Origin of the sequence: Vreelandella glaciei, assembly GCF_013415125.1 — a bacterium.
Taxonomy (GTDB): Bacteria; Pseudomonadota; Gammaproteobacteria; order Pseudomonadales; family Halomonadaceae; genus Vreelandella; species Vreelandella glaciei.
This window is the reverse complement of record NZ_JACCDE010000002.1, coordinates 55,963-113,633: the sequence shown is the minus strand read 5'-3', so window position 1 is coordinate 113,633 and position 57,671 is coordinate 55,963. Positions and strand designations below refer to the sequence as shown.

General features: G+C 55.9%; 53 protein-coding genes (1 of these 53 running past the window's edge). 11 read left to right on the top strand and 42 right to left on the bottom strand.

The features are described from left to right. The 17 genes from HZS80_RS01785 to HZS80_RS01705 all read right to left on the bottom strand — a co-directional run. Window positions 1–820: the 5' portion of a Bcr/CflA family multidrug efflux MFS transporter gene (locus HZS80_RS01785; protein ID WP_179914977.1), read on the bottom strand. Its footprint begins 401 nt before the window's first position; only the first 820 of its 1,221 coding nucleotides appear in the window; it begins with the start codon at window positions 818–820; the stop codon falls past the left edge of the window. Between the two features lie 29 nt (window positions 821–849). Further along, complete coding sequence (locus HZS80_RS01780) at window positions 850–2,796, bottom strand: TRAP transporter permease (RefSeq protein ID WP_218927542.1); 1,947 nt, start codon at window positions 2,794–2,796, stop codon at window positions 850–852. Window positions 2,797–2,873: 77 nt separating this feature from the next. Then, entirely contained in the window at window positions 2,874–4,031 is a 1,158-nt protein-coding gene (locus HZS80_RS01775; RefSeq protein ID WP_179914975.1) for a TAXI family TRAP transporter solute-binding subunit, read from the bottom strand. Window positions 4,032–4,327: 296 nt separating this feature from the next. Next, window positions 4,328–5,086 carry an enoyl-CoA hydratase/isomerase family protein gene (locus HZS80_RS01770; RefSeq protein ID WP_179914974.1) on the bottom strand — a complete coding sequence of 253 codons (759 nt, stop codon included), beginning with the start codon at window positions 5,084–5,086 and terminating at the stop codon, window positions 4,328–4,330. After that, window positions 5,083–5,709, bottom strand: coding sequence for a 4-carboxy-4-hydroxy-2-oxoadipate aldolase/oxaloacetate decarboxylase (locus HZS80_RS01765; RefSeq protein WP_179914973.1), 627 nt, complete (start codon window positions 5,707–5,709; stop codon window positions 5,083–5,085). Before HZS80_RS01765 ends, HZS80_RS01770 begins: the two co-directional genes overlap by 4 nt. A 12-nt stretch (window positions 5,710–5,721) precedes the next feature. Continuing rightward, window positions 5,722–6,387: an RraA family protein gene (locus tag HZS80_RS01760; protein ID WP_218927541.1), complete on the bottom strand. Its 666-nt coding sequence runs from the start codon at window positions 6,385–6,387 to the stop codon at window positions 5,722–5,724. After that, on the bottom strand, window positions 6,387–7,058 hold the full coding sequence (locus HZS80_RS01755) for an RraA family protein (protein WP_179914972.1): 672 nt from the start codon (window positions 7,056–7,058) through the stop codon (window positions 6,387–6,389). Before HZS80_RS01755 ends, HZS80_RS01760 begins: the two co-directional genes overlap by 1 nt. Before the next feature lie 17 nt (window positions 7,059–7,075). Further along, window positions 7,076–8,077 carry a DODA-type extradiol aromatic ring-opening family dioxygenase gene (locus HZS80_RS01750; RefSeq protein WP_179914971.1) on the bottom strand — a complete coding sequence of 334 codons (1,002 nt, stop codon included), beginning with the start codon at window positions 8,075–8,077 and terminating at the stop codon, window positions 7,076–7,078. A 43-nt stretch (window positions 8,078–8,120) separates the two neighbouring features. Beyond that, entirely contained in the window at window positions 8,121–9,326 is a 1,206-nt protein-coding gene (locus HZS80_RS01745) for a CaiB/BaiF CoA transferase family protein (protein WP_179914970.1), read from the bottom strand. A gap of 41 nt (window positions 9,327–9,367) precedes the next feature. Further along, window positions 9,368–9,769, bottom strand: coding sequence for a Zn-ribbon domain-containing OB-fold protein (locus tag HZS80_RS01740; RefSeq protein WP_179914969.1), 402 nt, complete (start codon window positions 9,767–9,769; stop codon window positions 9,368–9,370). Between the two features lies 1 nt (window position 9,770). Continuing rightward, a complete protein-coding gene (locus tag HZS80_RS01735; protein WP_179914968.1) occupies window positions 9,771–10,934 on the bottom strand; it encodes a thiolase domain-containing protein in 1,164 nt (387 codons plus the stop codon). Continuing rightward, entirely contained in the window at window positions 10,931–11,791 is an 861-nt protein-coding gene (locus tag HZS80_RS01730; RefSeq protein WP_179914967.1) for a MaoC family dehydratase, read from the bottom strand. The genes HZS80_RS01735 and HZS80_RS01730 overlap by 4 nt, the downstream gene beginning before the upstream one ends. Window positions 11,792–11,854: 63 nt before the next feature. Next, a complete protein-coding gene (locus HZS80_RS01725) occupies window positions 11,855–12,802 on the bottom strand; it encodes an SDR family oxidoreductase (RefSeq protein ID WP_179914966.1) in 948 nt (315 codons plus the stop codon). 41 nt (window positions 12,803–12,843) lie between these two features. After that, complete coding sequence (locus HZS80_RS01720) at window positions 12,844–13,971, bottom strand: acyl-CoA dehydrogenase family protein (protein WP_179914965.1); 1,128 nt, start codon at window positions 13,969–13,971, stop codon at window positions 12,844–12,846. Window positions 13,972–13,980: 9 nt separating this feature from the next. Beyond that, entirely contained in the window at window positions 13,981–15,162 is a 1,182-nt protein-coding gene (locus tag HZS80_RS01715) for an acyl-CoA dehydrogenase family protein (RefSeq protein ID WP_179914964.1), read from the bottom strand. A 2-nt stretch (window positions 15,163–15,164) separates the two neighbouring features. After that, entirely contained in the window at window positions 15,165–17,324 is a 2,160-nt protein-coding gene (locus HZS80_RS01710) for an acetate--CoA ligase family protein (protein ID WP_218927540.1), read from the bottom strand. Between the two features lie 71 nt (window positions 17,325–17,395). Further along, complete coding sequence (locus HZS80_RS01705) at window positions 17,396–18,625, bottom strand: Rieske 2Fe-2S domain-containing protein (RefSeq protein ID WP_179914963.1); 1,230 nt, start codon at window positions 18,623–18,625, stop codon at window positions 17,396–17,398. Window positions 18,626–19,036: 411 nt separating this feature from the next. On the opposite strand from HZS80_RS01705, the gene HZS80_RS01700 reads away from it, so the two are divergent. The 3 genes from HZS80_RS01700 (at window position 19,037) to HZS80_RS01690 (ending at window position 21,101) form a co-directional block, all read left to right on the top strand. Further along, entirely contained in the window at window positions 19,037–19,429 is a 393-nt protein-coding gene (locus HZS80_RS01700) for a RidA family protein (RefSeq protein ID WP_179914962.1), read from the top strand. A gap of 2 nt (window positions 19,430–19,431) precedes the next feature. Beyond that, window positions 19,432–20,421 (top strand): amidohydrolase family protein, encoded by a 990-nt coding sequence (locus HZS80_RS01695; protein WP_179914961.1) that lies wholly within the window; start codon window positions 19,432–19,434, stop codon window positions 20,419–20,421. A 212-nt stretch (window positions 20,422–20,633) separates the two neighbouring features. Next, a complete protein-coding gene (locus HZS80_RS01690) occupies window positions 20,634–21,101 on the top strand; it encodes a MarR family winged helix-turn-helix transcriptional regulator (protein ID WP_179914960.1) in 468 nt (155 codons plus the stop codon). Between the two features lie 117 nt (window positions 21,102–21,218). Here the strand turns inward: HZS80_RS01690 and fabG are convergent, their stop codons facing one another. The 7 genes from fabG to HZS80_RS01655 all read right to left on the bottom strand — a co-directional run bounded on the left by fabG (window position 21,219) and on the right by HZS80_RS01655 (window position 29,235). Next, window positions 21,219–21,959 carry a 3-oxoacyl-ACP reductase FabG gene (gene fabG, locus HZS80_RS01685; protein ID WP_179914959.1) on the bottom strand — a complete coding sequence of 247 codons (741 nt, stop codon included), beginning with the start codon at window positions 21,957–21,959 and terminating at the stop codon, window positions 21,219–21,221. Window positions 21,960–22,153: 194 nt separating this feature from the next. Then, entirely contained in the window at window positions 22,154–23,221 is a 1,068-nt protein-coding gene (locus tag HZS80_RS01680; protein WP_179914958.1) for a hypothetical protein, read from the bottom strand. Window positions 23,222–23,385: 164 nt separating this feature from the next. Beyond that, entirely contained in the window at window positions 23,386–24,576 is a 1,191-nt protein-coding gene (locus tag HZS80_RS01675; protein ID WP_179914957.1) for a thiolase family protein, read from the bottom strand. A 66-nt stretch (window positions 24,577–24,642) separates the two neighbouring features. Further along, complete coding sequence (locus HZS80_RS01670; RefSeq protein WP_179914956.1) at window positions 24,643–26,202, bottom strand: acyl CoA:acetate/3-ketoacid CoA transferase; 1,560 nt, start codon at window positions 26,200–26,202, stop codon at window positions 24,643–24,645. Between the two features lie 16 nt (window positions 26,203–26,218). After that, the gene (locus HZS80_RS01665; protein WP_179914955.1) at window positions 26,219–27,517 is read right to left on the bottom strand and encodes a TRAP transporter large permease; all 1,299 of its coding nucleotides are present in this window, start codon (window positions 27,515–27,517) and stop codon (window positions 26,219–26,221) included. A gap of 4 nt (window positions 27,518–27,521) precedes the next feature. Next, a complete protein-coding gene (locus tag HZS80_RS01660; protein WP_179914954.1) occupies window positions 27,522–28,037 on the bottom strand; it encodes a TRAP transporter small permease in 516 nt (171 codons plus the stop codon). 67 nt (window positions 28,038–28,104) lie between these two features. Then, window positions 28,105–29,235: a C4-dicarboxylate TRAP transporter substrate-binding protein gene (locus tag HZS80_RS01655; RefSeq protein WP_179914953.1), complete on the bottom strand. Its 1,131-nt coding sequence runs from the start codon at window positions 29,233–29,235 to the stop codon at window positions 28,105–28,107. A 405-nt stretch (window positions 29,236–29,640) separates the two neighbouring features. On the opposite strand from HZS80_RS01655, the gene HZS80_RS01650 reads away from it, so the two are divergent. Further along, the gene (locus HZS80_RS01650) at window positions 29,641–30,564 is read left to right on the top strand and encodes a helix-turn-helix transcriptional regulator (protein ID WP_179914952.1); all 924 of its coding nucleotides are present in this window, start codon (window positions 29,641–29,643) and stop codon (window positions 30,562–30,564) included. 374 nt (window positions 30,565–30,938) lie between these two features. Here the strand turns inward: HZS80_RS01650 and HZS80_RS01645 are convergent, their stop codons facing one another. Next, window positions 30,939–32,828, bottom strand: coding sequence for an FAD-dependent monooxygenase (locus tag HZS80_RS01645; RefSeq protein ID WP_179914951.1), 1,890 nt, complete (start codon window positions 32,826–32,828; stop codon window positions 30,939–30,941). A gap of 350 nt (window positions 32,829–33,178) precedes the next feature. Between HZS80_RS01645 and HZS80_RS01640 the strand changes: the two genes are divergently transcribed. The 4 genes from HZS80_RS01640 (at window position 33,179) to HZS80_RS01625 (ending at window position 36,630) form a co-directional block, all read left to right on the top strand. Beyond that, on the top strand, window positions 33,179–34,186 hold the full coding sequence (locus tag HZS80_RS01640; protein WP_179914950.1) for a TRAP transporter substrate-binding protein: 1,008 nt from the start codon (window positions 33,179–33,181) through the stop codon (window positions 34,184–34,186). A 48-nt stretch (window positions 34,187–34,234) separates the two neighbouring features. Further along, complete coding sequence (locus HZS80_RS01635; RefSeq protein ID WP_035581674.1) at window positions 34,235–34,753, top strand: TRAP transporter small permease; 519 nt, start codon at window positions 34,235–34,237, stop codon at window positions 34,751–34,753. Window positions 34,754–34,757: 4 nt separating this feature from the next. Next, complete coding sequence (locus HZS80_RS01630; protein ID WP_179914949.1) at window positions 34,758–36,017, top strand: TRAP transporter large permease; 1,260 nt, start codon at window positions 34,758–34,760, stop codon at window positions 36,015–36,017. A gap of 139 nt (window positions 36,018–36,156) precedes the next feature. Continuing rightward, window positions 36,157–36,630, top strand: a complete 474-nt coding sequence (locus HZS80_RS01625) for a MarR family winged helix-turn-helix transcriptional regulator (RefSeq protein ID WP_246361647.1) — start codon at window positions 36,157–36,159, stop codon at window positions 36,628–36,630. 105 nt (window positions 36,631–36,735) lie between these two features. Here the strand turns inward: HZS80_RS01625 and pobA are convergent, their stop codons facing one another. Next, entirely contained in the window at window positions 36,736–37,920 is a 1,185-nt protein-coding gene (pobA, locus tag HZS80_RS01620; RefSeq protein ID WP_179914947.1) for a 4-hydroxybenzoate 3-monooxygenase, read from the bottom strand. Window positions 37,921–38,062: 142 nt separating this feature from the next. On the opposite strand from pobA, the gene HZS80_RS01615 reads away from it, so the two are divergent. Further along, window positions 38,063–38,980, top strand: coding sequence for a helix-turn-helix domain-containing protein (locus HZS80_RS01615; RefSeq protein WP_340162604.1), 918 nt, complete (start codon window positions 38,063–38,065; stop codon window positions 38,978–38,980). On the opposite strand, the gene HZS80_RS01610 is transcribed toward HZS80_RS01615, so the two are convergent. From HZS80_RS01610 to HZS80_RS01555, 12 genes are all read right to left on the bottom strand, one after another. Next, complete coding sequence (locus HZS80_RS01610; RefSeq protein ID WP_179914946.1) at window positions 38,973–40,424, bottom strand: aldehyde dehydrogenase; 1,452 nt, start codon at window positions 40,422–40,424, stop codon at window positions 38,973–38,975. The two genes, HZS80_RS01615 and HZS80_RS01610, sit on opposite strands and share 8 nt — an antisense overlap. A gap of 65 nt (window positions 40,425–40,489) precedes the next feature. Next, window positions 40,490–41,779, bottom strand: coding sequence for a TRAP transporter large permease (locus HZS80_RS01605; protein WP_039857754.1), 1,290 nt, complete (start codon window positions 41,777–41,779; stop codon window positions 40,490–40,492). After that, window positions 41,769–42,296 (bottom strand): TRAP transporter small permease, encoded by a 528-nt coding sequence (locus HZS80_RS01600; protein ID WP_179914945.1) that lies wholly within the window; start codon window positions 42,294–42,296, stop codon window positions 41,769–41,771. Before HZS80_RS01600 ends, HZS80_RS01605 begins: the two co-directional genes overlap by 11 nt. A gap of 12 nt (window positions 42,297–42,308) precedes the next feature. Beyond that, on the bottom strand, window positions 42,309–43,334 hold the full coding sequence (locus tag HZS80_RS01595) for a TRAP transporter substrate-binding protein (RefSeq protein ID WP_179914944.1): 1,026 nt from the start codon (window positions 43,332–43,334) through the stop codon (window positions 42,309–42,311). Window positions 43,335–43,658: 324 nt separating this feature from the next. After that, window positions 43,659–44,303, bottom strand: coding sequence for a protocatechuate 3,4-dioxygenase subunit alpha (gene pcaG / locus HZS80_RS01590; protein ID WP_179914943.1), 645 nt, complete (start codon window positions 44,301–44,303; stop codon window positions 43,659–43,661). Window positions 44,304–44,318: 15 nt separating this feature from the next. Beyond that, window positions 44,319–45,041: a protocatechuate 3,4-dioxygenase subunit beta gene (gene pcaH, locus HZS80_RS01585; RefSeq protein ID WP_035556096.1), complete on the bottom strand. Its 723-nt coding sequence runs from the start codon at window positions 45,039–45,041 to the stop codon at window positions 44,319–44,321. A gap of 125 nt (window positions 45,042–45,166) precedes the next feature. Further along, on the bottom strand, window positions 45,167–46,114 hold the full coding sequence (pcaQ, locus tag HZS80_RS01580) for a pca operon transcription factor PcaQ (protein ID WP_022521161.1): 948 nt from the start codon (window positions 46,112–46,114) through the stop codon (window positions 45,167–45,169). A gap of 316 nt (window positions 46,115–46,430) precedes the next feature. After that, window positions 46,431–47,600 (bottom strand): alpha/beta fold hydrolase, encoded by a 1,170-nt coding sequence (locus tag HZS80_RS01575; protein WP_179914942.1) that lies wholly within the window; start codon window positions 47,598–47,600, stop codon window positions 46,431–46,433. Between the two features lie 11 nt (window positions 47,601–47,611). Next, on the bottom strand, window positions 47,612–48,814 hold the full coding sequence (gene pcaF / locus HZS80_RS01570; protein WP_179915073.1) for a 3-oxoadipyl-CoA thiolase: 1,203 nt from the start codon (window positions 48,812–48,814) through the stop codon (window positions 47,612–47,614). A gap of 26 nt (window positions 48,815–48,840) precedes the next feature. Then, on the bottom strand, window positions 48,841–49,614 hold the full coding sequence (locus HZS80_RS01565; RefSeq protein WP_179914941.1) for a CoA-transferase subunit beta: 774 nt from the start codon (window positions 49,612–49,614) through the stop codon (window positions 48,841–48,843). Next, window positions 49,614–50,447, bottom strand: coding sequence for a CoA transferase subunit A (locus HZS80_RS01560; RefSeq protein ID WP_179914940.1), 834 nt, complete (start codon window positions 50,445–50,447; stop codon window positions 49,614–49,616). The genes HZS80_RS01565 and HZS80_RS01560 overlap by 1 nt, the downstream gene beginning before the upstream one ends. A 199-nt stretch (window positions 50,448–50,646) precedes the next feature. Further along, window positions 50,647–51,945, bottom strand: a complete 1,299-nt coding sequence (locus HZS80_RS01555) for a class-II fumarase/aspartase family protein (RefSeq protein WP_340162603.1) — start codon at window positions 51,943–51,945, stop codon at window positions 50,647–50,649. Window positions 51,946–52,113: 168 nt separating this feature from the next. Here HZS80_RS01555 and HZS80_RS01550 point away from each other — a divergent pair, with 168 nt between their 5' ends. Both HZS80_RS01550 and HZS80_RS01545 read left to right on the top strand, forming a co-directional pair. Then, window positions 52,114–53,064, top strand: a complete 951-nt coding sequence (locus tag HZS80_RS01550; RefSeq protein WP_179914938.1) for an AEC family transporter — start codon at window positions 52,114–52,116, stop codon at window positions 53,062–53,064. 34 nt (window positions 53,065–53,098) lie between these two features. Beyond that, on the top strand, window positions 53,099–53,827 hold the full coding sequence (locus HZS80_RS01545) for an SDR family NAD(P)-dependent oxidoreductase (RefSeq protein ID WP_179914937.1): 729 nt from the start codon (window positions 53,099–53,101) through the stop codon (window positions 53,825–53,827). 13 nt (window positions 53,828–53,840) lie between these two features. On the opposite strand, the gene HZS80_RS01540 is transcribed toward HZS80_RS01545, so the two are convergent. From HZS80_RS01540 to HZS80_RS01525, 4 genes are all read right to left on the bottom strand, one after another. Next, the gene (locus HZS80_RS01540; protein ID WP_179914936.1) at window positions 53,841–54,455 is read right to left on the bottom strand and encodes a CoA transferase; all 615 of its coding nucleotides are present in this window, start codon (window positions 54,453–54,455) and stop codon (window positions 53,841–53,843) included. A 19-nt stretch (window positions 54,456–54,474) separates the two neighbouring features. Further along, the gene (locus HZS80_RS01535; protein ID WP_035556127.1) at window positions 54,475–55,980 is read right to left on the bottom strand and encodes a tripartite tricarboxylate transporter permease; all 1,506 of its coding nucleotides are present in this window, start codon (window positions 55,978–55,980) and stop codon (window positions 54,475–54,477) included. Window positions 55,981–56,007: 27 nt separating this feature from the next. Beyond that, the gene (locus HZS80_RS01530) at window positions 56,008–56,511 is read right to left on the bottom strand and encodes a tripartite tricarboxylate transporter TctB family protein (RefSeq protein ID WP_281662224.1); all 504 of its coding nucleotides are present in this window, start codon (window positions 56,509–56,511) and stop codon (window positions 56,008–56,010) included. 91 nt (window positions 56,512–56,602) lie between these two features. Then, entirely contained in the window at window positions 56,603–57,589 is a 987-nt protein-coding gene (locus tag HZS80_RS01525; protein WP_179914935.1) for a Bug family tripartite tricarboxylate transporter substrate binding protein, read from the bottom strand. Window positions 57,590–57,671 lie beyond the last annotated feature (82 nt).

Sequence of the window (57,671 nt, the reverse complement as noted above, 5' to 3'; positions counted from 1 at the left end):
GGCTACGGTGGCGCAACAGATGGATGTTCAGGCGACTCGAGGCGGCGATCAGCAGCACATTGAGCCCGAACAGCAACGGATAGACTGCAGGCGATACCCCGAAGTACTCCAGATACAGGAAGGGTGACGCTGTAACGAAAGCGAACAACCCCGAGAACGACATAGCCACAGCACAGATGTACCCCATGGCCTCGCGATGTCTGAATATGCTGGCGTAATTGCGCAGCACCTGGATCCCAGATGCCCGCGGGTGATGCGGGCTGCGAGTCTCCGGCAGCCAGCGGCTCATTACCCATAGCAGGAAGGCCGCATAGGCTGCTAGAAACACGAAGATCAACCGCCAGTCCGACAGGTATAGCAGGACGCTGCCTAGCGCCGGTGCCACCAGAGGCGCCAGCATCAAGATCATTGCCATGGTCGACATCACCTTTGCCGCCTCACGGCCACTGAAGCAGTCCCGCACGATGGCCGATGAGTTGACCACACTAGCGCCCCCACCCAAGGCCTGCACGAAACGCCAAAATAGCAGCGACTCCAGACTGCTGGCCTGCAGGATCAACAGACTGGCCACCAAGAAGACCATCAATCCCGAGAACAGCAGGGGCTTGCGGCCCAGTCGGTCCGACAGCGGCCCGCAAACCAACTGGCCGATGGCGAAGCCCACCAGGAAGACGCTGATCGACAGCTCTGTACGATGGATGCTGGCACCCACTGCCGCGGCCAAATCAGGCATAGCTGGTAGGTAAGCATCGATTGCCAAAGGCGCGAGGGCGGTATTCGCCGCTACCAGTAAGGCAAGTTTTCCGGGACTCAGAGGCATGGCTTCTCTCATGATCAGGCAGTTCTATTTTAACCAGCCACAGAGCAAGGCCGCCGACGCAACAAGCTGAGCAGCGTTGCCGCGAGGATACAGCCCAAGGCTCCCACCAGAAGGGTGATTTCACCAATATCGATCAAGGGGTTGTGAGGCAGGGCGATCAGCAGGCCACCAGCGATGAACAGCGTACGTACCGGCCACTGCAACGCCCCGGAACGGGAGAAGTTGCCCAGCTTGGGCAGATAACCCTGCAGCCCGCCCGCTACGAGGAAGATCCCGATCACCGCTGACAAAATCGCCTTGATGATCTCCAGGGCACTCCCTTGAAGAAGAAGAGCAGGTTCCAACACAAAGAAGAAAGGAATGAAGTAGATGATGCTACCCAGATGCATCGACATGAAACCGGTCTTCATAGGATTGCTACCAGCGACTTTGGCAGCGGTAAAAGCACCCACCGCGACAGGCGGGGTAATGAAACTCAACATACCCCAGTAAAGAATGAACATATGTACCGCCAAGGGGCTGAGCCCTGCATCGACCAGAGCGGGAGCCAGTGCGATCGCTAAGAAGATATAGGCAGCGGTGATCGGCATGCCGATACCCAGGATGAAGCTCGTCAAGGCGCCCATTAACAACAGGATCAGCGGATCTCCGCCAGCCATGTAGAGCAGATCCGTGGCGATGGTGCCCGACAGACCGGTAATGGCGAGTCCGCCCATTATCATGCCGATGCCAGCCATCAGCCCCAGGAGTTCGGCCAGCCGTAGTCCACTAGTCTCTACAAAATCCTTTAGGTCGGCGAGGCTCCAGCGATTATTGGCCCTGAGCTGGTTGAGAGCGATCAATAGCGCGGTCGCATAGAAGGGTGCAGCCGCCTCCCGGTTTAAGTGCAGCAACATGAACACCAGTAGCGCAAACACGAAAAGGTAATGCCAGCCCGCCTTGAAAGTTTCTATGAAACTAGGCAACTCTTCCTCCTCAAGGCCTTTAAGGTTATTGCGCGCTGAATAAAAATCGATTTGAACGAAAAGCCCGAAGAAATAGAGCGCCGAGGGAATCGCCGCTGCGAGGGCAATCTGTCCATAGGGAATCTCAAGAAAGGTGGCCATGATGAAGGCTGCAGCCCCCATCACAGGCGGCATTAGCACCCCGCCTGTAGAAGCACAAGTTTCGACACCCGCCGCGTAGGTCTTTGTGAAGCCCACCTTACGCATAGCAGGAATGGAAAGCGGACCAGTCGACAGTACGTTAGTGATAACACTACCGGACATGGAGCCCATCAAGCCGCTGGAGAATATTGAAACTTTAGCAGGACCACCCCGCACCTTACCAAGCATAGAAAAGGCCAGATCGATAAAGAACTTGCCGCCACCAGTACGCTGTAGAGCAGTACCGAACAACAGGAAGCCGATCACCAGTTTGCCGAACGCCTGGGCAGGGATCCCTAGAATGCTCTCGGCGCTCAAGGCATGGTAGATAGCCACATAACTGATCGGAGTGGACATAGCTGCCATGCTGTCAGGTAAGATTTGCGCATAGAGCGGAAAAGCGGACATAAGCAGTACAACCACGAAGATTGCCCAGCCGCCACAACGCCGGGTAGCTTCAAGCGTCAGCGCCCACATCAGATAGCTCATCCATACAACGTACTCGGGTGCCGAAAACTCCCAACCTTGGTTGACCGCATTGATGGAGTTGAAGGTAAAGAAAGCGCAGCAGCCTAGGCTCACCACCGCCAGCCCCCAGTCGTACCAGGGCACTCGCTTGGTACGCTCTCCCAAGCTGGCAGGAATAGCCAGGAATACGACCGGCAACAGCATCGTCAACAATAGGTAGATATACTGCACCCCGAACATCGAGAATCCGGCATAAAAGCCAAGATTGAATATCTGGTAGATAGAAGCTAGCGTCGCCAAGATGGCAACCAACATCAGAACGCGGCGTACTAGAGGGGTACGGATGGATTGACTTTCCGTCATCGTCATGGCCTCATTGTTGAGTAGGCTGAGAGGTTCCGGCCCGGCTTAGCGCCGAACCGGCAGACGTTATTGGGCGTTTACCGTAGACCCGGGGCTAAACCGGCATCTTCCAGTGCCGTTAAGCGCTGTTCACTCCAAGTCACAGGCTGAAAGTCATTGCTGCCAATGCTGGCCATATACTGCTGCCATGCTTCACTTAACACCTCCTGACGCCGAATCAGCTCATCTTGGTGCTTCTGATACTCGTCAGTCCAGACCCCTTGTTCCTCGAAATAACGAATGACTCCTTCGTGATAGGGCATGATCCAGGTGAAGTCCTGGCTCTCTAGGTTCCAGCCTTCTGCCGATGGAGCCTGTCGATTTAGTTGGTCATAATGCTCATTGAGAAACTTGACCAAAGCATAGACCTCGTCAGCCTCCTGATTGGCCATGGTGGCCATGATGGGCAGCGCATAACCACCGCTATACCAAGGTTCTTCCTCAGAGACGGCATTGCCCTCGGTGGCGGTTATGGACCGATAAAACGGTGCCACTTCCTGGACCTGCTCCCACTTCTCTTGCTGCTTAGGGGTCTCGTTGGGTAGTTGCACCCAGGCATGCCCGCGAGGACTTGTGGTCAGTCGTTCAATCAATGGGTTGCCGGTTGAGCCCGGCATGGCATCAGCCGTTCCGTCAAGCACCGCATCGATAGCTTCGAGGGGACTACCGACCTCAACCTTTCTAACGTCATCCCAGGTAAGCCCGCCATACGCCAGCACGGCAGCGGTGGTCATGTTCATGGCATCGCCTCCGAGCACATAAACGATTTTTTTGCCCTCTAGATCGGCAGGCGTCTCGATATCGGCATCACCCGCAGCGGCCAGACCGATCGCCTGATTGCCAAAGTTGGCGGCGACCACCCGCAGAGGCTGTGGACCCCATTTCTGGGAGTTGAACAACATTACCCCTTCCTGGGCGAAGTATGCGGCGATCCCGCTCATGGTATAATCAGCCTGCCCGCTTTTAAGCGGAGTCATGCGGGCGATATCATTACGACCAGGGATAATGCGGATGTTGCTGCCTGCATGCTCTTTCAGCAAACCGCCTAGCGCGGAGGCCTGAATATAGTAGGTGGATCCTGTGTCGTAGGCCGTCCACATCGACACACGCGGAAATTCCGGTTCCGCTTGAGCGGAGAGAGGTAGGCCCAAGCCGAGGGCACACACACCGATTAGATTACGAGTTTTAAATTGCATGATACTGGTTACCTCTTGTAGTTGTTATCGACTCTGGTTGCTGCAGGCAGAACTAGACGGTATGAAGATCGCATTTTTATCAGCAACCTTTATATAAGCTTCACTTATATAAATGAAAAATACCACTCGCTTTTTATTAGACTTTAGTCTCCATTATAAATCATGAGAAACTGTACCGTACGTCTTTTAAAATACAATAAGTTATTGATTATTAATTAATTTACCCGCCCATCCATCCATCGTCGAAATCTCATAGGTTCGCGAACTGGCCGTTTCTAACTAGCTCCAGTCAAATTTTACCGTCCACTAAAACACGGGGGCCGCCGCTCCTGCAGAGCGCGCAGGCCTTCAGCCAAGTCGTTGGACTCAATACAGTGCGAAATATCTTCCTGCAGCGACGCGAGGTCCAGCCCACCCCGGGCGATCTCATTCAGGTGGCGCTTCATACCCTTCATTGCCAAGGGAGCCAACCCCACCAGCCGCTCGGCCAGTTCCTCAACCGTGTCATCCAGCTCCCGGGGCTCCTCCACCAGATGGGTAAGGAACCCAACGCGAAGCATGTCCTCAGCAGAAAGTTTCTCTGCCGCCAGGATCAATCGCTTAGCCGTGTTCAGGCCCAGACGGCTAACGTAGCGCTCCAACAGGCTACCGTAGAGATGTAGACCGAAGCGTACCGCCGGCATCGCCACCTCGGCAGATAGGCTCCCCACCCGAAAGTCACAGGCCAGGAGCAGGTCGGAGGCTCCACCATAGACTCCGCCCTGAACCGCGGCAATGGTCACCGGCCGCAAGTCCTCAAGACCCCGAGCCACCGCCTCGAAGCGACCGTCATCCCCACCCGATTCCAGGTCTTTCAGGTGATAGCCGGCGCAGAAATACTTGCCACGGGCACGAAGCACCACTACGCGTATGGCCGGATCGGCTTCGATCGTTTCGAAATGTTCCAGGAGCTGCTCCAGGTCGTCATTCCCCAGACGGTTGGCCTGTTCCGGCCGCTCCAACTGTAGATTCGCTACACCCTTTTCAACTATCAGTGACGGCAAGGTTCCACTCATGGCAAAACCCAACCATAGATCGCCAGAGTGGATTCGCCCTGCCGCAGACGCTCGAGTATGCTCGCTTCGTCATCCTCACGACATTCGGCCCGCTCCAGCACGTCGTCGACCTCCGCCTGAGGGATGGCCACAACCCCATCCCCGTCTCCCACAACAAGGTCGCCCGCCGTGACCACGACGTCACCGATCATTACCGGCTTGTTGATACAGGCCACTGCATCAAGATCCTTACCGGTCCCTTTGATGCACAGCCCACGCGAGAAAACAGGAAAGCCGAATTCGGCGAGCAAAGCGCCATCACGTGCACCGCCGTCGATGACCACACCGGCAAGCCCGCGCTCCAGCGCCGCCGTGGACATGATTTCACCCCAGTAGCCATGCTCGTAGGAGCTGTTCGTGCATATTACCAGCACATCGCCCGGCTGGGCCTCGTATATGGCACGGTGGATCCAGACATTGTCTCCACCAGGTCCATGTACCGTCACCGCCCGACCACAGACCCGAAAGTTTGGAGACACCGGCTTAATGGCGGAAGGCAAGTTACCGCGTTTGCCAAAAGCCTCATGCAGCGTTGCCGTAGGCAGCCTGGAAGCTCGACGCAACATTTCGTCACTGATTGTCATGGTGGTCTCTCCTCACTGCTCAGCAGTCTGCAGCTGGTGATAACGAAACTGGACACGTGCCTCGTCCAGGCGCATGCCACTTCGTGCCGCTTCGCGAATGCTATTCTCGGCTGCCTCGATATCCTCGGCAGTGGCCAGTACCGCCTCTTCGTGCTCTTGGGGGATTACCACTACCCCATCGGCATCCCCACGCAATAGATCTCCGGGTGCCACCCGAGCATGACCGATATTTACCGGCACATTAGTGGCCTCGACCTGGACTCGATCCTTGCCGGTACGCATCCAGTGACCACGTGCATAGACCGGATAGTCAAGTTCACGGCACAGCGCTACATCCCGACAGAAGCCGTCGATGACTGTACCGGCAATACCGCGACGGTGTGCTATCTCGGTAAGGATATCGCCCCATACAGTGGCATCGTCGCGCCCCTGATTGTCCAGTACAAGCACACTGCCAGGCGGCACATCGTCTATGTAATCTCCCACGGTACCAGGAGGGTTGCTGGCCGGGCCATACTGTAGAGTGTAGGCTCTTCCGGCCAGGCGGAAGGAGTTATCGCGCGGGGCAATCCGATAACACTGACCATTGATACCATGCTTGTCTAGCGCATCGCTCAAGGTTGCGGTGTCCAGCTTCGCCGCTCGCGACACGTTCTTGTCGTTTTTCTCGCTCATCATCACGTCTCCAGCATGTGTTCGTAACTTCCACCCATGACATCGCCGATGGGCTGATTGCCCAATATCGCCTTGGCCATTACCGCTTCCTTGCGCACAATCCTCTCGGCGGTCTCGATGACCTCTTCGATATGAGTGGCAGGAATCAGGATCACAGCACTGTTATCTGCTGCAATATAATCTCCCGCATCGACTTGGATCTCCCCCACCTGTATGGGGATATTGGTACCAACCTCAGTCACCCGTCCACGTGCCGTGCGCGAAGTGAGCGTGCGGGCAAAGACAGGGAACCCTATATCCCTAGCCTCGTCGATGTCACGAACCGGGCCATCGGCCACCACACCAGCAATACCACGCACCTTGGCACCCAATGAAAGCAATCCACCCCAGCTCCCCGCATCGAGACCAGTTCGCTGCTCAACGACGATTACATTGCCCCCGTTCCCCATTTCTATGGCGGTGCAGCACAAGTGACGGACCGGTTCTTCCGAAGACCTTCCCTGCAAGGCATTGACCTCTTCCAGCTTGACGGTGATGGCGCGTCCCGAAATGCGCCTGGCTCCCGAGAATTGGTGCAGATCCGTCACAGCACCGGGCAGTCCCAGCTTGTCCATGGCATCGGAGAGCGCGCAACAGTCAAGCCGCCGCAACCGGGTCAGGAATTCATCCGACATATTAGCCTCCCTTATATTTAGCTCGTAGGTTTCCAGCTAGCGAAGCACAAGCCCGTACCCGTCAGTGCCGGGGTACGGTACCCAGGCACATATTCTGCCCAGTCCAGTTGCAGGTCGGTAGATGCCGCTGCCACCACGATCCAGTTCCGGATCTCCGAACTGCCGGCCTTGAGACGCCGAGGATCGATCGAGGCCAGAAAGTCCAGATCGCTATTACGAAAGGCTTCAATCAGCTGATGGTCAAACTCCTCATCAACCACAAAGTGGGACAGGCCACCGGAGGCCATGATCCCCACCTTGAGATCCTTCGGGTATTCTTTGATCAGTTCGCGCAGGGCACGACCTAGTGCCACACAGCGCTTGGCCGTGGGCTGGTTGGGTGGATCGAATGTGTTCACCATGATCGGCACGACGGGCAGCCTGGCATGGGAGAGATAGCGACGGTGAGGAAAGGAGAAAGCATGCCCCTCGAACTGATCTTCATCTAGGCCGGATAGGGCAGCGATGTCGAATTCCTTGTCGGAAAGGCTGCGAATGAGCCATTCGGCGAGCTCACTGTCCACCGGATAGTGCACATCTTCATCAGGCTCCTGGCGTTGGGCCCGCGCATGGCGATACCAGCTGTCCTCTTCGCTCAAATCCTCGCGCTTGGCGTTGCGAATCGTCTCGCCATAGTAGATGGCGATCGCCGGCATGTTGGTCATCTTGAACAGCTCGGTCTGATCGTCACCAGCCACTAGCAGTACATCAAGCTTGGCATTGGCAATCCGTTCCCTGAGCTGGTTCATCGCCGCATCGGCCGCATCGAAACGTCCGGCCATCAGCTCCGGGGTCACCATTTCCTCAGAGTCGCTAGGTGCAACCGCAAGCAGCTCCTCATAGGTACGGTGGTTACCTTCGCGATCGAAGTAATGTGGGTTGCGGGGATCCACCGCCTTGAAGCCGTATTGCCAGTCTTCCTTGCGTGATGTCAGCATGATGCTGTGGGAAGTGCCGAATGCCGCTGTTAACGTTGCCATGGGCGATACTCCTGTCTGTTGTTGATATTTGAAACTGGCCACCTCACACGATGTGGCGCTTTTTAAGCTCGTCGATCTGCGACGGCGAAATTCCCAATTCCACTAGGATGCGGTCCGTGTGTTCCCCCTTCTCGGGTGCCGGGCGAGCCTTCTCAGGACGTGGGAAGCGAGACATGCGAATGGGCGTATTGATGACTTCCAAGGTGCCGCGCTCGGGATGGTCAATATCCCAGGTTACGTCCAGGTGCTTGACCTGTTCATCCTCGAACATCTTGTCGACAGCGTAGATGGGGCCGCAGGGCACACCCGCCTCGTTGAGGGCATCAATCCACTCATCAGTGGCACGCTGACGAAACAGCTCACTGATCGCTTCGCTGACTCGGTCACGGTTCTTCACCCGCATCGCATCGGTCTCAAGCCCTGGTTCCTCGACCAGCTCCGGCACCCCTAGCACAGCGCACAGGCGCACCCACATGGTCTGGCCGATGGCAGCCAGATTCAGGTAACCGTCGCGGGTGGCATAGACCCCCGTAGGCACGGTGATAGGATGCTCGTTACCGTTCTGGTCAGGCACATGGCCATCGATCAGCCACTTGGCAGCCTGAAAGTCCAGCATGGCGATTTGAGATTCCAGCAGGTTGGTCTGCACCCACTGCCCTTCGCCGGACACCTCACGTTCAAGCAGTGCCGCCAGGATACCCTGGGAACAGAAGTGACCGGCGCAGAGGTCCGCCAGCGGGATACCCACACGCATCGGACCTCGGCCAGGCTCCCCGGTGATCGACATCAGCCCCCCCATCCCTTGGGCGATGGAGTCAAAACCGGGGCGCTTGCTGTAGGGGCCATCCTGGCCAAAACCGGAAATGCTGGCGTAGACCAGCCGCGGGTTGATCTGTTTCAGCGACTCATAGTCGATGCCCAGCTTATGCTTGACGTCGGGGCGATAGTTCTCGATGAACACATCCGCCTCGCGGATCAGGTCGTTGAAAATTGCCTTACCCTCCTCGGTCTTGAGGTTGAGGGTCAGGCTCTCCTTGTTACGATGCAGATTCTCGAAATCCGCCCGGTCATGGTTCCGGGCACCGATCATGTCGTCCCCCCCTGGAGCTCCGTCGGGAATTTCGAGTTTGATCACCCGTGCTCCCATATCGGCGAAAAGACGAATGGCGGTGGGGCCCGCTCGTACGCGGCTGGCGTCGATCACGGTGAAGCGCGAGAGAGCGCCGTAATGGTGGTTAGTCTTTAGCATGTCAGGCTCCACAGTGAGTCATGAAGGCAATCGCATAGTCGTCATACCGGGATGAACAGCGGCAATGTGGGGCCATCTTCCTTGAGCTTGCGGAAGACGGCCCGTACCGGTTGGCCGATGGAGAGGCCCTGAGGATCGGCATCTACGATGTTGCTCATCAGGGTCACCCCCTCCTCCAGCCGCACAAAGGCAATGGTGTGACCGGGTTGGCCCTTGCGCATCAGGGTGCTGTAGGAGTAGATCTCGCCCCGCCCGCTGACCGCCTTCCACTCGACGCGGTCACTGAGACAGTGCGGACAGACCATACGTGGGTAGAAGTGCGGCTCACCGCAGTCCTGGCACTCCTTGATCAACAGCTCTTCCCGCTCGGCGGCGGTCCAGAAGGCTTCCACATCCATCTGTGGAGGCTTGGGCTCGGGTCTTGCTTTTTTCACGTCTGCCATCTCACTCCCTCCCCAGAATAATGGTGCCTGCGGTGTGGCGTGAGGCCAGCGCCCCACCTATGCCACTGGCGATCGCCAAGTCACAGTTAGGTACCTGCACGGCCGATGCGGCTTCACCGCGCAGCTGGCGTACCGCCTCGATGATCTTGGTCATGCCGCCACGATTGGCCGGATGGTTGTTGCACAGGCCACCACCGTCGGTATTGAAAGGCAGCCGCCCGTGTCCCGAGATCAGGTTGCCATCAGCCACAAAGCGGCCTCCCTCGCCCTTGATGCAGAAGCCCAAGTCCTCGAGCTGAATCAGCACGGTAATGGTGAAGCTGTCATAGAGGGAGGCGTACTTGATATCTCCCGGGGTGACGCCTGCCATCTCGAAGGCTGCTGGACCGGACCAAGCCGCCGCCGAATAGGTCAGGTCGATCTGCCCCGCCTGGCCATCCTTCTGGGCCTCGCCAGCGCCCATCACCTTGACCGCGGGACGCCTGAGTTGAGCGGCGATCTCGGGGCGGGCTACGATCACGGCACCGCCGCCATCGCTCATGACACAGCAATCCAGGCGATGCAGCGGATCGGAGATCATCGGTGAGTTGACCACCTCCTCCACGGTCACCGGGTTGCGCAGCATGGCATGGGGGTTGTGCTGGGCGTGCTGGGAGGCCGCCACCTTGATCCAGGCCAGCTGTTCACTGGTGGTGCCGAACTCATGCATGTGGCGGCGCGCCACCATGGCATAGAGGTTCTGGGTCGCCGGACCGAAGGGCAGCTCGAAGGGCAGATCCGGAGCATCTGGATCAGGGGCCTTGAGCACCAGCGAAGCACCGGCAGCACGCGGGCGACCGGCCAGGGTCACCAGAGCGATATTGCAGCGCCCCGCGGCGATGGCTTCGGCGGCGTGGGCCACATGCAGGATGGGGGCCGAACCGCCACACTCCGTGGTATCCACATGGCGAACATTGAGACCCAGATACTCGACCATGCTGGTGGCACCGAGCCCCGGCGCGTCTCCGGCACAGAAGTAGCCGTCGATATCCGACTTACTCAGACCCGCATCCTCCAGGGCACCCTTGGCCACTTCGGCGTGGAGTCGTGCCACCGAGATATCGTCTGCTCGGCGGGTGGGGTGCTCATAGGCACCTACGATGTATGCCTTGCCATTGAGAGTCATGATGTCAGCACCGCATAGCCGTTGTTGAGAACCACTGCGTCACGCTCGGCGACGAAAGCGCGAAAGGAAATTTCATCTCCCTGCTTCCAGGCTTCGACTGTCAGCGTCTCGCCGGGGAAAAATGGCGCCGAGAAGCGCGCGTTGTACTCCTTGAGACGGGACGGATCGCCACCGGCAAACTCGTTGATCAGCAGGTTGGCGGCGACCCCGTAGGTGGCCAGGCCGTGTAGAATCGGGCGTGGAAACTTGGCGCTTCGGGCGATTTCCGGCGAGGCATGGATGGGGTTACGGTCGCCATTGAGACGATACAGCAGCGCCATCTGAGGCGACGTCGTGGTTTCCAGGCGGTAGTCAGCCGGTCCTTCCGGCAGCTTGTGCGGCTCGATCATCGGTCCCTTCGGGCCTCCGAAGCCACCATCGCCACGGGCAAAGGCGGTGCCGCTCACCGTAGCCAACAGTTCGCCACTCTCGTCATCATGGATATCACGGCTGAGATAGAGGATGGCACCGCGGCCCTCCCCCTTGTCGATGACATCATCGACCCGGGTCACCGCCCGCAGGGTGCCGGCGGGAGGCAGCGGCTGGTGGATCTTCAGACGCTGCTCGCTATGAACCATCATGCGATAATTGAGCCCCGCCTCGGGATGTACCGCCCAGCCCTGGGGCGAGCAGAGCACCACCGGCATGATGGGGAAGGCCTTGAGACCATCCTCATAGATGTACTGCAGCTGCTGGGGATCCTGCGGATCCATTCCCAGCCCCAGGCTCAGGGCAAACAGCATGGAATCCTTGTCCGTGTAGCGCTGAACTACCGGCTCCATATCCCAGTTGATCAGGAAATCGCGATTGATCGGCATAATATTGTCCTTGTCGTATCGTTGCGGACGGGCCGAGAGCATGCCCTCGGCCAGCTCCTGCTGTTACATGGAGTCCCAAGCGAAGTACTCACCTCCGTCCAGCGACGTGAAGAAACGCTTCATGGACGGCATGGCGCTGTCGTGGATCGCCTCCTGGGTCCAGCCATCGCCGTAGGACACGGAGCGAACTGGACGAATCTGGTTGAACAGCATCAGCTCGTTGCGGCGTACACCGAAGATCTGTCCAGTGATACCTTCGGCCAGGTCGGACAGCAGATAGGCGATCAGCGGCGCAACCTTCTCGGGGGTATTGAGCTTAGCCTTGGCAAGTCGCGCTTTCTGCTCTGGGGTCTCGGCCACGATATTGTCGAGCATACGGGTAAAGGCAGAAGGGGAGACCGTGTTGGAACGCACACCGGCACGTTTCATGTCCAGAGCAATGGCCTTGGAGAGACCGATGATGCCGGATTTGGCGGCACCATAGTTGGCCTGGCCCAGCATGCCGACCACCCCGGTCGGAGAGGTCATGTGCACGAAGGCACCGGAGCCCTGGGCCTTGAAGTGTTGAGCCGCGGCGATGGATGTATAGAAGGAGCCGTTGAGGTGCGTGTCGATGACCAGCTTCCAGTCACCCAGGCTCATCTTGTGGAAAATCTTGTCGCGCAGCACACCCGCATTATTGACCACCCCGTCGATGCGCCCCCAGGTCTCTACTCCCAGATCCACCATACGCTGTGCACCTTCCGGGTCGGATACGCTGTCCTGATTAGCCACGGCCATGCCACCGGCTTCCTTGATTTCGTTGACCACCGCCTCGGCAGGGCTGGAATCTTCCTTGTCACCGGTCAGGCTGGTGCCGAAGTCGTTGACCACCACCTTAGCCCCCTGAGCGGCACAGTAGTGGGCGATGGCGCGGCCGATGCCATTGCCGGCACCGGTCACCAGGATCACCTTGTCTTGGAGAGTGTTCTTGAGATTGCCATCGAGAGATTCGGTTGTAAGGTTGTTCATGCACTGACTCCTTGCTTGTCGTCATAGAGGTATCGTGATGATTACGCCGCCGTGGCGGTGCTTTTTGCGAAATTTTGCAGTTGATGAGAGATATCGCCGAACAGGCGCTCTGCCACCATCAGCCGCTTGACGTAGTGACCCACCTGACACTCGTCGGTCATGCCCATGGCACCGTGCATTTGCACCGCCTCCTTGGAGATCAGCCGGGCGGCCCGCGCCACGCTCACTCGGGCAGCGGAGACTAGCTTTCGGCTCTTCTCGGCATCCGCCTCATCCACTGCCATGGCGGCCACCGCCGCCATGGAACGTGACTGTTCCAAGGCGATTACCATGTCGACGAAACGGTGCTGAAGCACCTGGAACTTGCCCAGCACAGCGCCGAACTGCTTGCGGACCTTGAGAAACTCGCGGGTTTGCTCCACCAGCTCGGTCATGGCTCCCACGGACTCTGCGCACAGTGCCGCTGAGGTGCGATCCAGCACCGCCTGGAGAGCACATTCGGCCCTTTCTCCCTCGGCGAGCACCTGGCCGGAAGAAATGAGTACATCCGCGAAGCACAGCGTGGCGATCTCCCGGGAATCCAGGGTGGACCCGGTGGTCCGGGTCAGTCCCACGGCATCGGCAGGCACCACCAGCAGCTGAAGGGCACCGTCATGTTGGGCCGCCACTACATAGGCATCGGCGTCGGCGCCATCCAGCACCAGGCTTTTCTCGCCACTAAGGCGATAGTCTTCTCCTTCAAGGGTCAAGCGGCACTCCATCAAGCTGGCCTGATAGGCATAGCGTTCCCGAGGCTCGTCCAAGGCAAACGCCACGCGGAGCTGCCCCATGGCGATGGGCGCCAGCCACCGCTGTTGCTGTTCGGAGGTTCCCAAGGCATTTATAAGGCTGCCTGATATAACAGCCGTGGAAAGATAGGGCTCAGGGCTCAGGCAGCGCCCCAGCTCCTCAAGCACACCCATCTGTTCCACCATGCCCAGGTCGCTACCGCCACATGTCTCACTGACGGCCAGGCCGATCAGGCCCAGCTCGGCCATCATCCCCCAGCGTTCACGGCGCATGTCGGCACTCACCTGCTGTCCGCGCATTTCCGGCGGATATTCGCCGTCGCAGAACCTCTTCACCGCATCACGCAGCTGCAGCTGCTCTTCGCTAATCGAGAAATCCATGGTGGTCTCCTAACCTTGCAGCAACATCTTGGAGGTGACGTTGCGCTGCACCTCGTTGGTGCCGCCGTAGATGGACAGCTTGCGGGAATCCAGAAAATTGGCTGCCAGTGAAGAGCGCTCGTCATCCCCGATCAAGGGATCCACTCCCTCCAGCCGCATGGCCTCTTCCGAGAAGGGGATGACGGCCGGACCGGCCACTTCGTAGAGCAATTCGAAGATATCCTGGCGCAGTTCGGTACCACGGACCTTGAGCATCGAGGCTTCGGCCCCCTGCGCATTGAAGGTCTGGTTCGCGCCGAGGATGCGCAGGCCGGTGGCTTCCAGAGCAATCAATTCGATTTCCAGTTCGGTGACTCTGCGCTGGAAGTGAGAGTCGCCAGCCATGCCTTGCTCCTTGATAAGGCGCTTAACCCGTAACAATTGCTGCTTGGAGGCGCCGATGCCGGCGATGCCGGTACGCTCGTGTCCCAACAGATACTTGGCATAGGTCCAACCCTTGTTCTCCTCGCCGATCAGGTTCTCCACCGGCACCCGCACGTTGTCCAGATAGACTTCGTTGAGGTCGTTGCCGCCCTCATAGAGCTTGATCGGGCGGACTTCGATGCCCGGGGTATCCAGGTCCATTAACAGGAAAGAGATGCCTTCCTGGGGTTTAGCGTCTTTGTCGGTCTTAACCAGGCAGAACAACTTGTCGCAGAAGTGCGCGTAAGAGGTCCAAACCTTGTGGCCATTGACAATGTAATGGTCGCCATCGCGCACGGCAGTGGTACGCATGGAAGCCAGATCCGAGCCGGCACCCGGCTCGGAAAAGCCCTGAGCCCACCAACTCTCGCTGCGCCGAATGGCCGGCAGGTACTGGTCTTTCTGCTTTGGGGTGCCGAAGGCGATCAGCACCGGTCCCAGCATGTTGATGCCGCTGGCAATGATTCGCGGCGCGCCCCCCAGCAGTGTCTCTTCATCGAACAGGTACTTCTGGATCGGCGTCCACCCCGGGCCGCCCTCCTCTTCCGGCCAGCCCGGGGTGATCCAGCCCTTATCAAAGAGCTTGGTATACCAGGCCACATAGTCGGCCTTCTCCAAACGCAGACCTCTTTCGACCTTGGCCTTGATGGCCGAGTCCAGTTCATCTTTGACGAACTGCCTGACCTCCTGGCGAAAGGCCTCTTCTTTCGGTGTGAATTCCAGTCTCATAATTAGCTCTCACCTAGTTGTTGCGGGCTGGTCACTACCAGCGCGTCCAGCGCCACGACGCCGTCGGGATAGGCCACCAAGGGGTTAATATCGACCTCTTCGACCTCTGGGCAGCTTTGCATGACCTCCCCGACTCGGGAGACCACCTCGGCAATGGCGGTGATATCCACCGGCTCGCTGCCACGCAGCCCAGTCAGCAGGGCCGCCCCCTTGAGGGAGAGGATCTCTTGCGAGATATCGGCCAGTTCTGAATCGGCAGGCAGCAGGCGCACATCCTTGAGCGCCTCGATCCATACGCCCCCCAAGCCAACCATCACCACCGGCCCCCACTGGGGGTCGCGCCGCGCCCCGACGATCAGTTCGACCCCACCGCGTCCCATGGCTTCTACCAGCACGCCGTCCAGGGTCAGGTCCGGCCGGGCCGTCGCGACGGCAGATTGCAGGCAATCCCAGCCATGACGGAGTGCTTCTTCATCGGCCAGGCCTACCACCACGCCCCCCACATCCGACTTGTGAGGCAAGTCAGCTGATTGCGCCTTGATCACTACGGGATACCCGACCTGCCTGGCGATATCCGCCGCTTCATCGACGCTGGTGGCCAGGCGTCCACTCGGGAAGCTGATTCCCATAGCGGAGAGCCACTGCTTGCACTGGTACTCGGCATGCAGCCCACTACTCGGCAAGCTAGGCAACTGGCGTCGGGACGACTCGACCCGCTTGCGCCGCATACTGCGGCCATACCGCTCTACGCGAGCGAAGGCGCGCACTGCCCGATCCACGGAACGGAAGAAGGGCACTCCACTTTCCTCGATGGCCTGACGGAATTCCGGAATCAGCTCCGTCTGGTCGCCCAGGATGATCAACGCAGAAGGCTTGGTGCACTGGGCGATGGCAGGCACCAGATGTTTGGCCTTGTCGAGCTGGCCGACCCGCGGGCCACCCATCATCGCTACCATCACGCCACCGACACCCTGATCATCCACTACCACATTGCACAGTCGGGTGTAGGCTTGCGGATCCTTAGCACTGATGGTGGTGAAGTCCAGCGGATTCTCCGCCACGGCATAGGAGGGCAGGATGGTCTCGAGACCCGCTATGGTGCTGGGGGAGAAGCCCGGAAAAGTCAGGCCGATATCCTCGCCCAGATCCAAAGCACAGTTCTTGATCGCCCCGGAGTTGGTGAGAAGAGCCGGAGGGGCAGCCGACGGCTCGGGAAACTTGTGCAGGATGGCGGTCACATCGAACAGCTCATCCAGGGTATCCACCAGCAGCACCCCCTCGCCACGCAGTCGAACGCAGGCCGCCGCATGGTTACCGGCCAGGGCCCCGGTGTGAGACTGCACCGCATCCCTGGCACGGGCGCTGCGACCGGGCATCAACATGACGATGGGCTTGCCCGCCTCGCGGGCTCGCGCCACCTGGGCGAGGAACAGCTCCGGATAGCGCACCTGCTCCACATAAAGGGTGATGATGCCGACCCGCGGCTCGTCGACCAGATGGGCCAGGTGATCCTCGATACTCAGCACCGCCTCGTTCCCGGTGGAGATGGCGTACATGACCGGCAGACCATTGGCAATCAGGGCATCGCGCAGGTTGTTGGACATGGCACCGCTCTGGGCGACGACCGCCACGCCCGGGCGAGCCTCCTGACGCAACTTGACAGTGTATTCCGACCCGAGCATCTGCGGCTCGAAGGTCAGTGGAATGCCATCGGCCAAGTTGCTGAGCCCCATGCAGTTGGGCCCCACCACCATCACGCCCCCCTCCTCGGCGGCCTGGGCCAGCTCGGCCTGTTGACGCTCACCCTCTTCGCCAGCCTCGGAGAAACCCGAGGCAAACACCACCGCCGCCGCGATACCGCGACGTCCGCAAGCTCGCACCGACTCGACCACCACCGAAGCCGGCACCGTCAGCACAGCAACGTCGATGCCTTCCGGCAGATCATCGATGGAGGCGACACAGGCGCGCCCTTGCACTTCAGCCGTGGAGCGGCTTACCAGGTGGAGCTCACCGGCGTAGTCGAAACTCGCCAGATTGGACAGCACGAAATTGCCAAATGACCGCTCGCTGTCGGACACCCCTACTACCGCGATAGACGCGGGATACAGTAGGCGCCTGACGTCATGGAGCTCGCGCTCTTCATAAAACATGTTGGTACGCATTATCTGGCTCTCTCCTGTAATCCGGCCAACCGCGTGGGTGGGCCGGCGTACATCCATAACGTCCGGGCGCGTCACTCGCTGTCCACCAAGACTCGCCAATCCTGTCCCTCGGGGATGATGCCGCCGACGGAACGGATCTTGGCGTATTTCAGCTCCTTGCTGGAGAATGCCGGCTTGCCGCTCTCATGGTCCTGAGCGGCACGCAGCAGCAGATTGCGCACACGCAGCACGGCGCCATCGGCAGAACAGAGCTGCTCGGTGGTACGGTCCACGATGGGTCCCTGGCCCAGAAAGATGGCAAAGTCTTCGGTACCGAAATGCTGGGGGAAGCCGGTGAAGTGGCCTCGCGCCATCACGCCGCGATCCTGCCCCCAGTTGTTGGTCCCATCGCCGGGCGGCAGCGGAGGGAAGTCCATCAGATCGGAGCCGATGGTGAACGGTGTCACCCCTAGCGGGCGACTGGTATTGAAGTGGACGAACCAGGCGCGGTGATGGGTATCATCCACGGGCACGCTGAAGAAGACGGTGCCCGGCCCATCTTCTTCGGGTGGGCAGATGATGCCGTACCAAGGCATCACAAAGTTGTTGACCCGCACATATTGCTCATCTTCTCCGATGGGGCGCAGAGCAGCGTAGCGAAAACCGTAAGTCACCTCCTCGAACTCGAGGCGCGGTGCCCGCACCTTGGTCATGTGCATGCGTTGTGACTTGCCGGACGTCAGCTCGGTGGAAGAGGAGTGCAGCACCCCCACATGAGAGGTATCCATGGAAGCCTCGACGCCCTGCACCCAGTTGGTGGGAATTTCTTGGCAGGCCACGGCCCGCTGATTCTCGGGCAGCGCGGTAAAGGGCAACTCCGGAAAGGCGGGGGGAGTCTCACCCTCACCCAGCCATACCCATACGATGCCACCGGCCTCCTGGATCTTATAGCTGTTGAATTTCACTTTCTGACAGAAGCTGACCTGGTCACCGGTGTGATTTGGCGCCTCGATCATCTCGCCGGTTACGCTGAACTTCCAACCATGGAACAGGCATGTCAGCGCATTATCCTCATTGCGGGCTACCGCCAGCGAGGCCTTGCGGTGCGGGCACTGCTCGTCGAAGCAGGCAACCCGGCCGTCATCTGAACGAAAGATCACATAGTTCTCACCGAGCAGACGAACACGAATCGGTGCTCCCCCGGCTTCGAGAGAGAGGGAAGGTACAGCAGGCAGCCAGTGCCACTGGCGAAGCATTTTCCCCATGGGGGCGCCATTCTCGACGCGTGTCAGACGGTCGTTGTCTTGCTGAGTCATAGGCATCGTTATTCTCCTTTTGTCCTTATTTACCCGCTGGGCTCTGTCGGCTCCTCGGTCGAATATCCGGGAGGTTGGCTTCCCAGTCCCCGGCTGCAGGGGAAACTGACATTCCACAAGTCGTCGGGGTTGCTTTTCTTTTCTTTATCAGGGAACCTTACATACATCGTGTGACCGGCCAGACGTTTTGTCAAGACGTTCTTGACGATTAACACCAAGCCCGGAAAAGCCGGTCTTTCATAACCTGCTGAGAGAAAAAGCTTGGGGAGACTAGCAAGGATAGCCCCATAGCCAACCAGGTTTTCGACCTTGGTTGAAGCAGGGCAGCCGGAACGTCCATCGGTCCCTGAAGCGTTTGCGGAAGAGACCAATGTCTCACCCGCCAGCTACCCATCAACAACAAAAGGAGGGTCCGCCATGACTGGCAAACGCAGTATCTCGATTCCCGGGTTCGGCCACAGTGCACCGATTCCCGGTGCCGCCCGAGTCGGCAATCTGCTGTTCTCATCCGCCATCTCGGGCATCGAGCCCGATACCGGCCAGCCTGCTGACACGGCTTCGCGCCAGGTGGAGCTGGTGTTCGCCCATCTGCAGTCCCTTGTCGATGCCGCCGGAACCAGCCTGGCTCACATCGGCAAGATGGCCATCTACGTTCGAGACAACGCCATCCGCGAGCTGATCAACGAGACTTGGCTGAAACATTTTCCCGATCCGGATGACCGGCCGGCACGTCATATCCAGCTGGCCGAGCTTCCCGGCCCCCTGTACCTACAGATCGAAATTATCGCCATCATTCCTGAAGGAGAATAACCATGATCATCGACTCTCATGCCCATATCGTCATGCCTCAAGAGAGCTACAAGTACTTCACAGAGTTGGTCGGCGGACGCGGGAACCCGTCGGGGAATCCGAAGATTCCCGATGCCTCGATTCGCGCCTCGGGCGAAGCGCTGCTGAAGATCATGGACTCCGTGGGCACCGACATTCAGCTGATCTCGCCACGCCCCTATCTGCAGCTGCACTCCCTCAAGCCAGCCATCGTGTCGGAACTCTGGAATCGCCACGTCAACGATGTCATCTACCGGCTGGTCGAGATGTTTCCGGAGCGCTTCCGCGGCGTCGCTGGCCTGCCCCAGCACCGCCATGAATGCCCTTCGGTGCGCGTCGTGGCCGAGCTCGAACGTTGCGTCAAGGAGCTCGGCTTTGTCGGCTGCTTGATCAACCCGGATCCCACCGAGGGGGATGAGCTACCCCCTCCCGGCCTCGGCGACCCCTTTTGGGATCCCCTCTACGAGAAAATGGTGGAGCTTGATGTGCCAGCACTGATTCACTCCGCCGGCAGCTGCCAGCCCCGCGAGAGCTATACGCTGAAGTTTATCAACGAGGAGAGTACTGCGGTCATCTCTCTGCTGACATCCGACACCTTCGAGCGCTTCCCCAAGCTGAAGATAGTCATTCCACATGGCGGGGGCGCTATTCCCTACCAGATGGGGCGCTTCCGGGCCTGGAACGTACGTAAGGGAGAAGAACAAAGCTTCGATGAAAAGCTTAAGAAGCTGCACTTCGATACTTGCAATTACTCTAAGGAGGCTCTGGAGTTCTTATTCAAGGTGGTGGGAACCGACAATGTGCTTTTCGGTACCGAAAAGCCCGGCACCGGTAGCGCTAGAGACCCGGTCAGCGGTCGAGACTTTGACCACCTCAAGCCCGTTATTGAAGAGATCGACTGGCTGACAGAGGAGCAGCGCAAGAATCTCTTCGAGTGCAACTGCTGCACCCTGTATAATCTCAACCTGAAATAATGCCTCGGGGGAGGGGTTGCCCCTTCCCTTCTCAACCCTGGCTCCCAAAACCTGTGCTTGTCGGTGGTCGAGAGTCCCTGTCCCTACAGACAGCTATTCATAGATAATTCTTAACCCCGCCTTATATACGCAAGCCTTATGATATATAATCATCAAAAATGATCGTGCACACTTGTGCCTAGCCTGCCAATAACGAGCAAGGGAAACGTCCTATGAAAAATGCTGCCGTTAAGCTAAAACACAGTCCGAGAAGGAATACCACCTACCTGCTGGCCCAGACCACTAACATTATCCGCAACTCCTGGATCGACCCAGCACTCAAGGAGCATGGTCTTACCTCGCTGCAATACACTGTGCTATCGGTGATCAAGCGTTACAGCGGCCTATCCTCCGCAGAGCTGTCACGCCACTTCTTTGTCACCCCTCAGACCATGGGCCCTATCCTCACCCAGCTTGAAAAACGAGGCCTGATTCTCCGAGAGGCTAACGCCGAGAACCGACGGCTCCTCGCCATTAGCCTTACTGAGGAAGGAAACCTCCTGCTGCATACCTGCAACGATGTGATCGCCAATATCGAGAACGAGATCTTCAGTGAGCTCGACGAGGACACGCTTCAGCACTTTCGTGAAACCCTGCAGCGGATCTATCACAGAGCCCAAGGCAAACACAGCCCGAGATAGATCTCCCAGCGTTTAAAACTGCGAGCGGCTACCCGCTCTTTTTCCAGTAAACGCCACAGCTGAGTCACTAAACTACGCACCGCAGATACTCGCACCATCGGCACCTGGAATGAGCCCCTACACATACATCCCGCCATTAACGTTCAACGTCTGGCCATTGACATAGGCAGCATCATCTGAGGCCAGGAAAGCCACCACACTGGCCACCTCCTCCGGCAGACCTCCACGCCCCTGTGGAACCCGCGCGATCAACTTATCGCGAACCTTTTCGGGGACCTGAGCGGTCATCTCGGACTCGATGAAGCCCGGTGAGACGGCATTGATCAGCACTCCCTTGCGAGCAAGCTCCTTACTCAGACTCTTGACGAAGCCGATCACTCCGGCCTTGGCCGCTGAGTAGTTGGCTTGGCCGAAGTTCCCCTCGTTACCTGAAAGCGAGCTAATGCAGACAATGCGCCCTGACTGCTGCTCCACCATATAACGAGCCGCCTCCTGAGTGCAGATAAACATTGAAGTCAGATTAACATCTATCACTTGATTCCACTGATCGTCAGTCATTGTGAGGAAAGCGGCATCCCGGGTGATACCGGCGTTGTTGACCAGCACATCCAAACGCCCAAAGTGATCTGTCACTTGCCGAAAAAGGGCTGAGACCTGGGCACGATCAGCTACGTTGCAAGCTATTGCCAGGTTATCGTGGCCCTGCTTAGTAAGTGATTCAGACACTTGCCGTGCAGCCTCACCGTCGATGTCCACTACCACGATCCTCGCGCCCTCGTCGGCCAGCCGCTCAGCCATAGCAGCACCAAGTCCGCGTCCAGAGCCAGTGACTACTGCTACTTTTTCATGCAACCTCATAAACTCATCTCCAAAAGGAAAGCCCCCCAGATGCAAGGTTCCATACAAACAAGAATCCAGTATAGGAATGCGCAAAAACTTCACCAGACAAAATACATACACGTAAAAAAGCGAATCATAAAGCGCTACGTCGCCTAATGACTCGCCGTTCAAAAGTTCAAAACGAGAAAAGGATTTATCTAGCCGTCATGTCATTAGAACTTATACATTGCCATCAGCTCTACTTGCTGTCCGCCTGGGCGAAGAGGCATCGTAAGCGCGTTACGATCACGCCACTCGACCCCAATGTCCAAATTAGGCAAATAGGTATAAATTAGATTAACGTTGGTTACCTGAAGCGTATCGTCATCTACAGTTGTCGCTACTTCATCAGCTGTCACCTGCCCATAGCGAATATTGCCACGAAGCTGATCGGTGAACCTGTGACTGATACCAGCAGAAAATCCTGTCGTGCTAACCAGATCACCGGACGAGTCGACCTCACCTTTAGACGCAATGGTGGGTCCCGGAGCTGACGCGCCGTTAAACCCCCACCCGGAGGACACATTATTACCCTCCCCTGTATAGCCACTCAGGGCAAGAGAGGTGTCACCAAAGTTGAGCTTACCCGCCAGGGAGATCGCAGCGCCAAACTCTGAATCATTGACGCCCGTTTCGACTTCCCGGCCGGTGACGGCAACATTAAACCCATGCCCGGCCTCGGTTCGGTATGTATAGGATGCCACCATGTCCGGCATGTCAGCATCACTGTAGAGCGGATCCTGGAAACTGAAGCGCAGACCACCAGTCGTATAGTGCAAGACGAGATCCGGCCGAACGACGGCCCCACTACCAGCAATGCTACCGATTCCTGTACCGTAGAAATCCAAAATCTCGACATCAAATGGCGCAGTGGCGAAGAACTGGCCATTCCACGTCTGGCCAAGCGTCAGATTGTCGACCTGGATAAAAGCATGACGCAGACGCATGGCGTAACTACTGTCAGTCGTATCTGTGGCATTATCCCAGAAATCTCCCTCCACAAAGGCCGTCACATCATGGCCTTGAACCTCACTGTCGATTTCGAAATTAAGTCGTGACTGACGAGCAGATCCATCAAAAGAGTTATCTCCCCCATCAGGGTTGTTGAAAATCCCTTCAGCTTTAACATAACCGCCAATGCTAAACGTTGTTCCGTCAACTTCACCAATTTCAAGGGCGTAAGCTTGAGAAGACATTGAAGCAACTGCTACGGCTAATGCAAGCCTGTTTTTAATTGTCATACTGTCCATACTCCAGATTGTTTTTATGATGTTAAAAGACTCAATATTTTAATGAGCCAAAAATGGGGTAGCCCCAGAAAAGTGCTAGCTGTGTTAGCTTTCACTAAGCACTCCGTTCCCAATACATTGCTTGCGTATTCCTATCCACTACCTCCTGCGAGTACTCATCCAACTTTTACGACCAGCGCCGCGGCAGAATCTCCGGCAGCACAGCCGGTCACCAAGGCGTAGCCACCGCCTTTGAGCACGGTTTCCTCGATTGCCTCAATCAATAGCCGTGCCAGCGTCGGGCCCTGAGGGTGACCAAATACCAACGAGGTACCGTAGTTGTTGAACTGCATGGCATCCAAGCCAAGTGCCTTGGCTAAGTGCAGGTCATTAACAATAAACGGGCTGTGATTCTTGATCGTGGTGATCTGGTCGATGGTTAGTCCAGCTAGGTCGAGTGCTTTTTGAGCAGCCGAAGCTGGAGCCATTGGCATATGAGCCGCTTTGGTACGGGCATAACCATAGGCCAGGATCTGCACCGCCAGCTTGGCGTCCGTACTCATTTCTGCCGCTCGCTCGCGAGTGGTGACGATAATCCCGGCATTGCCGTCTCCCGGGTGGGTCTGGGAGCCAAACGTATGAATTCCTTCGGGTTGTACGGTACGCAGCTTTGCTAAGCCCTCGGCGCTGGTTGTCATAACCCCTTCGTCTTCCTCAACCAACTTGGTCTCTTTACGCGAGATGGGCACTTCAACCGGGAACATATAGCGCTTTTGGAAAGCGCGGTCATTAGCTAGCGCTTCGCTGTACTGCTCATAGCGGCGCAGCGTCAAATTATCAGCCTGCTCGCGAGTAAAACCATACTCGCGCGCGACGTTTTCCGCCGTCGTCAACATGTCCTTTCCGGTGGAAGGATCGGCGTTAATATTATCCATGTTCCAGTTTTCGGCGATCACCTCGCCGCCCGGCCCGTTGGGGTTGGGCCAAATAGTATGCGGCGCATTCGAGGTACGATCAGTAAGTAGACAGTAAGTGCTTTGCAGGCTGCCCGTCTCCACCGCCGCTGCGGCGTTGAAGACTGCCGTGGTCGCGGTGGCACATGCCTGGGTGATATTCTGCCCCGGTATCTGGGGAGCCCCCATCATGGCTGCCGCCCAAGGCGCACCGTAGAAAATGGCTTTCTGGCCTACCGAAGCACCGAGATACAGATAGTCGAAGATCGCTGGGTCGATTCCCCTCTCAGCTAGCCAGCGTTTGCTAGTCGCGGCACCTAATTCGATCGAATTGCTGTTGGCCAAACTACCCTGCCACTTGCAAAAAGGGCTGCTGTAATAGCCACCGTAGGGAATAAATGCATTCTTGAACATCGAGGTCTCCTATCGTAACGACCGAGTACCGCTCGCCTTCGGTGGAGGCAAACGATAATGTGTGGTTCATCTACCCAGCAGGTTTTCGCGCAGCCCGCCCCACTGCTCTTTGAACAGTTCGGTAGGCATTTCTTTCAGATCGGGCGAGACCTTCGGGGTAAACTCCATTGCGCTGAAAATATCGCGCTGGATATCAATGCCCGGTGCGATTTCCGTCAGCGTAATCTCGCCATCAATGAGTTCGAAGACGCAGCGTTCGGTGATATATAGCACCAGCTTGCCTACTTCTTGGGCATAGCGGCCGCTGAAAGTGATCTGATCAACGCGATCCACAAACTTTTGGCGACTGCCTTCCTCGCGGATAACGACGCGGTCATCGACGATCTCAACCTTACTGCCATTAGTGAAAGTGCCGCAGAAAACAACCTTGCGAGCGTTTTGACTGATATTGATGAACCCACCGGGGCCTACAACCTTCTTGCCGAACTTGCTGACGTTGAGGTTGCCCTCATGGTCGGTCTGGGCGAGTCCCAAAAAACATACGTCTAAGCCACCACCGTCATAGAAATCGAACTGGTAGCCATGATCGATAATCGCTTCAGCGTTATAGGCAGTGGCGAAGTCCCCACCACTAGCAGGCACGCCGCCATAGGTGCCGAGCTCAGTGGTTAAGGTCATCAGGTCACTGACGCATTCCTCAGCTGCCACACTGGCGACACCCTCGGGCATTCCGATGCCTAGATTGACGATGGCCCCCGGCACCAGCTCCATGGCAGCGCGCCGAGCAATGATCTTGCGCGGGTCAAGCGGCATCGGCCTGATACCCCCCAACGGCATCTTGAGATCGCCCGAAAGCGCCGGGTTGAAAGAGGTTGCCATCGTCTGCGTATGATTTTCTGGCTTAGCCACTACCACGTAATCGACCAAATCGGCCGGAATTTTGACTTTCTGGGGGTGTAAGGTGCCAGCCTGCGCCAGATACTCCACCTGAGCGATAACAATGCCACCGCTATTTTTAGCCGCCTGAGCCATCGAGAGCTGTTCAAGAAAGAGCGCTTCCCGCTCAAGAGTTAAATTGCCTCGCTCATCCGCAGTGGTGGCACGAATCACAGCGACATCAACTGGGAAGGTGCGGTACATCAACCACTCCTCACCTTCTAGCTCAATAAGTTTTACAAGGTCTTCGGTAGTGACGCTATTGGCCTTGGCGCCCTCGAGCCGGGGATCGATAAAGGTCCCCAGGCCTACTTTCGAAATCACTCCCGGTTTTTTACCGGCAATATGTCGCCATAGATGGGCCATTACGCCCTGCGGTAGCAAATAAGCCTCTATCTTATTATCAAGCACTAGCTCTACCATGCGCGGTGCCATACCGGTGTGGCCACTGATCAGCCGCTTGACCAAGCCCTCATAGCCCAGGTGGCTCATGCCTTTATTCTTGCCATCACCACAACCACAGCTATGCGCTACTGTCAGATTGCGAGGAGCACCCGTATCTAAAAACCGGGCTTCAAGAGCGGCTGCCACCTCTTCCGCAAAGCCACTGAGCCCCGCCGTGGTCCACACTAACGTATCGTCATGCTTGATCATGCCCACTGCCGTATGAACATCAACTACCTTGCTCACAACCACCTCCTATTCATTAGCTTCCGGTCAGAAACAGCACGATCTCCGGAAAGAAGATCACCAAGGCAACCACGACAATATCTGCGATTAAAAACGTCGTGACGCCCTTGAAAATATCTACCAAAGAGGCGTACTGACCCGCTACGCCTTTGATAACAAAAATGTTCATACCGACCGGTGGAGTGATCATGCCAATTTCGAGCAATTTGACCAGCAGCACACCAAACCAAATGAGGCTCACATCGTAGAGCTCGAAAACAGGCAATAGCACTGGCAAGGTCACCAGCATGGCACCGAAGGGCTCCATAAATAATCCAAGGAACAGATAAATCAGCACCACGACCAGCATCAGTTGAAGATACGATGGCTCCCAACCTGTAACAGCGCCGGTGATATATCCCGCTAGGCCACTCAGGCTAAGAAATAGGGTGAACATGCTTGCCCCTACCCCAATGATCAAAAGTGCCGACGTGGTCGAGAGCGTCTCAAGTAGAGCGGCCTTCATCGCCTTCCGATCCAACCGACGAAGAATCAGCCCAATGAGTATTGCGCCAGCTGCTCCCACAGCCCCAGCTTCTGTCGCCGTAAAGAAGCCCGAAAAAAGTCCACCAAACACGAGCAGCCCCAACGCCATAACAGGCCAAATCTCAATCAGTGCCTGCTTTGCACTGATATTTCGTGCATCTGTAGCTTTACGTGGCACGATATCAGGACGTAACCAACTGACCACGAGGATCACAATGCTGTAACTAATGGCTGTCAGCAGCCCAATGGAGATTCCCCCCAGAAACACCTGGGTAATAGATACCTGGGCAAAGACCCCATAAACGATCATTAGGATGCTCGGCGGGATTAGCGCACCGATGGTGCCACCAGCAGCAATCGTGCCGCAGGCAAAGCTTGGTTTGTAACCACCTTTGACCATTTCAGGAATGGCGATACGGCCCATAGCGGCAGCACATGCCACGCTTGACCCACTGACGGCAGCAAAGCCGGAACTGGCAAAAATGCTTGAGATTGCCACCCCACCAGGTAACCAGCGGAAAACCACTTTAGCTGCATTAAATAGGCCACTGGTAAGCCCCGTGTGGAAGCATACGAACCCCATCAAAAGAAACATTGGCACCGCACTAAGCGTCCATTTAGCGATGAATTCATACGGCGTAGAAGACAGCATGCCGATAGCCGTACTCCAGCCAAACATCACTGTAATACCCACCAACGACACAACAATCATCGACAACGCAACTGGGACGCGTAAGGCCAGTAAGACAAGCAGTGCCGCGATTCCGTAGAAGCCAATTTCAACAGACATGGAACTACCCTTCTTGCGAATCGATAGGATAAGACGCTCCGCTAGCCAGCAAAGGAATGCGTATTAGGCAAACAATCGCAGCCAGGCAAAACGATAGTGGTAATACAAAGTAGGTAGGCCAGACAGGCATAGGGAAATTTAGTGACATAACGTAGGAGCCGATCTGGAATTGCTCCATAGCTTTACCCCAAGTGGCAACCATCAATACGAGATATACACCTGCCGAAAGCAGTGATACCAGGACATCCGATAGGCGTATTAGCATGGGGTGCATTAGGCTCTCTAGGGCCTCAACAGTGATCATCTGGTTACGCCACTCGACCCAGGCAAGGGGAAGTAAAGCCAACGTAATTAAGTAATAACGCGTAACCATCTCTAGCGTTGCGGGCATCGACATCGATATGGTGGAGCGAAAAATAATGTCCAGAGTGACATGGATCATCATCAGCATAATTGCAACAGTACCCAGCAGCCCAAGCCCCATGGAAGCGCGATTCACCAGTCGATATATACAGGCCATGCAATAGCCTCCTATACTTGAGGAAGAGCCCCAAGACCGCTAAAAGAGGCCTTGGGGAAATACCAACTCAGTTGCCATAGGTAGTGAAATCTACCTTCTCCCAAACTTCCTGATTGATAGCACCAGCGATAGCTTCTGGATCTTCATCCAGCTCTTCGACGATAACGTTCCATTTTTCAACCAACCCCTGAAAACGCTCTAGCTTGGCGGTTGCATCGCTGACTCCATAGCGGCTCTCGGCCTGTTCAGCGGCATAGACGAGGTCCTCTTCAGCAAAACGCTGTGTTTCTTCCACCAACTCTTCACTAGCTTCAAGAATTTCAATACCGTTATCACGTGCGACCTGATCAGCTTCCGCAGGCATTTCATAGGCCCAGCGCTTAGTGGCGAGTGCACTCGCTCGGGTGGAGGCCCGCGCGACGGCTTTACGGTCCTCGGGAGACAAAGAGTTCCACACTGTTTGGCCAATCGCGTGAGAAGTCGTACTATGGAAAGTGCCAAGCCCGATGTAAGTTAGATAGTCAATGGCATCTTCAAGACGGAAAGAGATGATATCCGCTGAAGAGCCAATGGAGCCCTCAATCACACCCTGAGATAGCGCCTCAAAGGTCTCTCCTACAGGGGTGCTGACAGGTGTGCCCTCCATATACTCAAGCCAGCGCGACCACTGAGGGCCGCCCACACGCATGCGCATGCCGCGTAAATCCTCAACGGTGGTCACCGGCTTATTCGTCATCAGATGGTAAACATCTGTTGTGTGGGTGCTGGTATAAACAATACCCAGCTCAGAAAACTCTTCCTGACAATCACCACACGTAGCAATGTATTCGGTAACCGCCCCGTTCATGGCCAAGGAGTTGGTACCAATCAAGCCTTGGTCACCGACTAGGTTGAAGTTGGGTAGGTCTGCAGGAAAATAGGCAGGCAGCAAAAGACCAGCCTCAACTAGACCGCTACGAATCGCCGTCCGCATATTGCCCAGGGAGGCAATTTCGGTTCCCATGATCTGACCACCAAGTCGGCCATCAGACTCTTCTGCTAATGTATTTAAAAACTCTGTATAGAGAGGTGTATGAGCAGGGTGAGCGGGAGGAACACCGGGTGCCAAGCGTAGATCACGAGCTTGTACAGCTTGTGCCAGCATGCTGCCAGCTAGAGCCACCATTGCTATGCTTTTTACTAACGATTTCATTTTCATATTGATACTCACTTCATTGGTCTTATTAGTGTGAAATGCAGCCTCGACGACCTACGCCTCGCGGAGAAGCTCCACGCTTCTTTCGCACCGGACATTTAATGCATGAAAGGTAAGAAGCTCTTATTTTTATGCACTATAATTCCACTTTAGCGCATTTATGAACCCGACTTTAGTCTCAACACCTAATAAAATAACGTATATTTTCTATTAAAATACAAATAAAATTACTTAAACTTCTGTTTATTAAACATTTATTTGATTAAATGCCTCGCCATAACTTTTCCCGATATTGATCAAAAAAAAGCATGCATTATAATGCTAACTATATGCTTAGCTTGGTTCGCAGTTGCTGAACTCTTCCTACCAAGCTCTATGCAACTTTTACAAAGTAAAATGAGCCCTTTGATGAAACCAGAAAAGACCGCACGTGATGTTGAAAATGACAAGGTACAGCCTAATTATGCTGCATCTATCGGCGAACGCGTGCGTGCTTACCGCGCTCGCCGTGGTATTACACGGAAACACCTTTCTGACCAATCAGGCATCTCAGAGCGGTACTTGGCTCAGATTGAAACCGGTAAGGCTAATATCTCGCTCGATCTGCTCATGCGGCTTGCTCAAGCGATGGTCGTACCCGTCCATGGGCTATTACCGACCAATGGTCAGCCAGCTCTTCCGACCTCCCTCAACGATTATTTGCAGCGCCTATCGCCCTCCCAGTTAGAGGAAGCACACCAACTACTTGTTGAGCACTTCAAACCCGAACGCGAGTGTCACTCAGGCATTGCACTGATTGGGATCCGTTTTGGCGGGAAAACAACACTTGGTGAGTTATTATCAACAGAGCTTGGCCTTCCTTTTATTCGCCTGAGCCAGGTCATTGAAGCGCAAGGAGGCATGAAAGTTGGCGAAGTCTTAGAGCTGGGTGGTCAACGCACCTACCGGCGTCTAGAGCGTGAAGCCCTTGAGTGGGTTATTGAAGAGCACCCCTTGTCAGTACTAGAAGTTGGTGGAGGCTTAGTTACCGAGGCTGAGACATTTCAGCGTTTAATTAGCAATTTCTACACGGTGTGGCTTAAGGCTGCTCCGGATGAGCTTATGCGTCGCCTGATGGCAGCAGGAGATATGCGCCCTCTTGAGGGAAACAATTATGATCGTGCTTTAGAAGATCTTACTCGCATTCTAACCGAGCGTGATGCCGACTATCGTCAAGCAGACTATCTAATTGAAACGACGGATCGCACAGTAAGCCACTGTTTCCATGAACTACTTGACGTCAGCCAACCCTTAATCAATAAACGGAACGCCATAGGCGTTGAAAGCGATTAATTATTGGGGATGAATGGGCAACTCCATTGTTATCCTCCGCTAGAAAATAGCTAAGTAACTATTCAGTAGGTCTCAGGCGAGGCTCGCCAACCTGCTGATTCTGAAATAGGTACGCCATTCGGCAATCCTCTCATCAAGCAACTTGTCCGTCAGCCATATCTACGTTGACGATGCCCTGGAACGGGCTGTCGGTGATCGCAAGCCCGGCGGCCAGACAGGGCATGAAGGCACGATATTGGCGTCCGTCGATGATCCCGACGAGGTCGCCTGACGCGCCAGGAACGTGAGCTGAATAGTTATTGATAACCTTAAATAAAGCAGACCAACCTGTGTATATTGGCCCACTCATTTATAGGTTAAGTATTAAACAGCGCTCAAGTGGCCTCTATCATGAAGCGCGTGAAAAACTCGGTAAGTTCATCAAAGCCATCGAGCGGGAGCACAAGCGAAACGTATTGATCCGGGCGCACCACCACCAACGCACCGGCGCCACGATCAATACCACGCAGATCGAAGATATCCTGGTCGGTACCCAGCACCGGGGCATGGGCTTTCTGGTAGTCCTGAAGGCCGAGGGCGCCCTTATGTGGTTTAAGAACATCGTGCATATCGGCCCAGTCCACCTCAAGATGCGATTGCTGGATGATGCCGTGAATATCGAAGACCGCATCAGGATCGACCCCTTGTGGGGTGAATCGACGGATCGGCGACGCCTCGCTGGCGAGGAAATCCATCAGCGCGTTAAATCGCGATCCCGGGCTTCTCGGGTCGACCATGTCGGCGAAGGCATAGACCCGCCAGCGGCCATCGGCGCGATGGACATGCCCGAGATGGGCCTGTCTAGCATCGCCGAGCCGGATCACCTCGGCCGAATGGAACCGCCGCCCGGGCGGGAAGCCGGTGGCCAAGTGCAGGTGAGTATCGTCGCCAGTGAGCAGGTCCGGTGCGTAGTGGGTGGCAAACCCGGCGGTGAACTCACTGTTAGTGACGAACTGGCGCTGTACCTCAGCCAGGCCTTTCATGGCGGCCTGCGGGTCGTCGGAGTCTTGCGCAGCTCCGATCGCCTTTGACCAGCGGGTATCCATCTCGATTAGATTCTCGGCAATGACGTGACGCTCGGCATTGTAGGTGTGTAGTAGGCTGGCCGGGCTGCGCCCCTGCAGCACCGAGATAAGCTTCCAGCCCAGGTTGAAGGTGTCCTGCATCGACACGTTCATGCCCTGACCGGCCTTGGCGGTATGGGTGTGACAGGCATCACCGGCGATGAAGACCCGAGGCGTTCGACTCTCCATCTGATCATCGTCGACATCGTCGAACTTGTCAGTGACCCGGTGCCCGACGCGGTAGACGGAGAACCAAGCGGTCTCCTTCACCTCGAAGGTGTAGGGCGCCAGCACCGCCTGCGCCTTCTCGAGCACATCTTCCTTGGTCAGCCAAGCGTCAGGGGCAATATTGCCCATGTCGACGTAGAGTCGGACCATGTAGCCGCCCTCGCGGGGGATCAGCAGGATGTTGCCTGCGTCGGCGGACTGGATGGTGCACTTGAAGCGGATATCGGGGAAGTCGGTCACCGCCAGCAAGTCCATCACCCCCCACGCCTTGTCCTCGCCGTGGCCCTGGGGCACCCGGCCGATCGAGTCGCGCACCACGCTGTGGGCGCCGTCGCAGCCGACCACATGCTTCGCCCGGACGGTGACCTCGCCGTCTGGCGTGTTGACGGTCACGGTGACTCGCTCGTCGGCGGCCTCAGGCACCTCCACTTTGACCGTCTCGTGGCTGTAGTCGACCTGCAGGCGGCTGGGAGAGTTCTCCATGTACTCCAGCAGGAAGTCGAGCAGCCTGGCCTGGTTAACGATCACGTGCGGGAACTCGGACAGTCCGTCGCGAACGTCCTGCACACGACCAAGACGGGTGATCCGGGCCTTGTCATCGGCATCAGGGCCCCAGAAGTGAGTCTCGTTTATCCAGTAGGCCTCTGTGGTCAACCTTCCGGCCAGACCGAAGGCCTCAAACATCTCGACCGTACGACAAGCGATACCATCGGCACGCCCCACCTCCAGCGGCCCCTCAGCCTTCTCCACGACGCGGGTGACAATCTCGGGAGTTGTCGATAACTGGGCTGCCAGCAGCAGCCCGGCTGGGCCGGTACCTACGATCAGGACATCCACCTCCTCTGGAAGCGGACCCTGTTCGGCGCTGCGCCCTTCGGCCAGCGGGTGAATTCGCGGGTCGCCACTGCGGTAACCGTCGAGAAAGTACTGCATCTGCTCGCTCCATCCCGTTTGTTTCGGGTATTCGTTGTTTAATTTTCATCATGAATTTGGTTCGTATCTGAAGTGACAATTGATCACCACCAATATTAATCAGTATTGTGATTAATAAAAAAAGGGGCAATTAGACTTTCCTCCAAGGCCATGCGTCCTGTGGCGCAGACTCAGATGACCCCGTGGCTCTGTCTCGGTATCGACTTTCGGGTAATTGATCATTATTGTGATCATCACAATAATGACGCATATTAAAAATCAATCATCCGCATGCCTCGACCTTCTCGATTTGGTCAACACATGGTCAGGCCAGTGCACTCCCCCAGCGACAACTGACAAGAGAGTCAACAATGACAATCGCCTCACACGCTTCGCGCCGCCCTACCCTGAGCATAACGCTGCTCTCGGTTTCTCTGCTCGCCGTTAGCACGCCAATCTTGGCCAAGGAACTCCGCTTAGGCTTGATCACTCCCCCACAGCACATCTGGACACAAACCGCTGAACGATTTGCCGATGAGGTTGCCGAGCGCAGCGACGGTGAAATGGCCATAGCGTTATTTCCTTCTGGCCAAATGGGTGATGAGTCGGCGATGTTTTCGCAAATGGAAACAGGCTTACTCGACATGGGTATTATGACGGCCGCCTTAACTAGCCAACGCGAACCATCGGTAGTCGGTTGGTTTACACCGTTTCTATTTAATAGCGTGGCCCAAGCTGCGGAGGTGGCCAATACCGATGCAGCCCAGCAGATGCTTAAGAATTTAGAAGACAAAGGTCTTCACGCCTTTGGCTACACATTTGCTGGCATGCGCCATATTTTGATGCGTGACGCTCAGATAGAAAGTGCAGCGGATGTTGCTGGCAAAAATATGCGCATTATCCCCTTTTCAGCGATGAACGCTTGGTGGCGAGCGGTCGACGCTCGACCAATGCCGATCAGTTTGCCGGATGTTTATCAAGGTCTACAGAACAGTATGCTAGATGGCGTGGATATCGATCTTGATGCTTTAGTGGGGTCAGGCTTTTACGAAGTGGCCGAACACCTCACGCTGACCAATCACATGGCCTTCCCTGCCGTGTCGGTAATGAGCCAGGCCACGCGCGCCTCGCTCTCTGATGAAGAGCGCCAATTGATAGACGCCGCCATGGAGGATGCGCTGGCTTGGGGGATCGAGGCACAAATAGAGGCAGAAGAGCGTAATCTCACCATGCTCGAAGACCGTATTAATGTGTATACGCTAGAAAGCGCTGAAGACGCTTTCAGCACGGCGAACCAAGCGTTCGCTGAGCGCTTTGGTGACCATCCGCTTATCCAAGCATTCCAGCAACAGTCCACCGAACTCCTTAACGCTGAATAAAACGCGTCGGGGCGCTTCTGCGCCCCGAACCAAAGAGGCGTACCCAAGATGCATTTTCCCCAAGACACCTGGCTAACCAAGGCGAGCCGACAGCTAGCCAGGGTTGAACAGCTGCTCTGCAACGTACTGATAATAGCTTTTAGCGCGTTGCTTATTGCTAATGTTTTCGCACGATACGTACTCAACAGCCCACTTTTTTTTGCCAATGAGCTAGCCGTCTATATTCTGATTTGGATGGCGTTTCTCGCCATCTCTATCGCCATACATAACGACCAGCACGTACGTTTGACCATGCTGATTGCGATACTGCCTAAAGCGGCTCAGCGCGTTTGCTATTGGCTTACCGAGCTGATCTGCCTGGCGATAATGGTTACTGTCCTGTGGTACGCCATCGCTTGGCTGCGGTCACCTTCGATCCACTACGATATCGCTATTACGCTCGATTGGCCCAAGTGGCACTTCTATCTCATCGTGCCGCTTTTCTGCGTCACATCGATTTTTCACCTCGTCGCTAGGCTTTTTGATCGCTCGCGAGCGAGTTTCGTCCTAGCCAACGACGAGGAGTAACCCTATGACGCTTGCGGCTTTTATTGTGTTAATGCTACTTGGAATGCCAATTGCCTTTGTCCTCTTGGCTTCAACACTTACCTTCGTGATCACTTCCGGTAACTACCGTCTATTTGAAAACCTACCCCAGGTTATTTTTGGCTCGCTAGAGGTATTTGATCTGCTGGCGATTCCCTTATTTATCCTGTTGGGCGAAATCATGAATGAGGGTGGTATTACACGTCGCATTATCACCGCCACACGTGCCTGGTTTGCGTGGATTCCTCACAGCATTGCCTATGTATCCCTCACCTCGAACTTGATGCTTGCCTCTATTATGGGTTCAGCGACGGCACAGATCGCTATTATGAGCCGAGTAATGACTCCCGAATTGGAGCGTGATGGTTACGACAAGGGGTTCGCCGCGGCGTTGACGGCAGGTGCTGGCCTGCTGGGGCCGATTATTCCGCCGTCAATGGTGTTTATTATCTATGGCGTCATTGCTCAAGTGTCGATTGGTGCCATGTTCATGGGGGGCATTCTTCCTGGGCTACTGCTGTTTATACTGATCAGCGGCTTGATCACAATCATGGCGCGCCGTGCGCGTAAGAAAGGAAGCGTTGATCAGGAACGCACACCGCTATGGCGTGCGACTCGTGGCGCACTGCTCACACTTAGCATTCCCATCGTCATTGTGGGCGGTATCGCATTTGGCATAGTGACGCCGACTGAGTCTGCGGCGGCTGCGACGCTAATGGCGGTGGTGATAGGCGCCCTCTTCTTTCGAGAGCTTAGGTGGAAGCAATTACCTGGCGTTTTAAGCCGAACAGCACGCAATACCGCCATTGTGCTATTTCTGATTGTCGCTGCAAAAGCCTTTGGCTGGGTACTGGTGTATAACCAGATACCTCAGCAGGTAGCCGGGCTAATGCAAGGCACCACCGAAAGCCCGTTGGTATTTATGCTGCTGGTATTCGTGATGCTGATATTAGTGGGGATGGTGCTTGACGGCATCGCCGCGCTGATCATCCTAGTGCCCATATTGCTCCCAGTGGCGCAGCAAAGTTATGGGATTGATCCCGTCCACTTTGGCATCGTCACCTGTATGACACTAAGCCTGGGACTATTAACGCCCCCGGTGGGCGCAGGGCTCTATGTTGCCTCCGCTATCAGCAACGTTAGCTTGCCTCGCATTACAAAGTGGATCTTTCCGTTCATCCTCGCGGCCTGCCTCGTTATCTTGGCGGTCATCTTTAATCCCTGGCTCGTTAACGTTTTCCGTTAAGCCTAGCCACTACCTCCTGCTTACTATTTATCGACTTGAGGCACTGGCTAGCATCATGCCGGTCAGTGCTCCTATCAAGTGCCTATTACAGAAACTTCTGCTATGGTCACAGCGTATTTTACCCTTTATAAGACTCCACATGACCCGATCACCGCTATCTGAAGCTTTTGACTTACCTGGCAATCTTTTAAGGCGCTGCCACCAAATTAGTGTGGCTATTTTTCTGCGCAAGTGCGAGGCGTTTAACCTTACCCAACTGCAATATATTATCCTTTCTGCGCTTGAAGAGATGGGAGCCAGTGACCAAATCACCTTAGGTGGCTACACGGCTTTAGATCGCAATACCATCGCGGTCGTGGTTCGAAAATTAGAGGAGCGCGGACTCATTACCCGGCACCGTAACCCTGAAGATCGTCGTTCGATGGTGGTGAAGCTAACCAAGGAAGGAGAGGCGTTACGAGAAGCCGTAGAGCCTGCTGTTGAAGAGGTTCAAAGTGATATCCTGGCGCCGCTTAACGCCGAGGAGCAACAGATGCTGCTTTCTCTACTGCAAAAGATCGCTAACGATAATAATCATTTAAGCCGTGTGCCCGTGCGCTTAAACGAAAGATAGCACTGTCAACAACTTCACGAAGTTTCATGGTATTTAAGCAAAAAAGCCCAAGCGATCACTTGGGCAATGAGAACAGAATGAGAGTAAAACGTTAAGTATTAACGGCTACTCAAGCGACTCATAGGGCAAACCGACATAATTTTCGGCGATGGTGGTCATGCCTGCTTTGGAGCTAGTGACGTAGTCCAGCTCGGCCAATTGCATGCGGCTGTTGAAATCTTCCTCATCAGAGAAATTATGCAGCATCGAGGTCATCCACCAGGAGAAACGCTCCGCCTTCCAGATGCGCTTCAAGCACGTTTGCGAGTAGCGCTCGATCAAATCCGTTCGGCCTTCTTCATAGACCTTCACCATTAAACGATAAAGCGTATTCACATCGCTGGCCGCTAGGTTCAGACCTTTAGCGCCGGTGGGCGGTACGATATGCGCCGCATCGCCGACCAGGAACAATCGCCCGTGCTGCATGGGTTCGACCACATAACTACGCAGCGGCGCGATGCTCTTCTCAATAGAAGGCCCAGTCACAAGCTTTGCAGCGACTTCTTCAGGCAAACGGCGCTTGAGCTCTTCCCAAAAGCGCTCATCAGACCAATCTTCTACTTTTTCATCTAACGGCACTTGAAGGTAGTAACGGCTGCGGGTAGCTGAGCGCATGCTGCACAGGCTAAAGCCACGCTCATGGCGTGCATAAATCAGCTCATTGGAGACCGGCGGGGTATCCGAGAGCATGCCCAGCCAGCCAAACGGATACACCTTTTCAAACTCTTTGATGCGGTCTTGAGGAATCGCCTGGCGGGAGACGCCATGATAGCCATCACACCCAGCGATGTAGTCGCAGTCGAGCCTGACCGTTTCACCATTGTGTTCAAAGGTGAGATAGGGGCTGTCACTATCCAGGTCGTGGGGCTGAACGTTTTCTGCTTCATAAAGCGTTGTCGCGCCAGCGGCGGCGCGGGCCTCCATCAGATCCCGCGTCACTTCGGTTTGGCCGTATACCATCACTTTGCTGCCGCCGGTCAGTTCATCCAGTGCGACCCGCACGCGGCGGTTGTCGAACACAAGCTCAAAACCGTCATGGGGTAGGCCTTCTTTATCCATGCGCTGGTCAACACCCGCTTCGCGAAGTAAGTTCACCATGCCCTGCTCAAGGACACCGGCGCGGATACGGCTTAATACATACTCACCGCTACGCCGCTCAACAATCACATTATCAATGCCTTGACGATGCAGCAGCTGTCCCAGCAATAGGCCTGAAGGCCCTGCGCCAATAATCGCGACCTGTGTCTTCATAGGGATGCCTCATCATTGTCATTATCTAAAACTTATGACTTGTATTTTTCAATGAAACACGCCGCATAATAAGGCATGATCTAGATCAATTATTGGACATTTAGCGTTTTATTACCCAACCTTAGTCGTAGAGGAGATATAGATGATGACAGCCTCGTCGGCAACCTCCGTTCCGGTATTTAAGCTCTATGGCGAGACGCAGCACTGGCCCACGCCCGACTTGCTCCACTGTGAGTCCATCCCCGAGCGCAGTCGTCTGCACGACTGGCGTATCCGGCCGCACCGCCATGCCGACCTCGTGCATATTCTGTTTATTTCTCACGGTAGCGTTGAGTTAGAGCTGGAGGGAACAAGCCACCGGCTGCAAAGCGCTAGCGCTATCGTTGTGCCCGCAATGGCTATTCACGGCTTTCTCTTTTCACCGGATGTGGAAGGACACATTATTACTCTGGCCAAGCCGCTGGCCGACCACTTACATGCACTAATGGGTGAGAGCAGTACGCTAAAAAAAGCCGACTTCTACTCTCTACCCCAGGCAAATCAGGCTGAACGAATTGCCACGCTGGTGGCTCAGATCGACCAGGAGTACCGCCAACCCGCCCCCGGACGCAACAGCCTGCTCGAAGCGCTTATCCAAGCCTTGGTGGTAGAGCTATCGCGTCTTAATGCCGCTGGGCATACAGCAAAACGTTATGGCCCCCGCCAAAGTGACAAGGGGCGGCAGCATATAGAGCACTATCAAGCGCTGGTCGAAGCGCACTATCGCGAGCAGCCGAGTATTGAACAGTTAGCCGTGCAGATAGGGGTGAGTAGCGCACACTTAAACCTGCTCTGCCGCCAACTCGCGGGTCGCAGTGCCCTGCAGTTGCTGCATGAACGTCTGCTGCTAGAAGCCAAGCGCCAGCTCACCTATACCAATATGACCATTGGTCAGGTCTCCGACAGCTTAGGCTTCTCTGAACCGGCTTACTTCACGCGCTTTTTTAAGCGTAATACAGCACTTTCGCCGCGTGAATTTCGGCTGCGTCAAACGGTGGCGGTTAACGAGATCACTAAATAGGATAATGCCTTGGCCCTAGCTGCATCGTCATCCAGCGTAACTCTGTGAACTCTTCGATGCCTGCCTTACCGCCAAAGCGTCCGTAGCCGCTGGATTTCACTCCGCCAAAGGGCATTTGCGGTTCATCGTGTACCGTGGGCGCATTGATATGGCAGATACCCGTTTGTAAGCGCCCTGCCACTTTCATGGCGCGTGCGCTATCGCGGCTGAACACCGCCGATGAGAGGCCGTACTCGCTATCGTTGGCGATGCGCACTGCCTCTTCTTCACCATCAACACGGATCACTGCGACGACCGGGCCAAACGACTCTTCGCTATATAGCCGCATAGCACTGGTCACACCATCGATGACCGTGGCCTGCATGACCACGCCCTCGGCTTTGCCACCAGCGGCTAAGTGGGCGCCTTGAGTGACTGCGTCATCGATGAGGCTATTTAGTTTTTCACCTGACTGCGCGTTGATTAACGTGCCGAGCGCGTTGCTTTCATCACGTGGGTCGCCTGCTTTTAGCGCCTGAGCCCGCGCGGCAAACTTCTCCACAAAAGTATCCGCCACTTGGTTATCAACAATAACCCGCTCGGTGGACATGCAGATCTGGCCTTGGTTAAAAAACGCGCCAAAAATCGCCGCATCTACAGCGGCATCAATGTCTGCATCATCCAATACCAAAAACGGTGCCTTGCCACCCAGCTCAAGCAGCACGGGCTTTAAATACTTGGCCGCTTGCTCGGCAATGATTTTTCCAACGCCCGTGGAGCCAGTGAAGTTAATCCGCCGCACAGCAGGATGGGCAATTAACGCGCTTACCACGTCAGCGGCATCTTCAGGCGCGTTGGTAATCACGTTGACGATGCCCTCGCCCAACCCCGCTGCTTGCAGCACTTCACCAATTAAATGGTGTGTCGCTGGGCACTGCTCAGAAGCCTTCAAGATCACGCTATTACCACACGCTAAGGGCGTAGCAATGGCTCGCGTACCCAGAATAATCGGCGCATTCCAGGGCGCAACACCCACGACGACGCCACACGGGATGCGCACGCCCATGGCCATGCTGTCAGGCACGTTAGAGGGGATGATATCGCCCTGGATCTGGGTGGTTAACGCCGCCGCCTCACGCAGCACATCAGCCGCCACTTTAACGTTAAAACCTGCCCAGCCAAGGGTAGCGCCAGTCTCTTCTACCATCCGATCAATGAAATCCGCTTGGCGCTGCTCCATTAGTTCGGCGGCTTTCAGCAGCTTGGCGCGCCGTTCGCCTGGACCCGTTTGTGACCATGCCTCAAACGCCTGGCCTGCGGCGTCAGCGGCCGCGTTAGCGTCACCGACACTTGCTGCCGCAGCAGTGGTCACCACTTCACCGCTTAACGGATTCGCACGGGTAAAGGTGGCTGTATGCTCGGCAGGGGTAGATTGGCCCGCTAATATTAGCTGAGTGGTGAACATGGCATAAGCTCCTGTAGTTGTGGTTGTGATCGCGCTGGCTTGAATAGTGGCAAGCGTACTTGCCGCTAGAGTAGAAACAGCGTGCTTAAAATGGGGAAAGCAATTAATAACGCCAGCCGTATCAGGTCGGAGACGACAAAAGGCGCCACCCCTTTAAATATCTCCCCCAGCCCCACGTGCGGTGCCATCGCTTTAATCACGAACACGTTCATCCCCACCGGCGGGGTCATCAGTCCCAGCTCAACGGTCAGTACGGTCAAAATACCGAACCATACCGGGTCGATACCCATTGCCTGAATAATCGGATAAACCACCGGTACGGTGATTACCAGCATGGCGATGGAGTCCATAAACATACCCAGCACAAAGTAGAGCGCCAGAATGCACAGCACCACGACGATAGGGGTTAGATCCATGCCGTAGAGCAGGTCAGTGATAGAGAACGAAATGCGCGACACCGAGATGAAGTAACCCAGCGTCTCAGCCCCCACCAGCATAAAGAACACCACCGCAGACAGCGCCAACGTCTCTTGTACGCTGTGCCATAGCTGTGCACCGCGCATGCCTTTCACTAGGGCGTAAAGCAGCGTGGCGAACGCCCCGACGCTAGCGCCCTCTGTCGGTGTAAAGGCACCAAAATAGATACCTAAAATCATCACCAGGAAAACGCCAAAGAAGGGCACTAAGCCGGTCAGCGAGAGCAGCTTCTCTTTCCAAGCAGTGGGTTCACCCGCCACGGCAAGGGAAGGACGCAGATACATGACTACCGTAATGGTCAGTGAATACATCACCAGCCCCAGCAGACCGGGAATCAGCCCCGCCATGAACATATCGCCAACGGACTGTTCGGTAAGAATGGCATAGATAAGCAGCGCGATACTGGGCGGTATCATAATACCCAGCGTGCCGCCTGCAGCCAGCGCGCCGGTCGCTAAGCCACGGTTATAGCCATAGCGCTCCATCTCCGGCAGCGCCACCCGGGTCATGGTGCTCGCCGTGGCTAACGAAGAGCCGGAGATAGCGGAGAAGATACCGCAAGAGCCCACGGCCGCAATCGCCAGGCCGCCCTTCCAGCCACCGCAAATAATCCGGGTTGAATCAAACAGCTTCCCGGCCATCCCCGAATGAGCAGCCAGCACACCCATTAAGATAAACATGGGCACGGCGCTGAAGCTGTAGTTGGAAAGTACCTCTACCGGGACGGTTTTTAACTGAGCGACAGCTGCGTCCCAGCTAATGATCTGGGCAAAGCCCACCACCCCCACGATCAGCATCGTGAGAGCAACCGGCACGCGCAGAATCATCAATACCAATAAAAGCCCTAACCCAATGGCACCAATCGCTTCACTCCCCATGAGCTGCCTCCTCACCTGCGGCATAAATCATGCCCAGCAACGCATGAATAAAACTACGCAGCCCGAGCAGCAAGCTGAGCACCGCTGCCAACTGGAAAATGGGGCCCATCGGCAGGCGCAGGTCTTGGGTTATTTCGCCGTGCCGACTGGCCGCTGCGGCCGAATCCAGCAAGCCCACAAATAGAATGAGCCCCAGCGCCATAAAACCGAGGAAAAAGAACCCTTGCAAGCGATTTTTTATCGCTTGCGGCAAGCCGTGAGAGAACGCCTCTACCACCACTTGGCTTTTTTCGACATTCGCCGCCATCGCCGCCAGTAGCGCGAACAGCATCAAATAGCTAACCAACTCCACGCTTCCTGACACGCGCAGAGCAATTGCGCCCTCCGTTACCCGGGAAAGATAGCGTGTGCTGACATCAGCAATGGTAACCGCCAGCAGGCCAATCAAAGCGACCCCGGCCACCAAGCGACAAATGAGGGCCAGCCAGTGGCTGGCCCTGTAGAGAGTAGACTTCATAAAACCTTACCCCTATTGGGTACCACAAGACTCACTGGCTGCCAGTGCTGCTTGATATACATCTCGAGCCTGATCCAGACCGCGCTCTTCCAACTGCGTTAGGTAGTTCTCAATGCCTGTTTCTAGCGGTTCCTGCCAGTCAGGATGCTCTAGCGGATTGGCGATTTCACGAATGGTATGGCCAGCGTCGGCCGCCTCTTGTTTACCTTCCACATCTAGGCGATCAAACACCGCACCGGCGTTTTCAGCCCATTTCATGCCTGAGTTATTATCGATCACCGCCTGCTGTTCGGGCGTCAAATTATCGTACGAACGCTGATTCATGGTGGCGACAAAGATCAAAGTGTAAAACGGTACTTCGGTGTGGTAGCTCACCAACTCGTTAATGCGGAAGCCTTTTAAACCTTCCCAAGGAAAGCTCAAGCCATCAATCACGCCGCGCTGCATGGAGGTATAGATGTCTGGCGCTGGCATACCCACCGGGCTTGCACCCATATTTTCCAGCATCTCACCCGCCACAGCGGTGGGGCGGCGTATACGCAGCCCTTCCAGGTCGGCAGGCGTTTGCACATCGGTGTCGATGGTGTGGATGCCACCGGGGCCCGTGGTAAACATAAACAGCGGGCGGGTGTCTGCGTATTCGCTGTCCAAATGGCCGTCATCATAGAGCGTTTGCAGTACGCAAGCACCTTGCGTTGCCGTACTCGCTACCCCAGGTAGTTCAACGATCTGTGAGAGGGGGAAGCGACCGGCAGTATAGCCCTGGGCGGTGGCGCCAATATCGGCTATACCGTTGGCAGCGGCTTCATAAATGGAATCCGGTTTGGCTAGGGTACCGGCGGGAAACATTTGAATGGTTAGATCGCCATTGGATTCTTCGGCGATCGTATCGGCCCATGCCTGCAAAACATCCTCATTAACGCCTGAAGGGCCAGGCCAAAAGTGGGCCATACGCAGCGTAGTTTCTGCCTGGGCAGAGCTAACGGCAAGGCCAGCAATCGCTGCCGCCAACACACAACGGGATAGGGACATTTTCATAGGAACCTCCAGGACTTTCTTGGATTATTGTAAGTTCGTATAGCGAATACTAGTTCGCTTTAAGCATTCACATTAATTCACTATGAGGCGTAGGGCTAATCGACATTCGTCTATGTTCAGGCTATGTCGCCCGGTCTTTTCAGCTTCCTGCCTCGCATCACCAGTGTTGCTGCTTTCACGCCGTCTCCAAAAGGTACAATGACGGGTAAAAGTTGGATTTTTACAAGATCAATGCCCGACCAAGGTCGAACCCAAACAAAAAAAGCGCTGCTTACGGATAAGCAACGCTTTTCAGTTTTATTTACAAACTTTGCAGACGAGGGGCTAGAAATCAAAAAATACCGTCTCGCCTTCGCCTTGCAGGCGGATATCCAAGCGATAACGCACTTTGCCATCAGCTTCTTCCCGCTTGGCGATCAAGGTTTGCCGACGCGCCGGAGACTCGATACGTGATAGCACCGGGCACTGCGCATTCGCTTCAGCCTCATCATCAAAATAGAGCCGCGTTTGCAGGTGGATGTTCACTCCACGGGCAAACAGCGTCAGGTTAATATGCGGTGCCATTAACTGCCCGCTAGGGTGCTCCACCGCGCCGGGCTTGATGGTGGTTAACGACCACTCGCTACCATGATCAAAGGTGGTGGCGGTACGCCCAAAGCTGTTGAACGGCTTGCTGAGGTCGTAATCGGCTTGATAGTGGCCGTTGGCATCAGCTTGCCACGCCTCGACAAACGTATCGCGCACCAGATCACCGTTGCCGTCGATGACGGTACCGACCACTTCGATATGCTCACCCTCAGCATTGGGTTTGGCCATCTCGTTCCAGATCTCTTCCTCACGGACGGGGTTGCCTGCCGCTGCGAGTGCAAGACCAATATGCACGTAGGGGCCAGCGGTTTGCGAGGCAGTTTCACGCAGCATCAGCGCGCTGGTCGGCTGGCTGTTGGGCTGAATAGAAGGCTGTTTCATGATGTATCCTCGCCCTTATTGGTTTTCAAAGTAGGTTTGCAGCTCGCCGCGCACCACAATGTCAAAGCGATAGGCTAGGCAATCCATTGGCTTGCTGTGGGCCATATCCAACCGTCCGATCATAGTTTCAACGGCGTCAGGGTCCTTCAGCGTATGCACAATCGGGCAGAGAGGAATCAGCGGATCGCCCTCAAAATACATCTGGGTAATCAACCGAGTAGAGATTGAAGGGCCGGTGACTGATACGTGGATATGCGCGGGTCGCCAGCTATTCATGTCGTTGGGCCATGGGTAAGGACCAGGCTTGATGGTACGGAAACGGTAAAAGCCTTGGTCATCGGTCAAACAGCGACCTACACCGCCAAAGTTAGGATCCAGCGGTGCCAGATACTTATCGTTTTTGTGGCGGTAGCGACCACCGGCATTGGCCTGCCACATTTCCACCAGCGTGTGCGGTACTGGCTTACTGAACTGGTCGACAACTCGGCCAAACATGATGATCCGTTCACCTTGCGGCAACCCCTGACCTTGGCTGAAATTCATCAGTAGGTCGTTGTCATGCGGCCCCATGCGCAGATGACTAAAATTGGGACCAGTCAACTCAGATACGGTCGGCTGCTGCATGCTCACTAGCGCTTGCTGCGGCGAGCGTGCCACCGAAGTTTTGTAGCCCGGCGCGTAGGCAGGCGGGTGCCAGTTGCGGTCACGGGTCACAAAGCGGTTATGATTATTTTGCATGGCAAAATGCTCTTTATGGCTACAGGGGCAGAGGGGCATTGCCCCTTTACGCTTTTACTCGCAAAGTGTGACCTGCGGCTCAGCCCTTGCCAATTGAAGAGTCATCTTCGCCCATAACTCATAGGTTATGGCTTTTGCGACCTTGGTTGAATGCGCTCAGCTGCCACCTGGCGTAGGGTTTCGCAAAACGCTTCACGGGGCAGCGACGTTTCCATGCTCGCATTCGTACAAATGCCCACCGAACCACCATGGGCTTCAAACGGCAGCGCGACCTTCACCAACTGACCTTTTTCCAATTCTTCGGCCACCGCTTCCCGGGGGGCTATCCAGAGCGCATCACTCTCCAGAGTGTAGCGATAGCTAACGGGCAGCGAGAGAGTTTCCAGCAGCCGCGGCGGCAGCTTAATGGCATGGCGCACGCAGAAACTGTCCACCTGCTGTCGTAGCGTGGTCTGCGGCGGCGGTAGCGCCCAGGGATAGGCAACCAGTTGATCCGCCGTGACCGGCGTGACGTGGGCAAGCGGGTGCTCTTTTCGCGCGACGATAACCAAAGGCTCATAATAGAGGTGTTCAAAGTAGAGGTCGCCAATCTCTCGCGCCTCGGTCATCCGCCCAACCACCATATCCAGCTCGCCCAGGCGCAGGCGCGACAGTAAATAGGCGCTGGCCCCGGTCACCACGGATACACTGGTATCGCCCTGGCCCGGCGGCGCGGCGGTATGCCAGCGCTGTATCGCCACTGGCAGCAGGCGGCTCTCAACAGTGGAAAGCGCCCCGACGCGCAGCCAACGTCCGCCCCGGTGGGCATCGCCAATAGCGCTGACGCCTTCATCCAGCGCCCGTATGGCAGGGCCTGCATGTCGGAGCAGCGTCAACCCCGCTTGGGTAAGCGACACGCCTTGCGACGTGCGTTCGAAAAGCGGCGCTTCAAGAATCTCCTCAAGCTCGCGTATTGCCTTGGAAATGCCCGGTTGAGTAATCGCCAGCGCCTCGGCAGCACGCGCAAAGCTGCGCCGCTTGGCCACTTCGAGAAACGCCATCAAGTGACGTAGTTTGATTCGAGCGTTCAGCATGGCGTTCTATATCAGCGAAAAAAGATGCCCTACTTTCGCCGATTAGCGCAAACAATGACAACGCTAAATTGACGCGAGCGCGGTAAGCCATGTGTCAGCCTGCACGCAGCTGGATATAACCAAGCTGCAAGCAAGGAGTAGCTCTTTTGCGATGGGCGTTTCATCACTTAACCCTCTTGTTGTCTTTGTTGAGGGATACAGCACCATCACACTGCTTTTGGCTATGCCGAGGTGTTGGCACTTCGATCAGCAATGGCTCACTCACTTTGCAAATGCATTGTTCTTAAAAAAAACAACCGTTCATGGATCCACTAATCTACTCACCCCAGCCCGACTCCTTAGCGAGGGCAAAGGCGTGATTGGCGGCCGGAACGCCACCGTAAATCGCCACGTGCATCAGCACTTGGCGCAGCTCGGCTTCCGTTAGGCCAATACGCTTGGCGGTTTTTAAATGTAGCGTTAACTCTTCACGGCCGAGGGCGGCGAGAATCCCGGTGGTGATCATGCTGCGCTCGCGCCGGGTTAGGTCGTTGTTGCTCCACAGCTCACCCCAGGCCAGCCGGGTAATCATCTGCTGGAAGGGGGCATCCAGGCTATTGGCGTTGGCGGTCGAGCGCGCCACATGCTCTTCTCCCAATACCTGCTTGCGGGTCTCAAGACCAGTGGCGTACGCCACGCCGTGGTTCGCCACATCGCCTAAATCAGTGGCAAGCACCGCGAGGAGCTTTTGCGCAATTAGCCCTGGGGCTTCTACCGCAGGCACATGGCCCACGCCGTCAAAAATCTCCAGCGGAGCGCCATCGAGCTCCGCAGCGAGGGCTTCCAACGCTGCAGGCGGCGTGGCCATATCTTCACTGCCGCCGAACAGCTGCACCTTCGTGTTCTTACCGGACAGTTTGCCGGTAAAGGTATCGCGGCCAAGCATTTCGCACAGCTGAGCGTAGGACTCATCATCGCCACGGCCCATTTGCACGCACCAGCCTGCTTTCAGTGCGGGGCTTGCCTCAAACGCCGCCGGGGCAAACCAGCGGGGCACGATCTCTTCAGACATCGCCGCCAAGCCTTCCTGCCGCACGCGGCCTGCACGGGTATTCCATAAGTCCGGATTGCCAATCACTGCGCCGGTGTTGGTCAGCGTCGCAGTAAGCAGGCGGTCAGGGTGCGCCGCAATCAACTGCTGGCCGACCACGCCACCAATTGAGGTGCCGGCGAAGTGAAAGCGCTCAGCGCCAGCAATATCTGCCAGCGCCAACGCTTCAGTGGCCAGGTCAGCGGGCGTAACCTGCTCACCGCTGACCGCTTGGCTTGCGCCGTGGCCGGGTAGATCCCAGGTCAGCACTCGGTAGCGGGGCAGCAGCGCGGGGATCACGTCGTCCCATACCGCTTGGCTCATGCCCAGCGGATGCGCCAGCACGATAAGTGGATTCACTTCCGAGCCGAGCAATCGGTAAGCGACGCTGCGGCCATTGATGCTATGAAATGCCATGATGGTCTCCGTTAAACGCGTTCAATCAGCGTGGCGATACCCTGCCCCACACCTACACACATGGTACACAGTGCGTAGCGCTTGCCGCTGTTTTGCAACTCATGGGCGGCGGTCAGCAACAGGCGGGCACCGGACATACCCAGCGGGTGCCCCAGCGCAATCGCGCCGCCGTTCGGGTTGACGCGTGGGTCGTCGTCGGCCAGGCCGAGGTCGCGCATACACGCTAACGCTTGGGCGGCAAATGCCTCGTTGAACTCAAACACATCAATATCGTCCATGGCGATACCGGTGCGCTTGAGTAGTTTCTGCACTGCCGGTACCGGCCCGTAGCCCATAATGCGCGGCTCGACGCCTGCCGTGGCCATACCAATAATTTTCGCCATCGGCTTAAGACCGTGCTGTTTGACCGCCGCTTCGCTGGCCACCAGCATGGCTGCCGCGCCGTCGTTGACACCGGAGGCGTTACCCGCCGTGACGCTGCCACCTTCACGAAAAGGCGTCGGTAGGCCTGCGAGCTTCTCCAGCGTGGTTTCCCGCAGATGCTCGTCCTGGTCAAAGATCAGCGGCGCCTGCTTGCGGCGCGGGATCTCGATGGCGGTGATTTCCTGGGCAAAGCGCCCGGCCTTTTGGGCGGCAGCGGCCTTCTGCTGAGAGCGCAGGGCAAAGGCGTCCTGGTCTTCGCGAGAGATATTGAACTGCTCGGCGACGTTCTCTGCGGTCTCCGGCATGGAATCGACCCCAAACGCTTTCTTCATCAGCGGGTTGATCAGGCGCCAGCCAATGGTGGTGTCTTCGAGTTTTTGACTACGGGCGAAGGCGCTATCGGCCTTGCCCATCACGTAGGGCGCGCGAGACATGGACTCCACGCCGCCGGCCAACGCCAGCTCCATTTCACCCGCTTTAATGGCGCGAAACGCGGTACCCACCGCGTCCATACCCGAGCCGCACAGGCGGTTCATGGTCGTGCCGGGTACCGAAGTGGGAATGCCCGCCAGCAGCGACGACATGCGCGCCACGTTACGGTTATCTTCCCCGGCCTGATTAGCACAGCCCATGAAGACTTCTTCAATGGCGGCTGGGTCGAGATCCGGCGCTTCTGCCAATACGGCTTTAAAAATCGTCGCGGCAAAATCATCCGGGCGCACGCTGGCCAGGGTGCCGCCAAAACGTCCCACAGCGGTGCGGCGGGGATGACATAGAAAGACGTCTTGCATAACAACATCGCTCATAAATAGCTCCTTTATGCGTCCGCGTGGGCCCGTTCGGTGCGCGCTTTGAGCTCACGCAAAATCGTCAGCTCGTTTTCACTGGGCTCTGGAGTGCTTTCGAGCTGTTCGGCAAAGTGAATCTCCCAGCCGGTTGCGTCGATGACGTCTTCGCGACTCACACCTGGGTGCAGTGACACCACTACCAGCTCTTTGCTGTCCGGGTCGGGCTTCATCACGCACAGGTCAGTGATGACCCGAGTAGGACCCTTGCCGATATTGGGCACGTTATCGCGCCCTTTGCCGTCGCGGCCAAAGCCAAGGGTGGTGACAAAGTCGACAGCTTTCACAAAGGCACGCTTGGAGTGTTTCAGGGTGATGAAGACTTCACCAGCGTTAGTGGCAATTTCCGGCGCACCGCCGCCGCCCGGCAGACGCACCTTGGGCGCTTTGTAATCACCGATCAGCGTAGTGTTAAGGTTAGCAAAGCGGTCGATTTGCGCGGTACCTAAAAAGCCCACGTCGACTTTGCCGCCCTGGAGCCAATAGCGGAACATCTCCGGCACCGCCACGGTGGTCAGCGCCGATTCGCACAGCTCACCATCGCCAATAGATAACGGCAGAATATCAGGCTTGGTCTGCAGCGTGCCGGATTCGTAAATCAGCACTACATCGGGGGCGTGGGTCAGCCGTGCCAGGTTGGCAGCTTCCGAGGGCAGCCCGATACCCACAAAACAGGTCATGCCGTTTTCCAAAGCCCGTGCGGCGGTCACCGACATCATTTCAGAAGAGGTATATTCGAGACTCATCAGCTGTTCTCCCCTGCATGATTTTGGGCAGCATTAAAAACGTTGTCGTCGAGCCACTGGGTAAAGGTGTCGCGATCCCGAGCGATGGCATCCCACTCTTTATAGAAGCGGTTGCTGCGGCCGTAATAGCCGTGGGTGTAGGAGGGCAGCGCGCCTTTCTCGGCCACCGCAATGGCGCTGATGGCCCAGCTGGGAATCACGCAGGCGTTGGGGTGGGCGTTGAGGTCATCGACGACCTCCTCCACCGTGACGATACTGTGCTTGGCCGCCAGTACCGCCTCTTTCTGCACACCCACGATACCCTCTACCAGCACATTACCCTGACGATCCGCCCGTTGGGCGTGGATAATTGAGACGTCCGGACGCACCGACGGTACAGCCGCCAGACGCTCGCCGGTAAACGGGCACTCGATGAATTTGATTTGGTCGTTGACGCTGGGTAGCTCGCTACCGATGTAGCCGCGAAATACCGCCATCGGTAATCCCGCCGCACCTGCCTCAAAGGCGCAGGCCATGGCGGCATGGCTATGCTCAAGAATCTCGATCTTGCACGGCCAGCCTTTCTCAACCGCATCACGCAGGCGGTGTAGCGATCCCACACCAGGGTTACCACCCCATGAGAAGATCACTTTTTTAGCACAACCCGCGCCAATCATCTGATCATAGATGATATCGGGGGTCATGCGGATCAGCGTCAGGTCACGTTTTTTCTGACGGATCACTTCGTGACCGGCAGCAAACGGAATCAGGTGGGTAAAGCCTTCCATGGCCACGGTGGCGCCGTCTTGGACGTAGCGCGCTACCGCGTCATGCAAGCTGAGAAACTCGGCCATGATGGGTGCCTCTTAGCGGGTCGTTGGCGTATTTGTTAGTGAACTGCAGCATATTGTTCGTTGAGCGAACATAGATCCTCTATACGAACAATCTACTGCTGAACATTCATTGGGTCAAACCCAACGGCGCCCGCCTAACGACCGGCTGAATTCATCACCCATGTCACAGAAGAACTTAACGCTTTGTTTTTAAATACGCTTATTGGGCTTCTAGCCATTTTCTGGCACGTATGACCTGGGCAGCGCTGCTACCAAGGTATAAAGCGGGATCGCAGGCATTACGCAGTGCCTCGGGGTCAATAATCTCTTTTACGTCAGGATGGGTTAAGAGCACTTCTGCATAAGCGCGTGCTTCCCGGCGTGAGGTTTCTGCTGCTTCTGCGCTAACAGCCTTGGCTCTGTCCGTGCCTAGCGTAGGCGCCAGTAAACGTGCGACGGGCTCCGCCATAATGCCGCCGCCGGTGGCCGACAGATTGCGCCACATATTGTCGGGGTACACCTCGAGCCCCTCCAGCAGCACGGCCACTTGCTCTAGCGCACCCTCTACCAGCAGAGCGCTTTCCATCAGTGGCGCCCACTCCGCGTGCCACTCGCCCAATCCACGTTCAAGGGGTTGGGCGGCAGCGTTGATCAACACGCTTGTGTGACCATGCACTTGTCGCGCTGCGCCGCGAATCAGCGCGCTGCGTACAGGGTTACGCTTATGGGGCATGGAGGACGACTCCCCCATCCCGGGTGCCGAAGGTTCCGCGACTTCGCCGACCTCGGTTTGAGTGAGCAGCGACACATCCAGGGCGATTTTTTCAGCGGCTCCGGCAACAGCATCTAACGCCGTGCCGAGGGCATGAATCGGGTAGCGGTCGGTATGCCAGGGCAGCACCGGCACCGACAAGCCTAAACGCTCGGCTAGCGCGTCCATCCACTCAAGCCCGAGGTTATCCCAACCCGAGTGCACGCCCACCGCGCCACCAAACTGAACGGGTAGCTCAACAGCGCTTAAACGGCGGCGCGCCTGCTCCAGGCCAATTGCCCAGTGAGCCACCTTTACTCCAAAGGTGATCGGCAGCGCCTGTTGCATTAAGGTGCGCCCTACCATGGGCGTGTCGATATGAGTAACCATCAGGGCTGTCGCCGCCGAACGGCAGCGCAGCAGTAATTCATTCAGCGCCACTAAGCGCGGTTTAAGCAGCAGCATCAGCGCTGTGTCGACCACATCCTGGCTGGTCGCGCCTTGGTGCCAGTAGCGCTTGAGGTCATCGGCAAGTAGCGCACGGCTCTGTTTAACGAAGGGAATCGCTACATTGCCACCGCTGGCGATGCCCTCGGCGATCTCAGCAACAGGAAAGTGGGCGTGCTCAAGCTGCTCACGCATTTGCTGGCTAACCCCGGCAGGCACGGCACCACTGGCTTCTTGAACCTCTGCCAACGCTAGTTCAAAGGCCAGCATGGCACGCACCATAGCCTCATCGTCACACTCAGCTAATGCGTGCTGACTCATAAACGGATGCTTTAAAAAAGCAGCGGGCATAAATAAACCTCGTTAATGGAAGCAATGGCGGTACCACACTGAACAAACGTACAATTGTTCGTGATTCGAACGCCATGCTAAATTGGTCTGATATGCGGGCTATGTTTACTTTACCATCACCGACAAGACAGAGACTTTATGCTCGCTATTCTTGCCATTACTACCCCTATTTTTCTGTTGATCAGCACGGGTTATATCGCTAGGTGGAGCAGGCTTATACAACGCGAACAGATGCAAGGTGTTAGCCTTTTTGTCCTGTATTTCGCACTTCCTGCGCTGGTTATTAGAGCGTTAACCCAGCACCCTTTAGAGGAAATACTGCAAATCAACTATTTGGTGGCCTATGGATTGGGCTCATTAGTGGTATTTGGAGGGGGGCTGCTGCTCACCCTGAAGTATCAGCGTCAACCCCTCAACGCCAGCGCTATGCAGGCGCTGGGTATGGCAGCGGCCAACAGTGGCTTTGTAGGTTACCCCGTCGCCGTTATGGTGATTGGCTCGCCTGCTGCGGTGCTTTTGGCGCTGAACATGGTCATTGAAACGCTGATTATTATTCCCGCTGCACTCATCTTGGCTGAAATGGCTTCTCAGCAAGGGGTCAGCGTATGGAAAACCGTTAAGCAGACTGCCCTAAGCCTGGCCAAAAACCCTGTTCTTGTGGGCTTACTCATCGGTATTTTCTTAGCCGTCACAGGGTTACAGATTCCTGTTCCGCTGTTTAAAGCCATTGATATGCTGGCCAATGCCGCTGGTCCAGCGGCTCTCTTTGTCATCGGCGGCGCGCTGTTTGGCCTGCAGGTAAAAGGTATGGCCAAAGACGTTGGGCAAATTGTGATCGGTAAACTGATCATTCACCCGCTCGTCATCTTAATCGCATTTTTCATTATCCCCGGCATTGATCCTCTCTACATGGTGGGTGCCGTGCTCTTCTCCGCCGCACCGATGATTAGTATTTACCCACTACTGGGGCAGCGCTATGGCTTAGGCGGTGTAAGTGCTGCCACGATGCTGGTGGCAACAGTGGCCTCCTTCTTCACGCTTAGCCTGATCATCTGGTTAATGACCCTGTCAGGGCTAATGGCGTTTTAAAAAAACAGTTTTATCGCGAACAAGGATAACAACAATGAGCCAACCGACTTCTCAACTTCACTGCGCCGTCGTGACCGGCGGGGCAAGAAATATCGGCCAAGCTATTGCCTTACGTCTTCAGCAGGATGGCTATCAAGTCATTGTGGTGGATATCGTCGAGCCCGAAGCGAAATCTTTGCAAGCAGATGCGCGCCAGGTCGATCTTGCCGATGCCGACGCCACCCAGCGGGTAATGACGGAAATCGCCGAGCACTATACGGTGACCCGGTTGGTCAATAACGTAGGCATTGTTGCCCCTGCGCTGATCGAAGAAGCGCGGCTTGAGGACTTCGACAAGTTAATGCATTTGAACGTACGTTCGGCATTGGTCTGCACCCAGGCGCTGCTACCTGCTATGAAGGCAAATGGCATGGGCCGCATCGTACTGAATACTAGCCGTGTGGTGCTGGGCAAAGAGGCACGCACCATCTATAGCGCTACTAAAGGCGCGCTGCAATCCATGGCGCGGACATGGGCACTGGAGCTGGCTGAACACGGCATCACGGTCAACTGCGTTGCCCCTGGGCCTATCGCCACCAGCGCCTTCTGGCAGAACAACCCGCCCGATTCCGAACGCGCTCGGCGCATCATCGATAATATCCCGCTACAGCGCATGGGTCAGCCTGAAGACGTGGCCCAAGCCGTCAGTTTCTTCTGCGACGAACGCAGCGGCTTTATCACTGGTCAGACCCTTTTCGTGTGCGGCGGTGTAACGGTCGGCTAGGCAAACCAACAGCTTATTTCACTACGCCCTTTTGGCGTAAGGCGCTAATTTCCCCAGCGCCTTTGTGCAATAAGCGCTCCAACACGCTATCGGTATCTTCACCCAGTCGCGGTGGTGGTTTGTGATACTCCAGCGGAGTTCTGGAGTATTTGATCGGATTGGCCACGCCAGGCACTGCGCCAGTGTTGGTTTCCAGCTCAATTTGCATGTTTCGCGCTTGAACCTGGGGGTCAGCAAAGACCTGGGCAATATTCTGGATCGGCCCGCAGGGCACACTAATGGCGCCCAGCATCTCTATCCATTCATGGCTGGTACGACTCTGGGTAATCTGCACCATAAGCGGAATCAACTCGAGTCGATGTTTGACCCGCTCGGGGTTGGTGCTGAAACGGGGATCAACGGCTAGCTCGGGCCGCCCCACTGCTTCACAGAAACGCTTGAACTGACCATCGTTGCCCTCTTTATCTTTTAACCAGAAAGGCACCCAATGGCGCGTATCGTCACCCAGCAGCGGGTGCTCAATTTTAATCACTTCGGCGCCCATATCGGCCAGTATCTGCGTACACCAGGGGCCAGCCATTACACGGCTTAAATCCAGTACCCGCAGCCCTGTCAGTGGTCCCGCCATTGCACTTCTCGGAAGAACATCAAACTTCTTGTGATTTGGCGGCAGCATTGCGCGCTTCACGGCGCGCGGAAATAAAGCGGTAGAGTGCCAGGGAAATGGAGCCCACCGTCAATGCAATGAAAGCCCAGGTAATGGGGCCGCGCACGAAGATCGACAGATCGTTATGTCCGATCAATAAAGAGCGGCGCAGATTATCTTCGAACATTGGCCCAAGGATAAACCCGATCAAAAAGGGCGCAGCCGGTATCGCGGCGCGATTGAAGATATAGCCCATGACGCCAAAGGCCATCATCACCCATATGTCAAAGGTGTCGTTATTAACGGCGTAAGCGCCATAAACGCAGAACATCAATACGATGGGAAAGAGGACTGATTTAGGGATATCAGCAATCAAAGAGAAATACTTGATGGCCACATTACCCACCAGCAGCAATACCACCGAGCTAAACATAATGCCCATAAACAGGGCATAGATCAGGGATAGATTCTCTTGGAACATAAGGGGTCCAGGCGTAAGCCCATGAACCATAAAGGCACCAAGGATAATGGCCGTGATGACATCTCCTGGAATACCCAGCGATAACAAGGGAATCATCGTCGCCCCGGCGACACCGTTATTACCAGCCTCGGCGGCAGCAACACCCTCTACCTCGCCTTTACCAAAGTTAGCTCTGTTGGGAGAACGCCTGCGTGCATCGCTATAGGAAATAAAGGCAGCCGCAGTAGCGCCAGTACCTGGGATTGCCCCAATAATCACGCCAATCAAACTGCCCCGCACAATGGTGGTCAGGCAGCGCTTCAGTTCGGAAAAGCTAAGCCCTGCACCGCTGGCCTTCGCCTTAATATGAGGAAGCGCTTTTTTGCGGTAGAACTCGATAATCTCAGGGATGGCAAACAGACCAATCAACAGCGGGATAAAGGAGATGCTGTCCATCAAGTTGTAGTTGCCAAAGGTAAACCGTTGAGAACCGAAAACTTCATCCAGCCCCACCAGGGAAAGCAGAATACCCAATAGCGCAGCCATCAACCCCTTGATCATAGAGCCGCTGGCCAAAGAAATAATGATAGTAAGCGAAAAACAGATCAGCCAGAAAAACTCTGGCGCGCCAAAGTTCAGGGCGATTTTTGCTAAATAGGCGGCAAAAAAGATGAGGGCAATATTAGAAATAAAATCGGCAATCACCGAGGAATAAAGCGCTGCCTTGAGTGCCTTCTTCGCATGCCCCTGTTGCGCCATGGGATAGCCGTCCAACAAGGTACAGGCAGAGGCAGGTGAGCCGGGGGTTCTGATTAAAATGGCCGTAATTGACCCGCCATACATTCCGCCTTTATAGATACCCACAAGCAGCAAGATAGCGGCGACCGGCTGCATAGAGAAGGTGAAGGGCAGCGCCAGCGCCACCGCCATCGTAGCAGTCAATCCGGGAATCGACCCCACGACCACACCGATGACGACTCCAATAGCGATGGCCAGGAAGTTATCTAAACTAAAGAATATCTCTATGACTTCCGAAAAATTTTCCATAGATCACCCAGAAGAATAAGTAGCCAATCAGAAACCGATTGGCGCTATCGGAAGCGGCACATTCATGACTTCTACAAATATGAATGTCACAGCGATAGGAAACACAAATGCCATGCTATAGACCCACCAAGTGCGAACGGGGTGCGCCACAAAAAGCACCAGCGTCGCGAGAATGCCGGTAAACACCGCACCCATGGACTCAAACAAAGCGACATATATCAACAGGGCGACCACCATCAAAACAAAGCGCCGTGTCGAACCCTTCTCAATATTTCGCTCGTCCTCCTCACTGCTTCTGTCTAACAAGAAGCCTTGCAGGATGAGCAGGATAGAAAACAGCAGTATCAACCAGCCAACAATTTCCGGCAGCCAACGAGGCGACATCATGGGGTTTTGCAGGATGGCCGGTTCATTGATGTAGTTCGGCACTAGATAAAAGACCAGCACAATGGAAAAGCAAAGCAGAATAATTCCCGCCACTACGTCACCCGGGTCTTTAACCCTGCGCTTAAAATCCGAGGTAGTTATCACTGCCTTCTCCAAAGAACCAAGTGATATAGAGCAAACAAGAGAGGCGAGGACGCTTGCCCTCGCCTCTCCGTTGGATCAAAGGCTGCCTTGCTTACTGGCTAATACCCGCCTGCTCAGCTACGTCTTCCCAACGCTTCAAGTCTTCAACAATGAACTGCTTGAACTCTTCTCCAGCAACCTGGCCTGGCTCAGCGCCTAACTGCTCGGCGAAATCCAGAAACTCTTCACGCTCCATCACGTTGGCGAGTGCTTCTCGCATTTTACTCTGTGCTTCTTCAGGGAAAGAGCTATGAGCAATCAGGCCAAACCAAGCAGTCGTGATGAACTGGTCTAGGTTGTATTCACCAATTTCTGACAGTGTCGGTACATCGGGAAGATATTCAGAGCGTTCGGCAGAAGTGACCGCGAGCGCGCGGAGATCGCCGGAACGTATATGTGAAAGTACCGTTGGCATGTTCTCGAATGCCACATCAACATCGCCGCCCAGCAACGCCGGAAGCGCCGCGCCACTGCCGGCAAAAGGCACCGCCGTCAGGTTGGTATCAGTCAAGGTCTTGAACAGTTCACCAGACATGTGGATGGAGCTGCCCACGCCACTGTGGCTAAAGGTCATGTTCTCTTCTTTCGCTGCTTCGACGAAATCAATGACATTTTCGTAAGGACTGTCTGCCGGTACCACCATGACATTAGGAATATCGATCATGTTTTGTAGAAAAACGAAATCTTCTACCGGGTCATAAGTGAGATCAGGATAGATCGCGGCCCCGATGGTGTGGCCCGGAGAGGCCATTAAAATCGTGTGATCAGCATCACGCCCACCACGGGAGAGACGACCGGTGCCTACCGTAGAACCAGCGCCGGGGCGATTTTCCACAATGACGTTGGCGTCAAGTTCTTGCTGAAGCAGATCGGCAACGCGACGCGACAACACATCGGTAGTGCCACCGGGGGCATAAGGCACGACTAAGCGCACATCGTTAGTCGGCCATTCATCAGCGCTGGCAGAGGAAAGAGTGAGCCCAAGCGCCAGAGCGCTGGTGCAGGCAGCCAAGTAGGCAGAGCTAAGGAATTTGTTCATTTTTCTTCCTGTGCGTGGTTAAGTTATTATCATGATTAATTATTGTTCGTAATACGTACAGATATTCGCAATTTGATAGCTG

What these genes read in the sequence shown, in the direction of transcription:
- HZS80_RS01720 (WP_179914965.1), bottom strand. Translation starts at nt 13,971, where the DNA reads ATGGATTTCTCGATTAGCGAAGAGCAGCTGCAGCTGCGTGATGCGGTG.
- HZS80_RS01610 (WP_179914946.1), bottom strand. Translation starts at nt 40,424, where the DNA reads ATGTTCACCACTCAGCTAATATTAGCGGGCCAATCTACCCCTGCCGAG.
- HZS80_RS01750 (WP_179914971.1), bottom strand. Translation starts at nt 8,077, where the DNA reads ATGGCAACGTTAACAGCGGCATTCGGCACTTCCCACAGCATCATGCTG.
- pcaF (WP_179915073.1), bottom strand. Translation starts at nt 48,814, where the DNA reads ATGCAAGACGTCTTTCTATGTCATCCCCGCCGCACCGCTGTGGGACGT.
- HZS80_RS01640 (WP_179914950.1), top strand. Translation starts at nt 33,179, where the DNA reads ATGACAATCGCCTCACACGCTTCGCGCCGCCCTACCCTGAGCATAACG.
- HZS80_RS01595 (WP_179914944.1), bottom strand. Translation starts at nt 43,334, where the DNA reads ATGAAAATGTCCCTATCCCGTTGTGTGTTGGCGGCAGCGATTGCTGGC.
- HZS80_RS01535 (WP_035556127.1), bottom strand. Translation starts at nt 55,980, where the DNA reads ATGGAAAATTTTTCGGAAGTCATAGAGATATTCTTTAGTTTAGATAAC.
- HZS80_RS01655 (WP_179914953.1), bottom strand. Translation starts at nt 29,235, where the DNA reads ATGAAAATGAAATCGTTAGTAAAAAGCATAGCAATGGTGGCTCTAGCT.
- HZS80_RS01635 (WP_035581674.1), top strand. Translation starts at nt 34,235, where the DNA reads ATGCATTTTCCCCAAGACACCTGGCTAACCAAGGCGAGCCGACAGCTA.
- HZS80_RS01715 (WP_179914964.1), bottom strand. Translation starts at nt 15,162, where the DNA reads ATGAGACTGGAATTCACACCGAAAGAAGAGGCCTTTCGCCAGGAGGTC.
- HZS80_RS01565 (WP_179914941.1), bottom strand. Translation starts at nt 49,614, where the DNA reads ATGAGTCTCGAATATACCTCTTCTGAAATGATGTCGGTGACCGCCGCA.
- HZS80_RS01665 (WP_179914955.1), bottom strand. Translation starts at nt 27,517, where the DNA reads ATGTCTGTTGAAATTGGCTTCTACGGAATCGCGGCACTGCTTGTCTTA.
- HZS80_RS01755 (WP_179914972.1), bottom strand. Translation starts at nt 7,058, where the DNA reads ATGTCGGATGAATTCCTGACCCGGTTGCGGCGGCTTGACTGTTGCGCG.
- HZS80_RS01695 (WP_179914961.1), top strand. Translation starts at nt 19,432, where the DNA reads ATGATCATCGACTCTCATGCCCATATCGTCATGCCTCAAGAGAGCTAC.
- HZS80_RS01700 (WP_179914962.1), top strand. Translation starts at nt 19,037, where the DNA reads ATGACTGGCAAACGCAGTATCTCGATTCCCGGGTTCGGCCACAGTGCA.
- pcaG (WP_179914943.1), bottom strand. Translation starts at nt 44,303, where the DNA reads ATGAAACAGCCTTCTATTCAGCCCAACAGCCAGCCGACCAGCGCGCTG.
- HZS80_RS01730 (WP_179914967.1), bottom strand. Translation starts at nt 11,791, where the DNA reads ATGCCGATCAATCGCGATTTCCTGATCAACTGGGATATGGAGCCGGTA.
- HZS80_RS01605 (WP_039857754.1), bottom strand. Translation starts at nt 41,779, where the DNA reads ATGGGGAGTGAAGCGATTGGTGCCATTGGGTTAGGGCTTTTATTGGTA.
- HZS80_RS01600 (WP_179914945.1), bottom strand. Translation starts at nt 42,296, where the DNA reads ATGAAGTCTACTCTCTACAGGGCCAGCCACTGGCTGGCCCTCATTTGT.
- HZS80_RS01650 (WP_179914952.1), top strand. Translation starts at nt 29,641, where the DNA reads ATGAAACCAGAAAAGACCGCACGTGATGTTGAAAATGACAAGGTACAG.
- HZS80_RS01625 (WP_246361647.1), top strand. Translation starts at nt 36,157, where the DNA reads ATGACCCGATCACCGCTATCTGAAGCTTTTGACTTACCTGGCAATCTT.
- HZS80_RS01765 (WP_179914973.1), bottom strand. Translation starts at nt 5,709, where the DNA reads ATGACAATCAGTGACGAAATGTTGCGTCGAGCTTCCAGGCTGCCTACG.
- HZS80_RS01615 (WP_340162604.1), top strand. Translation starts at nt 38,063, where the DNA reads ATGATGACAGCCTCGTCGGCAACCTCCGTTCCGGTATTTAAGCTCTAT.
- pcaQ (WP_022521161.1), bottom strand. Translation starts at nt 46,114, where the DNA reads ATGCTGAACGCTCGAATCAAACTACGTCACTTGATGGCGTTTCTCGAA.
- pobA (WP_179914947.1), bottom strand. Translation starts at nt 37,920, where the DNA reads ATGAAGACACAGGTCGCGATTATTGGCGCAGGGCCTTCAGGCCTATTG.
- HZS80_RS01725 (WP_179914966.1), bottom strand. Translation starts at nt 12,802, where the DNA reads ATGAACAACCTTACAACCGAATCTCTCGATGGCAATCTCAAGAACACT.
- HZS80_RS01550 (WP_179914938.1), top strand. Translation starts at nt 52,114, where the DNA reads ATGCTCGCTATTCTTGCCATTACTACCCCTATTTTTCTGTTGATCAGC.
- HZS80_RS01540 (WP_179914936.1), bottom strand. Translation starts at nt 54,455, where the DNA reads ATGGCGGGACCACTGACAGGGCTGCGGGTACTGGATTTAAGCCGTGTA.
- HZS80_RS01770 (WP_179914974.1), bottom strand. Translation starts at nt 5,086, where the DNA reads ATGAGTGGAACCTTGCCGTCACTGATAGTTGAAAAGGGTGTAGCGAAT.
- HZS80_RS01740 (WP_179914969.1), bottom strand. Translation starts at nt 9,769, where the DNA reads ATGGCAGACGTGAAAAAAGCAAGACCCGAGCCCAAGCCTCCACAGATG.
- HZS80_RS01645 (WP_179914951.1), bottom strand. Translation starts at nt 32,828, where the DNA reads ATGCAGTACTTTCTCGACGGTTACCGCAGTGGCGACCCGCGAATTCAC.
- HZS80_RS01735 (WP_179914968.1), bottom strand. Translation starts at nt 10,934, where the DNA reads ATGACTCTCAATGGCAAGGCATACATCGTAGGTGCCTATGAGCACCCC.
- HZS80_RS01555 (WP_340162603.1), bottom strand. Translation starts at nt 51,945, where the DNA reads ATGAGTCAGCACGCATTAGCTGAGTGTGACGATGAGGCTATGGTGCGT.
- HZS80_RS01630 (WP_179914949.1), top strand. Translation starts at nt 34,758, where the DNA reads ATGACGCTTGCGGCTTTTATTGTGTTAATGCTACTTGGAATGCCAATT.
- HZS80_RS01525 (WP_179914935.1), bottom strand. Translation starts at nt 57,589, where the DNA reads ATGAACAAATTCCTTAGCTCTGCCTACTTGGCTGCCTGCACCAGCGCT.
- HZS80_RS01690 (WP_179914960.1), top strand. Translation starts at nt 20,634, where the DNA reads ATGAAAAATGCTGCCGTTAAGCTAAAACACAGTCCGAGAAGGAATACC.
- HZS80_RS01705 (WP_179914963.1), bottom strand. Translation starts at nt 18,625, where the DNA reads ATGCCTATGACTCAGCAAGACAACGACCGTCTGACACGCGTCGAGAAT.
- HZS80_RS01545 (WP_179914937.1), top strand. Translation starts at nt 53,099, where the DNA reads ATGAGCCAACCGACTTCTCAACTTCACTGCGCCGTCGTGACCGGCGGG.
- HZS80_RS01660 (WP_179914954.1), bottom strand. Translation starts at nt 28,037, where the DNA reads ATGGCCTGTATATATCGACTGGTGAATCGCGCTTCCATGGGGCTTGGG.
- HZS80_RS01760 (WP_218927541.1), bottom strand. Translation starts at nt 6,387, where the DNA reads ATGATGAGCGAGAAAAACGACAAGAACGTGTCGCGAGCGGCGAAGCTG.
- HZS80_RS01675 (WP_179914957.1), bottom strand. Translation starts at nt 24,576, where the DNA reads ATGTTCAAGAATGCATTTATTCCCTACGGTGGCTATTACAGCAGCCCT.
- HZS80_RS01745 (WP_179914970.1), bottom strand. Translation starts at nt 9,326, where the DNA reads ATGCTAAAGACTAACCACCATTACGGCGCTCTCTCGCGCTTCACCGTG.
- HZS80_RS01560 (WP_179914940.1), bottom strand. Translation starts at nt 50,447, where the DNA reads ATGGCCGAGTTTCTCAGCTTGCATGACGCGGTAGCGCGCTACGTCCAA.
- HZS80_RS01780 (WP_218927542.1), bottom strand. Translation starts at nt 2,796, where the DNA reads ATGACGGAAAGTCAATCCATCCGTACCCCTCTAGTACGCCGCGTTCTG.
- HZS80_RS01680 (WP_179914958.1), bottom strand. Translation starts at nt 23,221, where the DNA reads ATGACAATTAAAAACAGGCTTGCATTAGCCGTAGCAGTTGCTTCAATG.
- HZS80_RS01710 (WP_218927540.1), bottom strand. Translation starts at nt 17,324, where the DNA reads ATGCGTACCAACATGTTTTATGAAGAGCGCGAGCTCCATGACGTCAGG.
- HZS80_RS01775 (WP_179914975.1), bottom strand. Translation starts at nt 4,031, where the DNA reads ATGCAATTTAAAACTCGTAATCTAATCGGTGTGTGTGCCCTCGGCTTG.
- HZS80_RS01575 (WP_179914942.1), bottom strand. Translation starts at nt 47,600, where the DNA reads ATGGCATTTCATAGCATCAATGGCCGCAGCGTCGCTTACCGATTGCTC.
- fabG (WP_179914959.1), bottom strand. Translation starts at nt 21,959, where the DNA reads ATGAGGTTGCATGAAAAAGTAGCAGTAGTCACTGGCTCTGGACGCGGA.
- pcaH (WP_035556096.1), bottom strand. Translation starts at nt 45,041, where the DNA reads ATGCAAAATAATCATAACCGCTTTGTGACCCGTGACCGCAACTGGCAC.